The following is a 57135-nucleotide window of genomic DNA, read 5'->3' as shown; positions in this document are numbered from 1 at the left end:
CCATGATCACCGGGTGGGCGCTGGTGGTCGGGGCACGGCGGCAGCTGGTGCGCTCGCTGCGGGAGCGGGCCGTGCGCGCCGAGGCCGAGCAGGAGCTGCGGATGGCCCAGGCCCGCCAGCTGGAGCGCACCCGCATCGCGCGGGAGATGCACGACGTGCTCGCGCACCGGATCTCGCTGCTCAGCCTGCACGCGGGGGCACTGGAGTTCCGGCCGGACACCCCGCCCGAGGAGGTGGCCCGCGCCGCGGGCGTCATCCGCGACAGCGCCCACCAGGCCCTGCAGGATCTGCGCGCCGTCATCGGGGTGCTCCGCACGCCCGACGAGTCCGGCGACGAGCCGCAACGGCCCCAGCCCACCCTGTCCGACCTGCCCGAGTTGGTCGCCGAGTCGCTGTCGGCGGGCATGCGGGTGCAGCTGACCCAGCGGCTGCCGGACCCGGCCGAGCTGCCCGCGCACGCGGGGCGGACCGCCTACCGCGTGGTGCAGGAGGGGCTGACCAACGCCCGTAAGCACGCCCCTGGCGCCCTGGTGCAGGTGGCGGTCACCGGCGAGCCCGCGGACGGCCTCACCGTCGAGGTGCTCAGCCGGGCGCCGTTGAGCGGCGCGTCCGCGGCGGCGATCCCGGGCACCGGCACCGGTCTGGTCGGCCTCGCCGAGCGGGTGTCGCTGGCCGGCGGGCGGATCGAGCACGGCCGCACCCCGGCGGGCGACTTCCGGCTGTGGACGTGGCAGCCGTGGCCGGCGTGATCCGGCTGCTGATCGTCGACGACGACCCGCTGGTGCGGGCAGGCCTGTCGATGATGCTGACGGGCCTGGACGACCTGCGGGTCGTCGGTGAGGCGGCCGACGGTGCCGAGGTGCCCGCGGCGGTGGCCGCGCACGCGCCCGACATCGTGCTGATGGACATCCGCATGCCGCGCGTGGACGGGCTGTCCGCCACCGAGCTGCTGCGCCGCCGGCCGGACGCGCCGGACGTGGTCGTGCTGACCACCTTCGACGCCGACGAGCAGGTGCTGCGGGCGCTGCGGGCCGGGGCCAGCGGCTTCCTGCTCAAGGACACGCCGCCCGCGGAGCTGGTGCGTGCCCTGCGCCGGGTCGCGGCGGGGGAGCCGATGCTGTCGCCGTCGGTCACCCGGCAGCTCATCGACCAGGTCACCGCGGGCACCGCGAGCGCCCGTGCGGCGCACGCCCGGCGGTCGCTGGGCCGGCTGACCGAGCGGGAGCGGGAGGTGGCGGCGGCGATCGGGCAGGGCCTGTCGAACGCCGAGATCGGTGCGCTGCTGCACATGAGCGTCGCCACGGTCAAGGCGTACGTGTCGCGCCTGCTGGCGAAGCTGGAGCTGAACAACCGGGTGCAGATCGCGCTGCTGGCCCATGACACGGGCCTCGCGGAGTGAACCGGATCAGAGCTGGATCTTGACGGTCACGGTGGTGCCGGGGTCCCGGCCGGCGATCGTCATCTCGTCGGTGAACTGGCGGACCACCCAGAGCCCGCGCCCGCCCTCGGTGCTCAGCGGCACCTGACGCATGCCCGCGCCCGCGGTGTCGGCGATACCCGGGCCGTCGTCGCTGACCTCGCAGAGGATCACGCTGTCCCGACGCCACAGGCGCAGCCGGCCACGCCCGCCGCCGTGCCGGATGGCGTTGGTGGCGAGTTCCGTGGCGACCACCAGCAGCCTGCCCAGTCCCGGCTCGGCCAGCCCGAATTCGCCCGCGTGCGCGGCGACCGCCGCGCGCAGCGAGTACAGGTCGTCGGCGACGAAGACGGTGTCCAGCCCCATCGACTCCGCCACCGCGGGCGAAGGATCCTGGAACTGGTCGGCGCCCGTCATGACTGCCTCGGCAGCGCCAGCTGCGGCACGTGTTCAGCGCCGACCGCGTCGATCACCACGGCGACCGCGGCCGGGCACGAGACGGTCATGCGCCGCCCGGCGGGCAGCGTCGCGGCGGCCTTCACGATGGCCGTCGCCGCCGTGACGTCGATGAAACGCAGCTTGCTCAGGTTCAGGTGGATGTTGTCGTCCAGGCGCAGCGCCTCGGTCAGCGCCTGCTGCAGGGGCTGCAGATGGGTGTAGTCCATCTCGCCGGCGATGCGCACCCCCGGCGGGCGGTGCTGGCGGCAGATCCGCAACAGGGGCGTGTCGTGGTAGGCCAGTGCCGCGACCGTCTTGTGATGGGCGTCGGTGGCGAACGCCAATGTCACCGAGTCGAACGTCTCGCGGTCGTACTGGCAGATCGCGGTCAGCCGCCCGTCGGTGAACAGGCTCGCGGCCTGCTGCTCGAAGGCGACGAGCTGGTCGACGGCGATCGGCCGGCCCGCCCAGCACATGTCCGCGCTGACCCGCAGCCCAGGCATGCCGCGCCGGGCAGCCTGGTGCCGCTCCTGCGCGATCAGGGCGACCATGCGCTCGGCGGTCGCCCCGCCGTCCACGGCCGGGGCGTCCTGGCTGGCATACAGCGTGAGTTGGCCGCGGCCGATGGCGGACGCGGTGGCCACCTCGCGCATGGCGAACTCCTCGGCCAGTTCGTCCGGGGTCAGCGCGCCGGTGAAGCAGATGACGCGCTGACCGCGGTGCAGGCCGTCCGCGACGAACTCGGCGACCAGGTCCAGCCGCTCGTCCGGGTCGGTGAACGTCAGGCAGGCGTGGTCACCCGGGTTGATCTCGTCAACGGTCACCGCATCCGCCATGGGGTCCCTTTCCTCGGCGCGCGTGGCAAGCCGTCAGTACCCGGCGGGAACCCCGCCTAACCAGGCCGGCGTGCATTTGTGCAGCAGATGCCACATTCTCCGCCACATGATCGGACATTCTCGCGCCGTTCGCCAGCGCAGGAGGTCACCGACCGTTCGTCCCGACGGCCGCCGGTCCTCGCGACACGCGCCCGCCGCTCGCCGTCGATCGTGGGCAATCGCTCTCCCATGATCCAAGAAACGGGGCCGTGCCAACTCGTCCTCCGGAATGCAGTACCCGGCAACAAAAGCGCTGCCTGGGCACCTTCTCAACGGATCTCCGCGACACACGGCGGAAACACGCCCTTGACAGCTATCGAACAAACGACAACTCTCTGTTTCAGAGAGCGCTCTCTACCGTCCACCGACCGTCCTGATCGCACAGGCCGGTCGGCCCCGTCGTCCAGTCCCCTAGCAGGGAGAAGAGATGCAATCCGTCCCCCGTCTGGCCGTATCCCGCGGCAGACCTCTGTACGCCCTCGTCCTCGCAGTCGTCGGCGTACTGCTCATGGCCTACCTGGTCGTGATCGGCAACAGCACGGCGAACGCCGCGGTGACCCTGCTGTCGCAGGGCAAGCCCGTCACCGCGTCGTCGGTGGAGAACGCGGGCACGCCCGCGACGGCCGCGGTCGACGGCAACAACGGCACCCGCTGGTCCAGTGCCGCCAGCGACCCGCAGTGGATCCAGGTGGACCTCGGTGACACCGCCACCCTCAGCCAGGTCATCCTGCGCTGGGAGGCGGCGTACGCCACCGCGTACCAGATCCAGACCTCGGCCAACGGCACGAGCTGGACCACCGTCTACAGCACGACCACCAGCACCGGCGGCGTGCAGACGATCAACGTGACCGGCTCCGGCCGCTACGTGCGGGTCAACGGCACCGCGCGGGCGACCGGCTACGGCTACTCGCTGTGGGAGTTCCAGGTCTACGGCGAGATCGGCGGCGGCTCCGGCGGCTGCGGCACCGCGAACGTTGCCCAGGGCAAGCCCGCCACCGCCTCCTCGGTCGAGAACGCCGGCACGCCGGCCTCCAACGCCGTCGACGGCAGCGGCACCACCCGCTGGTCCAGCGCCTTCGCCGACCCGCAGTGGGTGCAGATCGACCTCGGCGTGGCCACCCCGATCTGCCAGGTGATCCTGACCTGGGAAGGTGCCTACGCCACGGCGTACCAGATCCAGGTGTCGGCCAACGCGACCAGCTGGACCACGGTCTGGAGCACCACCACCGGCACCGGCGGCACCGCCACGATCAACGCGTCAGCCTCGGCGCGCTACGTGCGGATCTACATGACGGCCCGGGCCACCGGCTGGGGCTACTCGCTGTGGGAGGTCGCCGTGCGCTCCGGCACCCCGACCTCGCCCAGTGCCAGCCCCAGCACGCAGCCCTCGCCCAGCCCCAGCGGCGAGGTCATCCCCGGCGGCGGCTCGCTCGGCCCGAACGTGAAGGTCTTCGACCCGTCCATGTCCGGGGCGACGATCCAGGCGCAGGTCAACACCATCTTCACCGAGATGGAGTCCAACCAGTTCGGCCTGCAGCGCTACGCGCTGGCGTTCAAGCCGGGCACCTACAGCGGGTTCAACGCCCAGATCGGCTTCTACACCTCGATCATGGGTCTCGGCCAGAACCCCGGTGACGTGCGCATCAACGGTGACGTCACCGTGGACGCGGGCTGGTTCCAGGGCAACGCCACGCAGAACTTCTGGCGCTCGGCGGAGAACCTGTCGATCTACCCGTCGGCCGGGTTCACCCGGTGGGCCGTCTCGCAGGCCGCGCCGTTCCGGCGGATGGACATCCACGGCGACCTGAACCTGGCCCCGAACGGCTACGGCTGGGCCAGTGGCGGCTACATCGCCGACAGCCGGGTCTCCGGCGCGGTCGGGCCGTACTCGCAGCAGCAGTGGTACACCCGGGACAGCCAGATCGGCAGCTGGGTCAACGGCGTGTGGAACATGGTGTTCTCGGGCGTCGTCGGCGCACCGGCCAACGGCTTCCCGAACCCGGTCTACACCACGCTGGCCACCACCCCGCAGAGCCGGGAGAAGCCGTACCTGTACCTCGACAGCGGCGGCAACTACCGGGTCTTCGTCCCGTCCCTGCGCAACAACGCCTCCGGCACCACCTGGGCGAGCGGCTCCACGCCCGGCACCTCGCTCCCGCTGACCTCGTTCTACGTGGCCAAGCCGGGCGACAGCGCGGCGCGCATCAACCAGGCGCTGGCGCAGGGCCTGCACCTGCTGTTCACGCCGGGCGTCTACCACATCAGCGGCACGATCAACGTCAACCGGGCCGACACCGTGGTGCTGGGTCTCGGCTACGCGACGATCATCCCGGACACCGGGGCCATCCCGATGTCGGTGGCGGACGTGGACGGCGTGAAGATCGCCGGCCTGCTGTTCGACGCGGGCCCGGTCAACTCGCCGGTGCTGCTGCAGCTCGGCCCGAACGGGTCGTCGGCCAGCCACGCCGGCAACCCGACGTCGATCTCGGACGTGTTCTTCCGGATCGGCGGTGCGCACGCCGGCAAGGCCACCACCAGCCTGCTGGTCAACAGCAACAACGTGATCATCGACCACATCTGGGCGTGGCGCGGCGACCACGGCGCGGGCATCGGCTGGACCGTCAACACGGCCGACTACGGCGTCATCGTCAACGGCAACAACGTGCTGGCGACGGGTCTGTTCGTCGAGCACTACCAGAAGTACAACGTGGTCTGGAACGGCCAGGGCGGCAGGACGATCTTCTTCCAGAACGAGCTGCCCTACGACCCGCCGAACCAGGCGGCCTACATGAACGGGGCCACCAGAGGCTACGCCGCGTACAAGGTGGCCGACACGGTGACCAGCCACGAGGCCTGGGGTCTGGGCGTCTACTGCTACTTCAACGTGGATCCGACGATCCACGCTGCGAGAGGCATCGAGACGCCGAACAACCCCAACGTCAGGTTCCACAGCGTGTCCACGGTGTCGCTGGGCGGCAACGGTGTGATCGACAACGTCATCAACACCACCGGGGGTCCCGCGCAGGGCACGGCCACCGTGCCGAGCACCGTCACCAACTACCCGTGACCTGGATGATCCACAGGTAGGTGACTGATCGTGGGCCGACCCGGCCGGTGTGCCGGGTCGGCCCACTCGCGTCATGGCGCAGCCGCGAGGGCCGGGGTGCCACCCGTCCCGGACGACGGAGCCGGACCGGTGGGGCGCGGCAAGTGACCTGCGCCTCATATCGCCACATACACCGATGGGTGTGGATGTTTTGCCTGGTCGTGACTAGCCTTCTAAGCCGGCTGCCGGATCGGCGGAGGTGACCATGGCGGTTACGGGAGACATCGGCACGCTCGCGCGTGCCGCGGTCGTGGTGGACGCGCACACCCCGTGCGAGTCCCTTGAGGCGGCGTTTCGTGCCCGTCCCGACCTGACGGCGGTGATCGTCACCGACGGCGACCGGCTGGGCCTGATCATGCGGAGCCGGTTCGACCAGAACATGTCGGGTCCTTTCGGCTACGGACGGCTGCTGTGGGCGCAACGTCCGGTCGGCACCATCGCCGACTGGTCGCCGCTGCGGCTGGCGGCCGCGACCACCGCGGCCGCGGCGTCACACCAGCTGCGCACGCGAGCGGCCGACCACCGCTACGACGACCTGGTCATCGACCTCGCCGGCGGCGGCGTGGGCACGCTGTCCGCGGCCCAGCTGTTCGACGAGCTGGCGACCCAGTTCGCCGACCGCGCCGTACGCGACGACCTCACCGGCCTGGCCAACCGCGCGCACTTCCTCGATCTGCTGGCCGCGGCCTGCTCCGACGCCTGCGGCGAGGGGGACCGGGTCGCGGTGGCGTTCGTCGACATCGACGGCATGAAGCGCATCAACGACTCCCACGGCCACCAGGCCGGCGACGCGGTGCTGACGCTGGTGGGCCGGCACATGCACGATGCGCTGCGGCCCGGCGAGGTCGCCGCGCGCCTCGGCGGCGACGAGTTCGCCGTGCTGGCCCGGATGGGCCGCAGCGACCCGGCCGAGGACGAAGCACAGGAGCTGGGGCAGCGCTGCCTGCACGCCATCGCCGCGCACGACGGCGGCGACCCGGCGCTGAGCCCGTACGCCAGCGTCGGCGTGGCGGTGTCCGGTGACCGGCCGGACCCGCAAGCCCTGGTCAGCGAGGCGGACATGGCCATGTACCGGGCCAAGCAGGCCGGCGGCAACCAGGTGGAGTTGGCCGTCGGGGTCGAGGCCAACCTGCCCGGCGACGTCGACTGCGTCGACCGCACGGTGCTCCAGGCCGTCGAACACGGCGAGCTGCGGCTGTACTACCAGCCCATCGTGCGGATCAGCGACCGTACCGTACGGTCGATCGAGGCGCTGGTCCGCTGGCAGCATCCGACCATGGGCCTGCTCGCGCCCGCCCGGTTCCTGCCGGGCGCGCAGCGGGCCGGGCACCTGCCGGCGCTGGACCGCTGGGTGCTGCGCCAGGCCTGCCTGGACCTGGCCTGGCTGGACGCGGCGCTGGGCGACCGGTCGCCGGAATGGGTCAACGTCAACCTGTCCGCGCCCACCCTGGCGGGACCCTTTGACGAGATGGTCGAGGCGATCCTGGCCGAGACCGGCCTGGCGCCGTCACGGCTGCGCCTGGAGCTGGCCGAGGAGGCGGACCTGCAGACCCTCGCCGCGGCCCGACCGCGGCTGGAGCGGCTCATCGCGCAGGGCGTGTGGCTCACCCTCGACGACATGGGCGCCGGGTCGACGAACCTGCGATACCTGTCGACCCTGGCCATCCACGGCATCAAGATCGATCGGGCGTTCGTCTCCGGCATGCTGCACAATCCGCGCGACCACGCCGTCGTCAAGCTGCTCACCGACCTCGCGCACGGCCTCGGCATGCAGGTCACCGGCGAAGGCGTCGAGTCGGCCGCCGAGCTCACCGAACTGGCCCGGCTCGGAGTCGTCAACGCCCAGGGCTACCACCTCGCCCACCCGCAGCCACTGGCCCCACTGACCCAGTGGCTGTCCGTCCGCCGCGCGTCGCACGACCACCCGGTGCGCGAGCCGTTCTGAGGCGGCCGCGCCGCCGGAGGCGCGGGGAGACCGGGAAAGTCGTGGCGCGGCCCGCGCGCCCCGCGGTGCGCGGCCCTGGCCGCGGTGCATCCTGTGATCAGCCCCCCGCTGGACGGCGTCCGTGGGCCGGGCGGTTCGAGAGGGCGTGGGGTGGCCGGTGTTCGGTTGGCGTGAGGTCTACGGGGGCAGGACGCCGCCGCCCGGTCAGGTCGTCGCGCCCGACGAGCGGCTGTCCTGGCCCCGCATGGTCGGCCTCGGCGCGCAGCACGTGGTGGCCATGTTCGGGGCGACGTTCGTCTTCCCGATCGTCATGGGCCTCAACCCGCAGCTGGCGATCATGATGAGCGGCGTCGCCACGATCTGCTTCCTGCTCATCGTCAAGGGCATCGTGCCCAGCTACCTGGGCACCTCTGCCTCGTTCGTCAGCGCGGTGGCGGCGATCCGGGCCCAGGGCGGCGACTCCGCGCAGGTCACCGGTGCGATCCTGGTCGCCGGTCTGGTGCTGGCGCTGGTCGGCCTGCTCATCCACCTGCTCGGCTTCCGGGTGCTGCACGCGGTGCTGCCGCCCGTGGTCACCGGCGCGGTGGTCATGCTGATCGGCTTCAACCTCGCCCCGGTCGTGGCGTCCGTGTACTGGCCGCAGGACCAGTGGGTGGCCCTGGTGACGATGACGTTCGTCATCGTGGTCGCGGTCGCCGCGCGCGGGTTCGTGGGCCGTATCGCCATCTTCCTCGGTCTGATCTTCGGGTACCTCCTGTCCTGGCTGCTCGACCGCGTCGCCGGGCCGATCACCTCGGTGCTGCCCGGCGCGAGCGGGCCGACCACGCACGACCGGGTCGACTGGTCCGGCGTGGCCGCCGCGCCCTGGGTCGGCTTCCCTCCGCACACCAGCACCGGCGCGGACGGCAACGAGGTCGCCGGCTGGCATGCCCCCGCCTTCTCGTTCGCGTTCATCCTGCTGGTGCTGCCCGCGGTGGTCGCGCTGATCGCGGAGAACGCCGGGCACGTCAAGGCGGTCGCCGAGATGACCGGCCGCGACCTCAACCCGGTGATGGGCAAGGCCATCGGCGCGGACGGCGTCGCCACCGTGCTGGCCAGCTCCGTGGGCGGCTCGCCGACCACCACGTACGCGGAGAACATCGGGGTGATGGCGGCGACGCGGATCTACTCCACGGCGGCGTACTTCATCGCGGCGATCGTGGCGATCCTGTTCGGCTTCTCGCCGAAGTTCGGCGCGGTCATCTCGGCCACTCCCGGCGGCGTGCTCGGCGGCATCACCGTCGTGCTGTACGGCATGATCGGCCTGCTCGGCGCGAAGATCTGGAAGGAGAACGGGGTCGACTTCGGCAACCCGATCAACCTCGTCCCGCTGGCCGCGGGCATCATCATCGCGATCGGCGACACCTCGCTCGTGTTCAGCCCGACGTTCCAGCTCAGCGGCATCGCGCTGGGCACCATAGTCACCATCGCCGGATACCACCTGGCCCGCTGGCTGGCCCCGGCGCACCTGCGCGAGCAGCAGAGCCTGGAACGCCCCTGCCCGGGCGTCGGGGTGTCACCGGCCGAGCAGCGCGGCGCCGCCGACGCCTGAGCCCGCGAGGCCACCCCCACCGGGCGCGTCCTTGGCCGGATGTTCCCTGGTGAGGGGCGTGCCGCTGCGATGATGATCCGATGATGATCGACCTGTCCGGGCGCACCGCGCTCGTCTCCGGTTCCACCCAGGGCATCGGGTACGCCATCGCCGAGCGGCTCGCGCGCAGCGGCGCGCACGTGGTGGTCAACGGCCGCGGCGCGTCGACCGAGCAGGCGGCGGCCCAGCTGCGCGCCGGCGTGCCGGACGCGAAGGTCACCGCGGTCGCCGCCGACCTGGCGACCGCGGAGGGTGCGGCAGCCATGCTCGACGCACTGCCGCAGCTCGACATCCTCGTCAACAACCTCGGCATCTTCGAAGCCAAGCCGGTGCTGGAGATCGACGACGCCGAGTGGCGGCGCTTCTTCGAGGTGAACGTGCTGTCGGCGGTGCGGCTCATCCGGCTGTACCTGCCCGGCATGATGGCGCGCGGCTGGGGGCGCGTGCAGTCCATCGCCAGCGACTCCGCGGTCGTCACGCCGATCGAGATGGTGCACTACGGCGTCACCAAGACGGCGCTGCTCGCGGTCACCCGCGGCTACGCCAAGGCGGCCGCCGGCACCGGCGTCACCGTCAACTCGGTGATCGCCGGGCCCACCCACACCGCCGGCGTGGAGACCTTCGTCGCCGAACTGGTCGGCTCCGAACTGCCCTGGGACGAAGCGCAGCGCCAGTTCATGCGCGAGCACCGCCCGTACTCGCTGCTGCAACGCCTGATCGAACCGGAGGAGATCGCGAACATGGTCGCCTACCTGTGCTCAGACCAGGCCTCCGCCACCACCGGCGGCGCCCTGCGCGTCGACGGCGGCTACGTCGACGCCATCCTCCCCTGACCGACTCCTCGTGTTGATCATGAACTTATGGCACGGTTCGACGGCGTGTCCCCGGCACAACTTCATGATCACGGACCTGAAGAGGTGTCGACGGCGAGCGGACGGGTACCTCAGTGACCTCATCTGCGGACAAGGGGAGATATGGGCGAGTTGGAGTGGCTGGGCGCCGTACGCCATGCCGAGAGCGTCGGCAACGTCGCCGCCCTGCTCGCCGAGGGTTCGGGAGCGCAGCGGCTGGACCTCGCCCCGCGGGACCCGGACGTGCCCCTGTCGGACCTGGGCCGGGAACAGGCCGCCGCCACCCACGGCTGGCTGGCCGGCCTGCCGAAGCCCGACCTGGTGCTCGTCTCGCCCTACCTGCGCACCGTGGACACGGCCAAGGCCATGACCGACGGACTCGATCTGCGGATGTCCTGTGACGAGCGGCTGCGTGACCGGGAACTGGGCATCCTCGACCTGCTCACCGCCCGCGGCGTGCAGGAGCTGCATCCGACCGAGGCCGAACGCCGGCAACGGCTCGGCAAGTTCTACTACCGGCCGCCGGGCGGCGAGTCGTGGGCGGACGTGGCGCTGCGGATCCGGATGCTGCTGACCGACCTGCGCCGCGACCACGACGGCCGGCGGGTGCTGCTGGTCACCCACGACGTGGTCGTGCAGATCATCCGCTATCTGGTCGAGGACCTCGACGAGCAGCGGCTGCTCGACCTGAGCCGGGCCGCGGCGATCGTGAACACCTCGGTCAGCGTATGGGCCCGCGACGGCGCCGGCCGCCTCGCGCCGCAGCTGTTCAACGACATCGCCCACCTGCGGGCCCGGGACACCACGCCGACCCGGGAGGAGGGCCTGCGTGCCGAACCGGTCTGAACCCAGCATCGTGACCGTGCAGCTGCTGCGCGACTGGCCGCTGCCCGAGGTCGCCGGAGGCAAGGACAGCCGCGGCACCGCCCTGATCGTCGGCGGCTCCCGGCACACGCCCGGCGCGGTGCTGCTGGCCGGGGTCGCCGCGCTGCGGGCCGGCGCGGGCGTGCTCCAGCTCGCGGTGGCCGAGTCGACCGCCACGGCGCTGAGCATCCAGGTGCCCGAGGCGCTGGTGCTCGACCTGCCCGAGCCCGGCGCCGACCGTGCCCTGCCCGACCGCCTGGCCGAACTGGCCGGGCAGGCGTCGGCCGTGGCGGTCGGTCCGGGGCTGGGCGACATCGACCACGCCGCCGCCGTGCTGCGGCACGTGCTGGCGGCGACCCGGCCGGAGACCACCGTGGTGCTGGACGCCTACGCGCTGGGCGCGCTCAGCAAGGACCCGTCGCTCACCGCGGGCCGGCCCGGCTCGTACGTGCTCACCCCCAACATCGACGAGGCCAGGTACCTGCTCGGCGGCGAACTCGACGAGGACCTGATGGACGTCGCGGTGCGCATCGCGAAGCGCTACCGGGCCGTGGTGTCGCTGTTCGGGCGCATCGCCGACCCGGACGGGCGGACCTGGTGGGAGCAGACCGGCGGTAGCGGCCTGGGCACCTCCGGCAGCGGGGACGTGCGCGCCGGCGTCGTCACGGGCCTGCTGTGCCGGGGCGCGGAGCCGGCGCAGGCGGCATGCTGGGCGGCGTACGCCCACGCGGGCAGCGCCCAGCGCCTGGCGCCGCGCTTCGGCCGGATAGGCTTCCTGGCCCGGGAGCTCGCCGACGAGATCCCCGCGGTGCTGGCCGCGGTGTGAGGGCTCCAGGCCGGGGCAGGACGCGGTGCCTGTCAGGCGCTGCGCCTAACATCCGGCCATGACGTTCACGTCTGTGCCCCGGCGCCTGGACCTCGCGCACCTGTTCCCGGGGCTGGCCGCGCACGCTCGCACCGCGACGCGCCTGCATCCCCGGCCCGGCGTGCCGTCGATCACCGGCAGCCATGTGGGCGGGCCGCTGCTGTGGCCTGCCGACGAGCCGTGGCCACGGTGCGCTCGACCGCACCGGGTGGAGGAGCGGCATCCGATCTCGCCCGAGCAGGCGGCCCGGCTGGGCCGCCGATCCGACCCGATCAGCACGGCCGTGCAGTATCCCGGGTTCATCGGCATCCACCACGACGAAGCCGGCACGCACGTGATCACTCACGTGAACCGGTCCGCGCCTGAGCCCAGCCCGCTGCTGCCGGTGGCGCAGCTGCGCGCCCAGGATGTGCCGGACCTGCCGCTGCCGCCCGGAACGGACATGTTGCAGGTGCTGTGGTGCCCACACGTGCACCCCGAAGACCGCGATCAGTACGGACCGGCCGTGCAGCTGCGCTGGCGGAGCGCGGCCGGGATCACCGCGCCGCAGGCGCCCGCGCCCGCCCCGACGGTCGTCCCGGATGAGATGTTCCACCCCCGCCCCTGCGTGCTGCATCCGGAGCAGGTCGTCGAGTATCCGTGGTGGCAGGAACTGCCCGAGACGCTCGGCAGCCAGGTGCGCGCTTTCGACGACAGCCGCGAGTTCGGGCAGCCGTCGTACTACGCGGTGTCGCAGGCGCGCGGCTGGAAGGCCGGCGGCTACGCGAACTGGGGCAGCACCGACCGGCTGCCGATGACCTGCGAGGGCTGCTCGCGGGAGATGACGTTGCTGCTGTCCATGACCTCGGCCGAGTCGTTCGGCGGCACCTGGCGCACCGAGCAGGAGAGCCACCTCGAGCCGTCATGGACGGATCCCCGGTGGCGCGACGCGGACCGGCCCACCGGGGTGAGCGTCGGCTGGGACGACGCGTTGCGCGTCTTCGCCTGCCTGAGCTGCCCCGGCACGCCGTTCCGGCTGAACTCCCAATAGCGGCGCGTGGGGAGCTGGCGTATCCGGAGGCGGCCGACACGGCACCCCAGGAGTCACGCGTTTTCGGCCGCGTGCCCAGGTCTGGGTCGTAACGTCGAGGCCATGGACGAGCAGAGCATGTCCTCCTGGTGGAACGATGGGTTATCGGGCGAGGACCGCGATGAGTGGTGCGTGGCGCTGGACGAGGGAATCGTCGGTGAGGACTTGTTGATCACGCTTACCGATGGACAGCGGTCCTGGCTGGAAAACGCCGAGGGGGCGACCGCGACCATGGGCCCGGACCTGCAGGCGTTCGTCGCTGAGGAGTGCGCCAAGCGGCTGAGATGAGCGGCACGGGCGGTCGTCGACCCGTTCGGGGGGATCGGGACCGCCCATCCCAGCTGCTGCTACCCGGCGCTACAGAGCTAGGCCCCGGGCAGGCGGGGCACGGTTTCGCCAGCCGGCACCGGGCTGGGCGGCGTGCCGTCGCCGAACGGGCGGCCGCCCAGCTCCTCGCGCCCGTGCGGGCTGAGCCAGGCGGACAGGTCCGGGCCGGCGGGCACGATCCCGGTCGGGTTGATGTCGCGGTGCACCTCGTAGTAGTGCGACTTGATGTGCCCGAAGTCGACGGTGTCGCCGAACCCCGGGGTGCTGAACAGGTCCCGGGCGTACGCCCACAGCACCGGCATCTCGGCCAGCTTCTGCCGGTTGCACTTGAAGTGCCCGTGATACACCGCGTCGAAGCGCACCAAGGTCGTGAACAGCCGCACGTCGGCCTCGGTGATCGTGTCGCCGACCAGGTAGCGCTGCCGGTCCAGCAGCTGTGACAGGGCGTCGAGCCGGGCGAACAGCCGCCGGTACGCGGCCTCGTACGCCCGCTGCGACCCGGCGAAGCCGCACTGGTAGACGCCGTTGTTGACGTCCCGGAACACCAGGGCGTTGACCTCGTCGATCTCGCCGCGCAGCGCGGCCGGGTACAGCTCGGGCGCACCGGGCCGGTGGTGGGCGGTCCACTCCAGCGACAGGTCGATCGTCATCGGGGCGTAGTCGTTGGTCACCACCTTGCCGGTGGCGACGTCGACGATCGCGGGCACGGTGATGCCGCGCTCGTAACCGGGGAACCGCGCGAAGAAGGCGTCCTGCAGCCGCTCGATGCCCAGCACCGGATCACGGCCGCCGGGGTCCAGGTCGAACGTCCAGCTGCGCGCGTCGTGGGTCGGCCCGGCCACCGCCATCGGCAGCGCCTGCTCCAGCCCGAGCAGCCGGCGTACGATCACCGCCCGGCTCGCCCACGGGCAGGCCCGGCTGACGACGAGCCGGTAGCGGCCGGGCTCGACGGGGTAGCCGTCGCGGCCGTCGGCGGTGATCCGGGTGGCGATGTAGCGCTGGTCGCGGGTGAACTCGCCGCCGGGGTTGACGTAGCGGCCCTGCTCATCGGCGCTGGAGGTGTCCGTCGCGGTGTCGGTCATGGCGACAATGATGCCCGGTCGTGGTGCGGAAGATTAGTCCATACTGGACGGACACTGCGTTCTGCCGTGAATTCCCGACAGAAGGATTGTCCGTCGGTCCGGCGCGGCGGAGCCTTCGCACGGGGCCGCGGCACGTCGAGCAGACCGGAGGAGGATTGACGATGGTCAGCGGGCCGAGTCGCCGGATCGTGGTCGCGGCGGCCGGTTACGGCAAGACGACCCTGCTGCGCAGTCTGTGCCCGCCGGCGCGGGCGCGCTGGTGGCAGGGGGGCGCCGATCCGTGCGGATTCGTCCGCCGGGCGGCTGCGGACGAGGTGCGGTGCCTCGTGCTGGACGACCTGCCCGCGCTGTCCGCGCCGGGGGTGCGTGACCTGCTGATCGCGATCGAGGAGCTGCCCGAGGACGCCGAGGTGGCCCTGGCCTCGCGCACGCCGCTGCCGTGGCGGCACGCCGGCCGCCCGGGTCGCTGGACCGAACTCGGCCCCGCCGACCTCGCCTGCACCGTGGACGAGATCGCCGCGCTGCTGGCGGAGGAGGGCGGCACGGCCGATCCCGACCTCGCCGCGGCGCTGCACACGGCGACCCGCGGCTGGCCCGCGCTGGTCCATTTCGCGGTGGAGGCGGTGCGGCTGGGTGGCTCGGCAGTGGGGGAGTCGGCCACCACGCTGGCCGTGGGTGGGCTGGCGGGGTACGTGCGCACGGAGGTGCTGGGCAGGCTGCCTGAGGTGGCCCGGCGGCTGCTGGCCGACGTCGGCGACCGGACGCCGGTGACCGCCGGCCTGTGCGCGGCGCTGGGCCATGCGGACGCCGAAGGGCTGATGGACCTGTTGCGCCGGACCGGCCTGCTGGTCCGGGGTCCGGCGGTGCCCGGCCTGCCGGACGACGACCACGTCGTGCCAGTGGTGGCGCGGGTGGCGGGCGGCGCGGGAGACGTGCCGGCAGAGCGGGTCCGGGACGGGACCGGGGAGCCGCGCGAAGCCGATCCGGCAGGGGCGGCGGTGTCGGATCGGGACGGCACGGTGAACCCGGAAGAGGCCGAGCGGGCCCGGGCCCGCATCGCGGCGGCGTGGTACGACCGGCACGGTCCGCCCGGTGCGGCGGCGCGGGAGCACCTGCGCTCCGGCGACCATGCCGGGGCCGCCCGGGTGCTGCGCGAGCACGGCGACCGGATCATCGCCGCGGGGCGCGCCGACCTCGTGACGGCGCTGGTGGCGGTGCTGCCGGAGGCGGAACGCGACGACCGGCTGGCGCTGCTGCGGGCCGACGCGCTGCGCACCGCGGGCGAGCTCGAGGCAGCGGCGCGAGCCTACGAAGAGCTTGGGGCGAGCGGCCCGGATCTGGCCGCGGGGCTGGCCTGGCGCGCCGGTCGGGTCGCCTACCAGCGTGGCGACGCCCGCGGCGCGCTGGAGGTGTTCGCCCGTGGCGACACCGCCGGCGACACCGCGGACACGGCGCTGCTGGCGGCCTGGCGCGCGCACGCGCACCTGCTCGCCGGGGACACCGACAGCGCGGTGGCGGCGGCTCGCACCGCGGTGGGTCGCGCCCTGCCGTCCGGTGACGACGCCGCGCTGGCCACCGCGTACCTGAGCGTGGCGCTGTCGCTGGCCGTCTCGGGTGACGTCGCGGGCAGCGAGGAGCATTTCGCGCTGGCGCTGCCGATCGCGCACCGTACCGGCGACGTGCTGCTGCTGACGCGTATCCACACCAACCGCACCTTCCAGCACCTGCAGGCGGCGCGCTATCCGGCGGCCCTGGAGTCGGCGCGGCTGTGCGCGGCGTACGCGCGGGCGGCCGGATCGCCGAGCCTGCAGGCGATCGCCACCGGCAACGAGGCCGACGCGCTGGCCATGCTGGGCCGCTACGACGAGGCGGTGCGCCGTTACCGGGCGGCGATCGGCCACTATCAGCGCTTCGGCTCGCGCCGTTTCGCCGGGGCGGTGCTGGGCCTGGCCGAACTGTTCCGGCGGCGCGGCTGGCGTGAGCAGGCGCGTGCCGCGTACGAGCAGGTGGTGGAGGTCGCCTCGGGCACCGGCAACGCGCACGTGCTGGTGCCGGCGCTGGCGGGGCTGGCCCTGGTGCTGCTCGGTGACGACGTGAAGGCGGCGGCCGGGCACGCCGACGCCGCGGTGGACCAGGCCGGGCCGGAGATCTCCGGTTCGGCGCTGCTGGCGCAGGGCTGGATCGTGCTCAGCCAGGGCGAGGCGCGCCGGGCCGCGGACCTGTCCACCGAGGGCGCCCGGGTGGCCCGCACGCAGGGCGACCGAGCCGGGCTGGCCGATGCGCTGGAGCTGCGCGCGGCCGCCGAGGACGACCGGGCGCGCGCCGCCGCGGCCCTGCGTGAGGCCCAGGCGATCTGGGCCGAAGCCGGGGCCGAGGTGGAGGCGGCCCGGATCGCGGTGCTGATGAGCCGGATGCCCGGCGCGGGTCCGGACGAGCGGGCCGGTGGGCTGCTCGGCGAGCGGCGGCTGGCGGCCGCCGACGCGCTGGCCGACCGGATCGGCGGCGGATCGGCCGCGGCCGTGGACGGCTCCCCGGTCGTGGTGCGGGCGCTGGGCCGGTTCGAGGTGGAACTGGCCGGGCAGGTGGTCCCGGCGTCGTCGTGGCAGTCGCGCAAGGCTCGGGACCTGCTGCGCATCCTGGTCGGGCGGCGGGGCCGGCCGGTGCCGCGCAGTGAGCTGAGCGAGCTGCTGTGGCCCGACGGCGATGCGCAGCGCACGGGACACCGGCTGTCCGTGCTGCTCAACATCGTGCGCGGGGTGCTCGACCCGGCCCGGGTGCGTCCCGCCGACCATCACCTGGTCGCCGACCAGGGCAGCATTGCGCTGAACACGGCCACCACGGGAGTGGACGTGGAGGACTTCCTCGACCAGGTGGCGCGGGGCCGTCGCCTCGTGGAGCAGGAGGCCTTGGCGCAGGCGCGGCTGATCCTGCTGGCCGCCGACCAGCTGTACCGGGCCGACGCGTTCGAGGACGAGCCGTATGCGGAGTGGGCGGGTCCGCTGCGCGAGGAGGCGCGGGCGGCGTACCTGGCGATGCTGCGGATGCTGGCACACACCAGCCGGGCAGCGGGCCAGCCGGGCGCGGCCGTCGGTTACCTGTTGCGCCTGCTGGAGCGTGATCCCTACGACGAGCGGGCGTACCGGTCGCTGGTGCGTACGCTCGTCGCGGGCGGGCAGCACGGCGAGGCCCGGCGCGCCTTCGACCGCTACGCCGAGGCGATGCGGTCGATCGGGGTGCGCCCGCCGGACCGGGACCTGCTGGTCCCCGTCCAGCGGGCCGCAGCCCCCCGTTGAGCCCCGGTCAGTGGAACGTGCCGATGCGTGCCCCGTAGGTCGTCAGCGACGGATCGTCGGCGGGACCCAGCAGACTCGCCGGGCGGGCCGCCGGTACCGGCAGGCCCGGCAGGCCCGGCAGCGCGCCGGTGCGGTCGGCCCGCGCCTGCCCTTCGCCGAGCGGCCGCAGCTGGAAGCCGTCGAGGTGGCTGCCGGGGCCGCTGACGGTCGCGCCGATGCCGAACGTCCAGCCCAGCGTCATCGGCATGAGGGTGGCGAGCTTCGGCCAGGTCTGGCCGGTGACGGGAATGCCGATCGCCCGGTACAGGTTGATCAACGCCCCCGGTGGCTCCACCACGGTGTGGCAGATGGCGTACGCGGTCAGTGCACCGCCGCCGCCACTGCCCGAGGTGTGCACGCTGACCTGCGACAGGTAGCCGTCGGGCGCCATCTCGTCGAGCCGCCAGTTGTCGACCCTGCGGTCCATCGCGAATCCGAAGCCCAGCAGGACGGCCGGCTCCGGGCACGCGGCTTCGATCGAGCTGCCCTGCATCGTGGTGTTGGCCACGCGGGTCGGGGCCACCAGGGTCCGGGCGCAGATCACCTGGGCGACGACGGAGAACGCCACCGCGCTGTCGCTGCGCGGCCGGGCGGACACGGTGGCCGAGCGGAGGTCCTCGGCCGGTTCCAGGCGGGTCAGCAGCACCCCGCCGGTGGTGCCGTTGATCCAGCCGCCGACGGCGAACACCCAGCTGTCGTCGGGGCACGACACGACGACGGACTTGGCGGCGGTGTCCGTGGGGCTGATCTGCTGCTCCAGCGTGACCAGCGGGTCGGGGAGGGCCGCCGCCGGCGCCGCCGGGGTGAGCACGGCGCCGAGGACGGCGGCCGCGACGATCACACGCATGGTGGGTGCTGCCTTCACCGCTTGCTCCTCTCTTGTGGCGGTCCACGGCGGACGGCCGCCTCCCATCATCGGGACGCGTATCACGGTGGCGTCATGGTCGCCGGATGGCCGACAGGCGACATGCCGACCCGGCGACGGAGCGGGAGACGGGTCGGCCGGAGCGGGCGGCTCAGGCCCGGACGGTTCCCGGGCGGGCGTTCGGATCCGCCGAGGCGGGGTCGTAGAGGGCGTAACCGCCCGCGTCGGCGCGCTTGGCCTGATACATGGCCAGGTCCGCGTGGCCGACCAGCTCCACCGGATCGGTGTGGCGGGGCGTGCTCAGCGCGATCCCGATGCTCGCTCCGACCCGCAGGCGCTGGTGTGCCACGTACATCGGCTTGCCCAGCGCGGTGCCGATCCGCCCGGCCACCGCGGCGGCGTCGCTCGGCCCGTCGACCTGGTGCAGCATCACCGCGAACTCGTCGCCGCCGAACCGCGAGGCCAGGTCGCCCCCGCGCAGCTGGGCGGCGATCCGGTCGGCGGTCACCGTGAGCAGCTGGTCGCCGGCGGCGTGGCCGAGCGTGTCGTTGATGTCCTTGAACCGGTCGAGATCCAGGAACAGCACGGCGACCGTGGTTCCTTCGGCGTCGGCGATCGCCAACCGCTGGGTGAGCTGTTCCATGAACAGCCGGCGGCTGGCCAGCCCGGTCAGCGCGTCGTGGTGGGCCTGCTGCATCCGCAGCACGGTGTTGGCGTCGGTGAGCGCGAGGCTGACGTTCTGCGCGAACACCCGCAGCGTCTGCACGTCCGACGGCCCGTACACCCGGCCGTCGTCGCACGACGCGACGACGAGCGCGCCGGTCACCACACCGCTGTCGTGCACCGGGGCGCCCATCGACGCGCACACGGAGCCGTTGCCGAACCGGCTGATCACCTCGCTCGCCGCGATGCCGCCCTGGCGCACCACCACATCGCCGACGGTCATGGCCTGGTTCGCGGTCGCGGCGTCGGTCAGGTCCGCGGTGAGCGCGCTGCCGGGCAGGATGCCCGACGCGTCGGCGGCCGACAGCAGCCGTGCCCGCCCGGTGTCGTCCTCGTCCCGCAGCCACAGCAGGCTGATTTCGTCGCCGAGCAGGTCGCGGGCGGCCAGCGTGATGGTGTCGAGGATCTGCTGCAGGTCCTCCCGGCGGGAGATCGCGCGCTGGATGGTGAACAGCTGCTCCAGCAGGCGCTGGCGCTCCTGCAGTGACTCGCGGATGGACTGCTCGGCGGCCAGCGTCCGCAGCATGGTCAGGGTCAGCTCCAGCAGCCGGGCCATACCGCGGATCAGGTTCTGCTCCTCGATGGCGAAGGGCTCACCCCACCGGGCCAGCACCAGGTGCCCCGGTTTGCTGCCCGCCCACGCCGCGGTGGCCACCGGGCAGCGCCCGATCCCCGGCACGTCCAGCGTGTCGCGCTGGTGCAGGCTCACCGCCACGATGTCCTCGTTCGGCACCGCGCCGAGCGGGAAACCGATGGACGCGGCCACCTTGCCGTCGAAGACCACGGCCGCGACCTCGGCCTCCAGCGCCTGGGCCGATCGTTCGACCGCGTGCTGCACGGCGGAGGCCTCGTCGGTCGACGACGACACCACAGCCATCAGCTCGACGAGCTGCTGGATGTGCAGCGACTCGGCCGAGCCGGGCATCTCAGCTCAGCGCCAGCACGGCGAGCGTCTGGTTGTGGAAGCCGTCGATGCCGTGGTTGCGGGCTATCTCCCCGTACGTGTAGAAGCCGGCGTACGGCAGCGGGCCGGCCCAGCGGTCCAGCCGTGCCCCCTCGCGCTGGATGCCGTCGTCGCCGAGGACCGCGCGGATCGCGGCGCAGCTGAAGGTGAGCATGCCCAGGGGCGCGTGTCCCTCCAGGCGGGCCAGTGCATCGCGGCACGCGTCGTCGGTGGCTTCGAGGATGGACTCCTCGTCACCGGTCATCACCCAGGTCAGCCCGCCCGGGTCGATGGCGCCGCCGCCGCCGATCGATCTGCCGACCAGGTCGACCTCGGTGGACAGGTTGCGGGCCTCGACGCCGCTGCGGCGCTGCACGCCCAGCGGCCGGGGCAGCGCGAACTCGGTGAACGCGGCCGGATCGGTGTACGCCTCCGGTGGCGCGTCGAGCCGTTCCAGGTAGACGTCGAGCGCGGGGCGGTCGTCGAGGGTGTACACCCGGCCGTCGAGGCTGCGCGTGACGATCATCGGCTGCCCGACCGTGCGCCAGCCGTGCTTGACCGCCACCGCCAGGGGCGCCTCGGAGGCGAGGGCGACGCCGATCACCGCGTCGGTCAGCACCTGGCCGTCCTTGAACAGGTAGGCGCCGCTCATCCGCCAGCCGTCGGCCGCCGCGCCGCCGAACAGCGGCACGCCCGCGCCCAGTGCCCGGTAGCAGCCGCGCACGATGCTCTCCTGGTCACGGACCAGACCGTCGGTGAGCAGCATCAGCACCTTGTGCGGCAGGTCGACGTCGCGGACGCAGCCCGCCACCTCGAAGCCCGCGTCGCCCTGCCGTCCGGTGACGTCGGTGGCCACGCAGGTCTGCACCTGGAAGCCCGCGCCGCCGATGGCGGCCACCGTGATGGTGCCGTCGGCCGGGCCGCCGGGCCCGATCTCGCCGTGGGTGGTGCAGCCGACCACGGGCACGCCGGGCGCGGCCTCGGCCAGCCCCGCCAGCACGGCCTGCGGGTTATGGGTGATCGCCGCGAAGGCGATCAGCAGCTTGGGGTCCGGACCGCGCAAGGCCCCGCGTGCGGCCTCCATCGCCGCGGGGTGAGAGTCGGCCGCGTGACTGCGTCCGACACCCATCCAGCGCCTGCCCGGCTCCTGCTCACCGGAGACGTCCACCGCACCTCCCGCCGCCGACCGACCACGGTTACGTTCGATTTCTCCAGAATTACGCTACTACGCCCGCCCGTGCGCCGGGACTGCTGATACGGATGATGCCGGTGTGCACAGGCGGGCCCGGTCCCCCTGGCAGCGGGACCGGGCAGCGGCGGGTCAGCCCCGGTGCTTGCGGAAGAACTCCCAGATCAGGTCGGTGGCGTTCACCCCGGCGTCCGGATCGGCGAGGGCGCCCTGCTGCGCCCCCGGCCAGCTGTGCCCCATCTGCGGCAGCCGGTAGACGACCAGCTCGCTGCCGTCGGCACAGGCCGCCACGCTGCGGGTGCCGCCGGCGGGCAGCTTCGGGCCCGCGGCCGGGGCCGCCTTGCACGACAGGCGCTCCTGCCAGGCGGTCAGCCCGGACTCGAAGGCCGTGACGTAGCGGTCCATGCCGCCGACAAAGGTGATCACCGATACCGGCGTGCTGGGACGGAAGTCCGCCTGGGTCGCCTTGCCGCCACTGAACCCGCCGCTGACGGGGGCGATCGCGGCGAAGACGCCGGGCATCTCGACGGCGAGCCGGTAGGACATGTCTCCGCCGTTGGAGATGCCGGTGGCGAAGATCGCCTTCGGGTCCGCGTGCCAGCGCTCCACCATCCGGGCGACCAGGCTCTTGATCAGGCCGACGTCGTCCTCGGAGCCGCAGCACGACAGCGCGTTCAGCCCGCCCGCGAAGCCCTCCGGGTAGAGCACCAGGAATCCCTCGCGGTCGGCCTTGGCGTTCATGCCGCTCGTGGCGGCGATCCCGTCGGCGTCCCCGGGGAAGTAGTGCATGGTGACGACCAGCGGGAGCGGGGTGGTGCCGTCGTAGGAGGGCGGCGCGTGCACGACGAACGAGCGATTGCTGCCGTTCCAGGCAATGGTCAGTCGATGGTCGCCGGGCGCGGGGGTCTCCACGACCTCGGGGGACGCGGCCGCCGAAGGTGTGGACTCGGGTGGGCTCGCGGGGTCCGCATCGCAGCCGGCCGCGGTGGCGGCGAGCAGGGCGACGACGGCGATGGCGCGGCGTAGCTCAGACATGGCGGCGAGCCTAGCTCGCATAGTCCAAGCACGACGGTCCCCGGCCGCGACCTGGGGGGCCGTCGTGATCCGCGGGGCGACCGCGGATCACGACGGATCAGTACAGACGTCCGGGTCGCGGCGCCGGCTCGGGCCGCCACTCCGACGGGCCGGTGCCGGGCGTACGCGCCAGCCGCAGCCACAGGAACGGCTGCAACTCGCCGCCCGGGGTGTAGTGGTGCTCGCGCTCGACCTGCACCACCTGGAAGCCGGGGAACTGCACGGCCAGGCTCTCCTGGTGGAAACGAGCCACCGGCAGGCCCGAGCACGTCTCCGGGCCGGCCTCGGAGAACACGCCGATGACGATCTGGCCGCCGGGCGCGACGGCGGCGTCGAGCACGCGGCGGTAGCGGTCGCGGTCGGCCGGGTCGGTGAGGAAGTGGAACACCGCGCGGTCGTGCCACACGTCGTAGTGCCGCAGCGGCGCCCACGTGAGCAGATCGCGGCTCATCCAGTGCGCGGCGCCGGCGCGTGCGCCGACCCGCCGGCGCGCGACCTCGAGCGCCGCGGGGGCGATGTCCAGCACGGTCACGTCGGTGTAACCGCGGTCGAGCAGCGCGTCGACGAGGGTGGAGGCGCCGGCTCCGACGTCGATGACGGAGCGGCCGGGGCCGGCTGACTCGACGAGCCGCATGGACATGGCGGACTCGGCCTGGTACCAGCTGGCCTGGTGCGGGGCGGTGCGGTCGTAGACGGACTGCCAGTGCTCGGCGGGACCGGAGGGGCGTGACACACGATCAGATTGCCACCGCCGCGGGATGAGACGATCACGGACCACCAGGTGATCATGTGCGCCGATGTGTTAAGTGCCCTCGCATTTGGGGTCGTTACAGAAGTCGGGCCAGTGCCGCCACCGCCGCCGCCAGCTCGTCGGGGGACCGCGCGGCGTAACCCAGCACCAGGCCGGGCGGACCGGTCGCGCCCAGGCGCAGGTCGGACAGCGCCAGCGGGCCCAGCCCGGCGGCGCGGGCCCGGGCGGCCAGCGCCCGGTCGTCGACCCCGGCCGGCAGCTCGGCCACCAGGTGCAAACCCGCGGCGATACCGGAGACGCGGACCTGCGGCAGATACCGTCGCAGCGCCTCGACCAGCGCATCGCGGCGGGTGCGCTGGGCCCGGCGGGCCCGCCGCAGGTGCCGGTCGTAGCCGCCGCTCGCGAGGAGTTCGGCGAAGGCGAGCTGCTCCAGGGCCGAGCCGCCCATGTCGGCGTCGCACTTGGCCTGGCGCACCGCGGCCAGCCAGGCAGGCGGCGGGACCAGCCAGCCGCGCCGCAGGCCCGGCGCGAGCGCCTTGCTGGCCGAGCCGACCAGCGCGACCACGTCCGGGGCGAGCCCCTGCAGGCAGCCGACCGGCTCGCGGTCGTAACGGAACTCGGCGTCATAGTCGTCCTCGATGACCAGACCGCCGGTGCGCCGGGCCCAGGCGATCAGCTCGGCGCGGCGGTCCGGCGCCAGCACCGCGCCGACCGGGAACTGGTGCGCGGGCGTCACGAACACCGCTCGCACGCCGCCCAGCGCCGACACCACCAGCCCGCGGTCGTCCACGGGCACCGGCCGCAGGCGCAGCCCGTGCGCGAGCAGGTGGTCGCGGATGCCCGCGCTGCCCGGATCCTCGACGCCGACCTCGACCATGCCGCGTGCAGCCAGCACCCGGCCCAGCAGGCTCAGCGCCTGGGCCGCGCCCGTGGTGACCACGACCGCGTCCGCGCCCAACCGGGCCGCACGGACCCGGCCCAGGTAGCCCGCCAACTCGGCGCGCAGCCGGGGCACGCCGGCCGGGTCGGTGTAGTCCAGATCGGTGTCCAGCGCCGAGGCCAGGGCACGCTCGTACGCCCGCCGCCACGCCGCCCGCGGGAACATGCCCAGGTCAGGAACGCCGGGGCGCAGGGGAGCGACACCGGCCGGCGCGGGCGCGGGTGACGGGTGCCCATGGTCGGGGGCCGCGTCGGACAAGGGTGCGACGACGGTGCCGGAGCCGCGCCGGCTCACCAGCCGCCCCTCGGCCACCAGCTGCTCGTATGCGCTCACCACCAGGCCGCGGGACACGCCGAGGTCGGCGGCGAGGTCCCGGCTGGACGGCAGCCGGGTGCCCGGCGGGATGCGCCGCCCGGAGATGGCCTCACGCAGCGCCCCCGTCAGCCGCTCGCCGACACCGGGGCGAGCCCGGTCCAGGTCGACCAGCGCTTCGCGTACCGCCAAGTGGTCCTCGATTCCAAGCGTCGAGTGGCCCTGTCTGGGATACCACTGTCGACCATAACGTCAGGGCGTGAACCGTGACAGCCTCGCCGGAGCGGCTCTGTGCACCTTCGGCATGATCATCCTTGGCGGCTCGTTCAGCCTGAGCCGGCTGCTGCTCGACTACCCGATGCTCACCGGGCAGACCATGCGCTACGCGCTGGCCGCCGCCCTGCTGGCCGCGCTGCTGCGGCTGTTCCCGCGACTGCGGGTCGGTGCCGGGCGACCCGGCCGCCGCGACCTGATGGTGCTGGCCGGGGTCGCGCTGTTCGGCCTGGCGCTGTTCAACACGCTGCTGCTGACCGCCCTGGGACACGCCGACCCGGCTGTGGTCGGCACCGTCGTCGGGGCCGCGCCGCTCGGCCTCGCCCTCACCGGTCCGTTGCTGCGCCGCGAGCGCCCCGCCGCCCGCCTGGTCACTGCCGCGCTGATCGTCGTCGGCGGCACCGCCCTGGTCCACGGCACCGGCGCGGCGGACAGCGTCGGTACCCTCGCCGCCCTGGGCACGCTCGTCTGCGAGGTGATGTTCTCGCTGCTCGCCGCGGAGGTGCTGCCCCGGCTCGGCGCGGTGCGGGTGTCGGCGTGGAGCTGTGCCCTGGCGGTGCCGATGCTGGCTGTCGCGGCCCTGGTCACCGGGGAGGCGGGCCGACTGCGGCCGCCGGATGCGACCGAGCTGCTCACGCTGCTCTACCTGGCCGTGATGATGACCGTGGTCGCGTTCCTGGCCTGGTTCACCGGGCTGGGCAAGCTCGGCGTCGAACGGGCGGGCATGTTCACCGGGGTGGTCCCCGCCGCCACGCTCGTCGCCGCGTCCCTACAGGACCGTGCACTGCCGGACCTCAGCCAGGTGCTCGGCGTGCTGATCGTGGCAGGCGGCCTGGTCCTCGGCGCGACGACCTCGGTCAAACAGGATCGGGCCACCCCACGACGGGGACCGGCCGACTCGAACCGCCCAGCCGACCCACCTGAACCAGCCGAGGCCACCCGCGGCCTGCCACGGCCCGACCTGGCCTCCGCAGGCTCATGACGGCCGGCTGATGGCTTCGGGATCTTGGCGACTTGTGGTCGTCCTGGTTACCACAAGTCGTCAAGATTCAAGGGATCAGCGGATCTGGAGGGTGCCGCGCATGCCGGAGGTGCCGTGGTAGAGGCAGGGCATGGGGTAGGTGCCGGGTTGGGTGATCTCGACGGTGAGGGTGTCGGTGGCCGAGCCGTTGATGTTGCCGGTGCCCGTGGCAGCCGGGATGCGCAGCGCGATGTCGTGCGGAGTCAGGCCGACGTTGCGGAACGTCAGCTCGATCCTGCCCGGCCGCGCCGCCACCACCTGCGGGGTCAGCCGCAGCTCGTCGTCCACCGTGATCTCGATGCGCTGCACGCCGTCGGAACCCTGAACAGCCTGCACCGCGGGCGCTGCGGTGGCGGCGGCGGGCGGCGTGGCCGCGCCCTCGGCATCGGGCCCGCCCTCCAGGCCCCACAGCGCACACCCGGACACGGCGAACGTCGACGCGAGCGCACCGGTCAGCGCCAGCAGTTGGGAGAGCGTCCGCAGCAGCGGCGAAGTCGTCGGGCGGGGCGGGGGCGTCATGCCGGGTCCTCTCCGAAAAGGTCCTGGCCGAGGTGGCCGCCGGGGGTGACGCCGTGTGGCATCGCGAACAGGGCACTGGTCTCGTGCCTGGTGAAGCGATTGAGTGCGTCGGCGGCGGCCAGGCGCTGCTGGACGGGGACGAAACCGCGCCGCGGATCGGCCTGCCAGGCCAGGAAGATCAGCCCGGCCGCGTCGCCTTCGCTGTACGAGTAGCCGCGCCGCAGCATCGCCGCGCCGTTGTTGAACGCGGGTGTGGCCAGGCGGATGTGCGCGTCGGCGGGGATGGCCAGCGTGCCGTCGCCGGCCGTCGTGCCGAAGTTCGCCGGGGTGCGCTCCTCACCGCCGCTCAGCGGCGCGCCGGAGTCCTTGCGCCGCCCGATGACCCGCTCCTGCGCCTCGCGCGGGTGGGCGTCCCAGTCGTCGAGCAGCATCCGGATGCGCCGCACGACCAGCACGGACCCGCCGCGCAGCCAGGCCGGGGCGGCCGGGTCGGTGACGTACACCTTCGCGGTGAAGTCCTCGTCGGTGGGCTGCGGGTTGTTGGTGCCGTCGAGCTGCCCCATCAGGTTGCGGCCGGTGGCGGCCGTGGGCGTGACGCCGGGGCTGTTGTTGAACCCGTCGAGCTGCCAGCGCACCCGGGCCTGCGGGGCGGCGAGGCGGGTCAGCGCGCGGGCGGCGCGGAATGCGACGAGCGCGTCGTCGGCGTTCACCAGCAGGCACAGGTCGCCGTCGCTGCGCGCCGGGTCCAGCTGCTCGCCGGGGAATGCGGGCAGCGGGGTGAGTTCGGCGGGCCGGTCGGAGGCGGGCAGGCCCGCCTTGCCGAACAGGCTCGGCCCGAACCCGACGGTGACCGTCAGTGACGACGGACCCGATCCGGTGACCACGTCGTCGCCACTGTCGCCCAATGGCAGGCCCTGGCTGAGCTGCGCGGCGGCCTGGGTCCAGCGGCGCAGCAGACTCTGCAGCCCGGCCCGGTCGACGCCGTCGGCCAGATCGAATGCGACGATCCGCAACCGGGCCTGCGGGCGGGCCGGGGTGGTGATGCCCGCCTGACGCTCGCCGTGGAACGCGATCCGGGTCGCGCCGACACCCGACAGGGGCTCGGCTGGAGGGCCGCCGGTCGGCGCCGCCGGTTCGCCGGGTGTCCCCGCGGCGATGCCGCCCGCCGCGCCGAGGATCGCCCCGACCCCGCCCGCGGCCAGAGTTCCGGCGAAGCCACGGCGGCCCACGGTGCCTGCTCCGGCCTGCTCCGGCTGCGCCGCATCGTCGGGCGTGGGGGACGCCGCTGCCCGGGCGGCGCGGGCACCCAGCACCACCGGGGGCGCACTGTCGTGTTCGCCCGCGCTGCCGTCGCCGCGGGAGGTGCTGTCCACCGGCATGCCGCCGACCGCCGCACCTTCGGCGGTTTCGTCGGCCGCGCGAGTTTCGGGCGAGCCGGGCGTGGCCGCGCCGAGGTGCGCAGCGACCTGGGGGCCGCTGTCGGCGAAGTCGCCCTCTGCGGTCGAGGTCGGGCTGCCGGTCGTCCGATGGGACGCGGGCTTGAAGCGCCGCCACAGCAGCGGGCCGGCCAGCAGCAGGCCCGCGCCGAGGCCGACGACCACGGCCACGCCCGCGCGGTTCAGGTCGGTGGGCAGCGCCGACGGGGCCGAGGAGCGCCACCACACCGGCGCGTCGTCGAGCGCCATCATCGAGGACAGCAGCCCGCCGACGCCCATCGCCACGAACCCGAGGAAGGTCGCCCGCTTGGCGATCAGCACCGCCGCTACCAGGCCGAACGGCCAGATGAGCAGGCCGGTCATGCCGTCGCCGAGGAACGCGCTGAGGCGTTCGGGCACGTTGCCCGCGGTGACCAGCGCGATGCCGGCAGCGTGCAGCACGTCGGCGGCGATCAGCGCCCCCAGCGCGGCGGCGATCAGGGCGTGCGCCCGGCGGGTGAACACCGCGCCTACGACGAGCAGTGCCGCGGCGGCGGCGAGCAGGTACCAGGGGGTGGGGGAGGGGCCGGGGACCCAGTCGAGGGAGCCGGTCGCGGACAGGACCGTGCCGCCGTAGTCGAGGTCGACGTGCCAGTCCGATACCCGGTGCGCGGCCGTCGGGGCGGCGGCGACGGCGGTGGGCAGGGTGCTGAGCATCCAGTGGATGCGGTGGTCGTGCCAGCGGTGCACGGTCTCGTCGGAGATCTTGCGCCAGCGCGGCGGGGCGGCGGGGTCGGCGTCGGCGGGCACGGTCGTGCTGGCGAACCGGTCGGTGTTGAGGTAGGTGGCGGGCGAGCTGTCGTTGAGCCAGACGCCGTCGGGGCCGATGCGGGCGTACGGCTCGTCGCCGTAGCCGCGTACCACGACCTCGCGGGCGGTGGTGTTGCGCAGTTCGAGGCGGGAGCCGTTCTCGACGACGGCCAGGTTGACGCCGGGCACGGCGGGCGACAGCGCGGACAGCGTGGTGGTGAAGTTGGTCGCGCCGACTCCACCGACCTCGTGCGCCCAGGCCGCGCCCGCCGGCAGCACCGCCGCCGCCAGCCCGGCGACCACGGCAAGCAGCCAGTGCAGCGCACGACGCGTCGCCATCACCGAGATATCCACAATCCTCCCCATCACCGCACCGACGCCGAGCCGGGCCGAGGTCGCAGCGGAGCGACGTCGGCCGAGGCGGCTCGGTCAGCGTTGGTCGGCGGTCGGTGGCGTGCGGTTCCCGGGTGTGCCCGACTTCTCGGCATCGGTCGTGGACGATGCCTGCGCCCGGCAGGTTCCGCAACGCGTGGTGGCAGGTGAGAATGCCTGGTCAGGCGACACGGCCGGTCGCGGCGGTCAGCGCCGCCACCAGGCCGCGCAGGGCCGGCCAGGTCCACCGGCCCATCAGGCTGATCTGCAGCCAGTTGCGGTCGCGCAGGTAGCCGCTCTGGTACGCGAGCAGGTAGCCCGCCTGCTCCAGCTCCGCCCCGACCGCCGCGGCCGGGAGCGCGGCGGGCAGCGCGATCGTGACGATGCCGGGGGCGGCCTCCGCGCGCGAGGCGACCACGCCGAGTCCGAGGCGGCGCAGCCGGGCGTCCAGCCACGTCGCGGCCCGGGCCAGCCGGGTGTACCGGTCCGGCCAGTCGGTGATCGAAAGCGCCTTGTCCAGGGCCGCGACCAGGTTCGAGGACTGGGTGTACGCGATCCCGCCGGCCTCGGCGTAGCAGCCCAGGTCCAGGTAGCGGGGGATCAGGCCGGGCGACGACCGGGGCAGCTCCTGCAGGAACACCATCGACAGCCCGGGGTAACCGCCGAGCGCCTTGCCGCTGGTGCCGGTGGCCAGGTACGCCCCCGACAGGTCCACTGGCACCGTGCCGACCGAGCTGATCGCGTCGACGCACAGCCGCACCCCGGCGGCCGCGCACAGCCGGGTCAGCCGGGGCAGGTCGACCAGCTGCCCGGTGGAGGTCTCGCAGTGCACCGTCCACAGCCAGCCGCCCGTGGGCAGCCCGGCGACGGCCCGTTCGATCGCGGGCCAGGGCAGCGGTGCTCCCCACGGCCCGGCCAGCACCGCATGGTCGAGGCCGGTCCGGGCGGCGTGGTCGGCCAGCCGCTCGCCGAACTCGCCGTACGCCAGCACGACCCCGGGACGGTCGAGCAGCCGCAGCTGGGCGGCGACGGCGTCGTTGGCGACGGTGCCCGAGCCGAGCAGCAGTTGCGCGTGGCGGGCCTGCACGAACGCGGCCAGGCGGCGGTGCAGCGCGTCCACGAGCGCCTGGTGCTCGGGCGAGCGGTGGTAGGCGGGTGGGCGGCCGAACGCGGCGGCGACCTCGGGCGCGACCGACACCGGCCCCGGCAGCAGATTCTCCGGCAGCCCGACCGCCGCGGCCCGCTCGGTCACCACCCGCCCGTTGCCGGACAGGCCGGTCCAGGTCTGCCGGCGGCCGTCCTCGATGGTCAGGTACATCGGCTGGAACTGTGCGCCCGGCTCCCCGGTGAGCGGGCCGAACGGGACGCAGCCCATGCGCCGGTACATCTCCAGCGCGCGCGTGGTGCCCGACAGCACGGCCAGGTCGCAGCCGCGGGCCGCGAAGTGCTCGGCGATCATGGCGAGCAGCCGGGGCAGGATCGTGCCCCGGCGGTAGCGCGGGTCGACGGCCAGCAGCCGCACCTCCACCGGCTTGCGCCCGGCGGGCAGGTGCCGGTCCAGTCCGGACAGCTTGCCGTCCAGTGAGAACGGCCGCGCGGTGCGCCCGCAGACCATCCCGACCACCTCGTCGCCGTCCAGGCAGACGGCATACGTGTTCTCCGCGTGGAACCGGTCCACCAGCAGGCCTTGCGGGTTGGCTGCGTGCTGCGGGATCTCCCCGGCAAACGTGCGGTGGTTGAGCCGATGGATGCCCCGCTCCTCGGTCACAGAATCGGCGATCTTGTATGTCAGGGCGTCCGGCATCCGGGCAGGATACAGCCCGCGGTGCTGGTTTCGGGAGGCTCGGGAGTCCCGGAACCAGCGTCCGCCGCCTCCCCGCCGACGGCGTCACCGGATGTCTCCGAGCTGCCCGTATCATCACGACGGTGACCGACATCGCAACCCCGACCCGCCTGCCGGACCGGCTCGCCATGGTCCTGGTCTTCTTCGCCAGCGGAGTCGTGCTGGTGCTGGAGACCGTGTCGCTGCGCCTGGTCGCGCCCTATCTCGGGCTCAGCCTGCAGGTGACCAGCGCCGTCATCGGCGTGTCGCTGGGCGCGATCGCCTACGGCGCGTGGCTGGGCGGCTGGCACGCCGACCGCCGTGACCCGCGGCGCGTGCTGGCCCCGCTGCTCGGCCTGTCGGCGCTGGCCGTGGCGGGCACCCTGCCGGTGGTCCGCTGGCTCGGCGAGGCGCTGCGCGGCACCTCGGTCGGCGTGGTGCTCGCGCTGACCGCGGTGACCGTGTTCGTGCCGATCATGCTGCTGTCCGCGGTGCCGCCCATGGTGGTCAAGCTCCAGCTCGGCAGCCTGGCGCAGACGGGCCAGGTGGTCGGGCGGCTGTCCAGTGTGGGCACCCTCGGTGCGGTGACGGCCACCCTGGTCACGGGGTTCGTCCTGGTGGCGGCGCTGCCCACCAGCGTGATCATGATCGGGGCAGCGGTGCTGCTCGCGCTGGCCGGGCTCGCGCTGGGGGCATACCTGCACCGCACCCGTGATCGCGCGGGCAAGGCGTCCACCACGCACACCCGGGTGGCCGCGGCTGCGCTGCTGGCAGTCGGCACCGGTCTGTCGGTGCTCGCGCCCGACCCGTGTGACGTCGAGACGGCGTATCACTGCGCACAGGTCACCGCGGACCCGGTGCGGCCGGGCGGCCGGGTGCTGTACCTCAACTCCGCCGAGCACTCCTACGTGGACCTGACCGATCCGACCCGGCTGGAGTACGCGTACACCCAATGGATCGGCGTGGTCGCCGACCTCGCCGCGCCGACCGGCGCCGCGATCGACGCGGTGCACCTCGGCGGCGGCGGCTTCACGGTGCCCCGCTACCTCGCCGCGACCCGGCCCGGCAGCCACAGCACGGTGTTCGAGATCGACGGCGGGCTGGTCGACCTGGCCGAGCGCACGCTCGGTCTGCGCCCCGGCCCCGACCTGCTGGCCGTGGTCGGCGACGCCCGGATGCTGCTCGGCGACCTGCCCGACGCATCCGCCGACCTGGTCGTCGGCGACGCGTTCGGCGACCTGTCGGTGCCGTGGCACCTCACCACTCGCGAGATGATGGCGCAGGTCCGCCGGGTGACCGGCGCGGACGGCGTGTTCGTGCAGAACGTCATCGACGGCCCACCGACCCGCTTCGTCCGGGCCGAGATGGCCACGGTCGCGGCGGTCTTCCCGCACGTGGCGCTGATCGCGCCGCGCGGCGCGCTCGACGGCCGCGAGGGGGCCAACTTCCTCGTCGTCGCGTCGGCCCGGCCGCTGCCGCTGCAGGCGATCGCCGCCCGGCTGGCGATGCTGCAGGAGCCCGTTCCGATGATCTCCGGCGCCGAGCTGGCCGCGTTCACCGGCGACGCGGCCGTGCTCACCGACGACTACGCGCCGGTCGACCAGATGATGGTCCGCCTGTCCTGACGCGGCGCGGCACCGCGGCTCAGGCGTGGGTCTCGTGCTCGTGGCCGAGATGGCCGGGTGGTTCGAGCTGGAACGTGGAGTGCTCGACGTCGAAGTGCCCGCTGATGCACAGCTGGAGCGCGTCGAGCAGCTGCGGCGCGTGGCCGTCCTGGAAGCACCCGGCCTCGACCACGACGTGCGCGGTCAGCACCGGCAGGCCCGAGGTGACCGTGTAGACGTGCAGGTCGTGCACGCCGACCACGTGGTCCAGGCCGGTGATGTGGGCGCGGATCTCGTTCACGTCGATGCCCGCGGGCACGGCCTGCAGCAGCACGTCGGCGGCCGCGCGCAGCAGTTTCAGCGCCCGCGGCACGATGACCAGCCCGATGAGGATGGACACGAGCGCGTCGGCCTGGGTGTAGCCGGTCCACGCGATGACCGCGGCGGCGACCAGGACCCCGACCGACGTCGCGGTGTCCGTGGCGACCTCCAGGAACGCGCCGCGCATGTTGAGGCTGGCGTCGCGGACCCGGTACAGGATCGCGATGCCGATGGCGTTGCCGACCAGGCCGAGCGCGGCGAACAGGGCCATCCCGCCGGGGTGCACCTCGGCGGGCACGAACAGCCGGCGTACGCCCTCGATGAGCACGTAGACGCCCATGCCCGCGAGGACCAGGCCGTTGATCGCGGCGGCGAGCACCTCCGCGCGGGCCCAGCCCCAGGTGCGCCGCTCGGTCGGGGGCCGGGCGGCCAGCACGGCCGCGCCCAGCGCCAGCGCGACGCCACCCGCGTCGGCCAGCACGTGACCCGCGTCGGCCAGCAGCGCGAGGCTGCCGGTGACCACCGCGCCGACCACCTCGACCACGAAGATGACCAGGGAGATGGCCAGCACCGCGGCGAGCGCCCGGCGGTGCCGCCCGGTCGCCGTGACGCCGTGGGAGTGGCTGTGGCCGTGTCCCGAGCCCATGGTCACACGCTAGTCGCCGCCGCGGGCGAACCCGCTGAGCCGGCCGACTTCCAGGTGCGAGATGTCGCCGCCGTTGTCCAGCGCAGCCTCCAACAGGATGGCCAGCGAGCTGCCGTACACGGGGACATCGGCGGGGTCGTCGAGCAGGGCGCGGGCCGGGGCCGCCAGGCCGTCGCCGTCCGGCGGCGCGGTTACCCGGCAGCACACCCACGCCACGGCGGCGCTCTGCCCGAGGTCGAGCGCCGCCGCGATGCAACGGCCGTCGGCCAGGTCGATCATTCTCAGCAGATATACGTCGCCGTCTCCCACCCGGGCAATCTCGTTTACGTTCAGCCGCCACCAGGTGTCGACCGCGGGTAGCAGCCGCCACGCGCCGCCGAACAGGGACGCGGAGCCGATGCGGCTGTACAGCGCGAGGATCTCGGGGTCGGTGGTCTCCCTGTTGATCTCTGCTGGCGGGGTCGTTTCGTGATCGCGGACCATGCGGTCGATCACGTCGTCGATCTTGATGGTCGCCGGAGTGAGGTACCAACCGGCGACCGGGCTCAGCGCGCCGTCGGCGTCCTGGGCGACACCGACCAGCCCCGCGTGCAGGGCGACCGCGCGGTTGTCGCCGGTGACCCGGTCGTTGACCCGGATGGTCACGTGCGACATCGCAGCCGGCACGATGCGGCTGGTGATGCCGGGGCCGTCGTAACCGCCTCCGGGGCGGCCGCGCGGCTCGTCGATGGGCAGGTCCAACATCGGGTTCGGCGCGTGGCCCGCCAGGTACGGGTAGAAGCGGGTGGCCCAGCCGGTGATGACGTCGCCGCCGTACGCGTAGACGGGGTTGTAGACGGCCTGCCAGAACGCCGTGTCGACGTCGCCGGACGCGGCGCCCACGAACTGGTCGAGGATCGGTCGCAGCGAGCGGCACCAGTTCTCCAACCCGTATCCGGCGATCACGTCGACCCGATCGCGGATCAACTGCCAGTCCTCGACGGTGCCGGTCAAGGTGATCGACGGGATGCCGCAGACGCAGGTCAGCCAATAGACGAAGCGCGGGGAGTACGCGTCGAGCAGTACGACCCGCCCGGCGGTGCGTTCGACCTCCGTACTGGTGGAGAAGTCGCACGCGAACAGGGCCGCGTCGGCGATCTCGCCGTCGAGCAGCTTGCTCCACTGCTCGACGAGATGCTGCCAGGAGTCCGCGTCGGCCGGTATCGGCCCGTCATGAACTACGTTGGCGATCTTGCGCCCGGGGTGGCGGACCAGTTGCGGGCGCAGTTCGTCGGCGTGTAGCCGCATGTGCTGGGCGATGCCTGCGGCGATGGTCAGCCAGACCGCGTCGGGGGACAGCACCAGCGGACGGTGGTCGATGAATGCATGGGCGATCGCGCTGAGCAGCGGGTGCACTCCGTCGGGCGCCAGCACCGGCCGGGCGGGGTCGCCGCCGAACGCTAGCGCATCCGGGAACAGCCCGCCCACCGGCGCGGTGGGCAGCGGCTCAGCGGCGGGCGTGACGTCGTCGACAGGAAACGTGATCACGCGGGGACTGTAGCTCCACGCTGCAGCGCGTGCGGGCCGCCGTTGTCGTTACGCAGGCTGGATCCCAGCTCCTGTTTGACTGATCCGTCCCGGAAAATGGACAGAGCCGAGGCCTTCGTTTCCGAGAGGTGTTCGTAGACTCGGCCGGTGTCTGACGACAAGGGCGATCGGTTCGGGCGCATCGCCGCCAAGCTCGCGGCGGCGCGCGCCACGCCGGAACTGAGCAGAGCCTTCGGGGTCGCGGCGCACAAACTCGTGCTCAGGCCGCCGTTGCCCGAGGCTGCGGTGGCGGACTTCGAGGACCGCCACGAGGTGACGCTGCCGTCGGCGTACCGGTCGTTCATCACCGAACTGGGCGATGGCGGCGCCGGGCCCGGCACCGGGCTTAACCGCCTCGCAGACATGTGCGGGACCACCTGCACCCGCCCGGGACACCTGGCGCAAGCCAGCCCGTACCTGCCCGGGCCCCGTTACGTCGATGACTGGGAACAGCGCCACGAGGACCCTCCGGGCCCCGACCGCGACTTCCTACGCGGCACCCTGAAAGTCACCGGGCACGGATGCTCCCTCGTCACCCGTCTGGTCGTGACGGGGCCGGCGCGGGGACGCCTGATCAACCTCGACTGCGATGGACCGGTCGGCCCGTACGTCGTCGAGGACGCCGACTTCCTGGCCTGGTACGAGCGGTGGCTCGATGAAGTCGTCGCCGGTTACGACACGGGCTGGTTCGGCGAGCGGCTGCCGCTGGAAGAGCCTGATCTGCTCGCCGTGCTCGCCGATGACCTGTCACCCGAACGGCGTCGTCGCGCCGGTCGGTCCCTGCTGGACCTGCCGGCGGTCAGCGAAGTCGCCTTGACGGCAATCGGGCAGGCCGTGGCCATGGATCCCGACCCGACGACACGGGCCGCCTTGCTGTACGAGCTGACCTGGCAGCGACACGACCTTCGTCACCGGCCGGACTCAGCAGAGGCGGCCGCAGACGAGGTCGCGAAGTATGCCCGCTCGTGCGACCCGCCAGGACTCGCCGCGCTGGCCGAGCTGCGCAAACTCACCTTCGACGACATCCGTCCGGAACTGGCCAGTGACGACCTCGAACGGGCCCGCAACGCGGCGTACGTCCTCGGCAGTGACTTCGCCTGGTCCGGCGATGAGAAGGCGGCGAAGAAGTTGCTGGACCAGGCCGCCAGGCGACTTCTCGGCGACCCTGACCCTCTCCTTCGTTTCCATGGCGTGGTGATAGTCAGCAGATTCGGCCTCGCCCATCTGCACCCCGTACTGCGCGAGATTCGGCAGAGCGAGAGCGATCCCTGGGTCTTGTACTACATCAATGGCTGCGTGGCTGAGAAAACACGCTCAACCGGGTATACCCCGGACCCCTGGGATGCCGAATCCCCACGCTGATCGTCGCATCGATGGCGCCGCTGCCCGACGGTTTCACTCCTTGCTGGCGCCTTCGGCTGCGCCGCGGACGAAGTAACGCTGGAAGATCACGAAGATGATCGCGACGGGGATGGTGGCCAGCAGGGCTGCGCCGAGTTTCAGCGGATACTGTGTGCCCGCGCCGAGCGAGCCGCTGACCAGGTTCGCGATGCCGCGGGGCAGGGTGAACAGCTGCGGGCTCTGCACCGCGACCACGGTGTGCGGGAACTCGTTCCAGGACGCCTGGAACGACAGGATGGTCAGGGTGATCAGCGCAGGCCGGGCCATCGGCAGGATGATCGACCAGTAGGTCCGGAACACGCCCGCGCCGTCCATCCGGGCCGCCTCCTCCAGACTCGTCGGCACGGACAGGAAGAACTGCCGCATGATGAACACCCCGGCGGCGTCGACCAGCAGCGGCAGCACGAGCGCGGTGTACGTGTTGTAGATGCCGAGCTGGTTGAGCACCAGGAACTTCGGGATCAGCAGCACGACGCCCGGCACCGCCATCACCGCCACGATCATGGCGGTGACCGCGCCCCGGCCCCGGAAGCTGAGCCGGGCCAGGGCGTATCCGGCCAGCGAGTCCAGGAACACCCGCCCGACCGTGATGAGCAGGGTCACCAGGGTCGAGTTGCCGATCCACAGCGGGAACGCGGTGCTGTCGAAGATCTTCGTGAACGCCGCCGTGGTGAACGGATCGGGGACCGGCGACAGCGGGTGCGCGGCCGCGTCTGCCTCGGTCTTGAACGAGTTGGCGGTCTGGATCACGAACGGGTACAGGAACACCAGCGCGAAGAAGACGAGCACGGCGTAGCCGAGGAACGTGCCCAGCAGCGTACGGAACCCGCCGCGGCGAGCGGGCCGGCCCGGCGCGGTCACGAGGTGCTCCCGCGGCGCGGCCACCACCGGCGGCGGGGCCGGACCTCATCGCGGTCGCGCATGACCCAGCGCTGGACCAGCGTCATCACCACGATGATCAGGAACAGCACGAAGGAGATCGCAGCGCCGACGCCGTACTCGAAGTCGGTGAACGCGGTGCGGTAGGACAGGTAGGCGGGGGTGAGCGTGGTGTTGGCGGGCTTGCCCTGGCTCATCACGTAGATCTGGTCGAAGACCTGCCAGGTGCCGATCAGGCCCAGGGTGATCACCAGGAACAGGGCGGGCTTGAGCATCGGCAGGGTGACGTGGCGCAGCCGCTGCCAGGCGTTCGCCCCGTCGATCAGGCTCGCCTCCTCGACCTGCACCGGCACGTCCTGCAGCGCCGCGAGGAAGATCAGCATGAAGGTGCCGCTGGTGGTCCAGACGACCAGCATGATGATCGTGGACATGGCGACGCTGGGCCCGGCCAGCCACTCCCACCAGGACAGTCCGAACGGACCGCCACCGGTGAGCGCGGCGGGCGGGTTGTCGACGTCGACCAGGCCGAGCCCGTCGAGCACGAGGTGCAGCAGCCCGCGCGGGTCGGCGAACCAGGCCGGGCCGCTGATGCCGACCATGGCGAGCAGGGCGTTGACCGCGCCGGAGTTGGCGAACAGGAACAGGAACACCACGCTGATCGCGACCGAGCTGGTGACCGACGGGAAGTAGAACGCGGTGCGGAAGAAGGACGTGCCCTTCAGGAAGCGCTGGTTGACGACCAGGGCCAGGGCGAGCGCCAGCAGCGTCTGCGCGGGGACCGCGACGGCCACGTAGTACAGGTTGTTGCGAATGCTGATCATGAAGTTCTCGCGGGTCAGCCCCTCGGCGAGGAACAGGTCGGCGTAGTTCTGGGCGCCGACGAACGGCACGCCCGGCGCGAAGGGGCTGCCCTGCCCGTTCCAGCCGCTCACGCTGACCCACAGCGCCATGCCGATCGGCAGCACCAGGAACAGGCCCAGGATCAGCACCGCGGGCGCGACGAACAGCCATCCGGCGGTGGCCTCGTTGCCCCGGATGCCGCTGCGGCGGCGCACGACGGGTTCAGTCACGCAGCGCCACCGTCATGTTGCGCTGCAGCCGCCGGAGGATCGCCTGCGGATCGGCGACGGCCAGGCGCTGCAGCTGGGTGTCGAAGTCGGACAGGACGTTGCCCATCTTCGGGGCGTTGACCGGGCCCTGGGCGTGGTCCGCGCCGTCCAGGAACGCCCGGTCGGCGGGGAAGGCCTGCAGGTAGCGCTCGCGGGCGGTGGTGACCGAGGGCATCACACCGTACGCGGAGGCGAAGGCGAGCTGCTGGTCGACGGCCGTCATCGCCTCCACGAACGCGACGGCCTGAGCGCGGTACGGAGTCCGGGCGGAGATGCCCCAGCAGGTCGTGAACGACAGTGTGCCCTCCCCGGCGGGCCCGGTCGGCAGCTCGTGCACGGTGTACCGGACGCCGGGGTAGTCCCCGGCCAGCGCACCCCTGATCCAGTTGCCTTCGACCGTCATCGCGGCCAGGCCCCGGCCGAACGCCTCCCCGGCCCAGCCCGTGTCCAGCGCGCTCGGATAGCGGGCGAGCCGCGTCCGCAGCAACTGCTGCACGTACTGCAGCGCGGTGAGGTTTTCGGGGGTGTCGGCCGTGACCCGGGACCCGTCGGGGCTGATCAGCCAGCCGCCCGCCTGCACCAGGAACGCCCCGATCCGCTCCACCGTGTCGCCGAGGACCAGCGGCGTGATGCCTTTGGCCGCGATGCGCTCGGCGACCGCCGTCAGCTGCGCCCAGTCGCGGGGCACGTCGGCGGCCGTGAGCCCGGCCTGCGCCCACAGGTCCTCGTTGACCTGCAGGGCCAGGGTCGCGAAGTCCTTGGGCGCGCAGTAGAACCGGCCCTGGTAGGTGAACGCCTGCCGCAGCGTGGGATAGAAGTCGCCCGCCGAGGGCAGCCCGTCGGCGTATGGTTCGAGCGCGCCGACGCTGGCGAAGTCGGCGAACCGGGCCGCGTCGACGTAGAACACGTCCGGCGGTGACGAGCCCGCGAACGCCTGCCCGAGTTGCTGGTCGAGGTCCTGGGCGGGGATGACGGTCACCGCGTTGCCGCTGGTCGCCGCCCATGCCGCGGCGGCCTCGGTGACGGCCTTCGTCTCGGCCGCGCCGGAGGAGCCGATGAGGACCTGCAGGTCGGCAGGGCCGGTGCGCTGCGGGACCGGGCCGGATGCGTCTCCGCACGCGGCCAGCGCGAGCAGGCATGCCGCGACGAAGGCGCGCAGCCCCGCTCGTACCATGACCGCTCCGACCTTTTGCCCGCTTATGCCGGACTTAAGGGTAGTGTGTGATCATGGTTGCGCGGGTTCACGGGCGACCGGCGTGTGCGGCCCCGCCCGTCCGAAGCGCAGAAGTCCGCTATGACCTGGGGAAAGGTCCGCGGGACCAGCGATCCGGGTCAGGCTCGCACACCCGCGGGTTCCGGAACCGGTTCCGGGCGCGGCACGCTGGCGAACACGTTCGTCCGGAACCACGACGGCACCGCCCGGCGCAGCACCTGCGGGCCCTCGATCGCCAGCTCGCCGCGGCGCAGGCCGTCGGACCAGGACAGCTCGCCGAGCCAGACCCGGATCAGCCCGCGCAGGCTCGCCGTCACCGTCACCGCGACCTCGTGCCCCGGATCGTCGTCGCAGACGTCGACGTCCTCCGGCGTGATCACCAGCCACCAGTCCCGCAGCGGGCGGGCCACGTCATGGAAGGCGAACCGGATCACCGTGCGACCGCCCGGCGCCGCCGCGCGGTCGACGTGTCGGCGCATGTCCCACAGCAGCAGTTTCGGGTCGAGATCCTGGTCGCCGAGTTCGCCGATCCAGCGCACGCCCCATGCGCCCAGCGCCACCACGATCGGCTCCAGCTCCCGCCCGGCCTGGGTCAGCAGATACTGCACCTCGGTGTCCGTCGGCCGCCGCTCGACGACCCCGGCCGCGACCAGCTGCTGCAGGCGCTTGGACAGCAGTGTCGGCGACATGCGCGGCAGCCCGCGGCGCAGCTCGTTGAAGTGTCGGCTACCCGCCACGAGCTCCCGGACGACCAGCAGCGTCCAGCGCTCGTCGAGCAACTCCATGGCCTTGGCGACCGGGCAGAACTGGCGGTAAGAGGCTCCCATGCCGGAACCGTAAGGGCTCGGCCCGGTACAGATCCTGTACTGGTCGGACATCGGTCACCTTTCTAGCGTGGAGTCACCACTACCCGAACAGGAGCAACACCATGACCGCACCGACCGACGCCGATCGCGCGCTGAAGACCAAGCACCGCGCGATGTGGGCGCTGGGTGACTACCCGGCGGTCGCCGCCGAGGTCATCCCCGAACTCGGCACCGTGCTGGCGAAGGCGAGCGGCGCCGCACCCGGCCTGCGTGTGCTCGACGTCGGCGCCGGGTCCGGCAACGCGGCCATTCCCGCCGCGCTGGCCGGGGCCGACGTCGTCGCCAGCGACCTGACCCCGGAGCTGTTCGACGCCGGTCGCCAGGTCGCCGAGCAGCGCGGCGCGAAGCTGAGCTGGGAGCAGGCCGACGCCGAGGCGCTGCCCTATGCCACAGGCGAGTTCGACGTCGTGATGTCCTGCGTGGGCGTCATGTTCGCCCCGCACCACCAGGCCGCCGCCGACGAACTCGTCCGGGTGTGCCGTCCCGGCGGGACCATCGCCCTGGCCAACTGGACGCCGCAGGGCTTCATCGGGCAGATGTTCGCGGTCATGAAGCCGTATGCCGCGCCCCCGCCGCCCGGGGCGCAGCCGCCGCCGCTGTGGGGCAGCGAGGAGCACGTCGCCGCGCTGTTCGGCGACCGGGTCACCGACGTCACTACCGAGCGCCGCGCGGTCCGGGTGGACCGGTTCGCCACCGCCGAGGAGTTCCGCGACTTCTTCAAGGCCTGCTACGGCCCGACCATCGCGGTGTACCGCAACATCGCCGACCAGCCGGACAAGGTCGCCGCCCTCGACGAGGAGTTGGCCGAACTCGGCCGCCGCAACGACCTCGGCTGGGGCGCGATGGACTGGGAGTACCTGCTGTACACCGCGCACCGGGCGGGCTGACGCCGCTCGGCAGGGCGCGCCCGGTCGGGCGCGCCCTGCTCGTGGACTAGCCTGGAACGATCGCCGATACGCCGCGCCCGAGCAGGACGGCGGCGGCCGACGGAGGCGGAGACGGCATGGGTGCACGGCTGCAGGAACTCGGCTGGCGGCAGACGCCGATGGGCGTGATCAGCCTGCGCCGCCGCTGGGATCCCCTGTTCAAGACCGACGTCTACGAGGTCAAGCTCGACGACGACTTCCTCATGTCGAGTCTGTTCACCGTCGCCGAGGAGGCCGTCGCCGACCTGGCCCTGGCCGAGCTGGACGGCACCGGCTTCGACGTGGTCGTCGGCGGGCTCGGTCTCGGTTACACGGCGCTGACCGTGCTGGCCGACGAGCGAGTGAACTCGCTGCTGGTGATCGACGCGTTGTCCGACGTCATCGCCTGGCACGAGCAGGGCCTGATCCCGGCGGGCACGACGCTGACCGCCGACCCGCGCTGCCGTCTGGCCGAAGGCGACTTCTTCGCCCGCTGCGCGTCCCCGGACGGGCTCGACCCGCACCGTCCCGGCCGGCGGTTCCACGCGATCGTCGTCGACATCGACCACTCGCCGAGCCACCTGCTGCACCCGAGCCACGCCGGCTTCTACGAGCCCGCAGGCCTGCGCCGGCTGGCCCAGCACCTGCATCCCGGCGGCGTCTTCGCGCTGTGGTCCAACGACCCGCCGGACGAGCAGTTCACCGCGCGGCTGGCCGGGGTGTTCCGCGATGTACGGGCCGAGATCGTCAGCTTCCCCAACCCGCTGCAGGACAGGGAGTCCACCAACACCGTCTACGTCGCCAGGCGGCGCTGAAGTCCGGCGGCACGCGGCGTGGTTTGACGCCGCCCGGACCGGCGCTTACGGTACGGCGGACAACTGCATACCTCGCCGATCGAACCACGGCGGGAGAGGCCCGGTGCGTCCGGGCCGCCGAAGGAGCAACTCTCCCCGGAATCTCTCAGGCCCACGTACCGCCGTGGCGAGGCGAACTCTGGAAAGTCAGGACGACTCCGTCCTGCGCCCAAGGTGCAAGCCGTGATCCGCGGTGAAGCTCTCAGGCAGCGATGACAGAGGGGGAGGCCAACCGCCACCGGTGCCGCCTGCGCGGCACCCGGACCAGGGAGCCTCCCGTGAGTACCGTGCCCGAGAACCTGCACTACACCCGCGACCACGAATGGCTGTCGGCAGGGGACGTCCCGACCGTCGGCATCACCGCGTTCGCCGCCGACGCGCTGGGCGACATCGTCTACCTGGAGCTGCCCGCGGTCGGCGCGTCCGTCACGGCGGGCGAGCCGTGCGGCGAGGTCGAGTCGACGAAGTCGGTCAGCGAGCTGTACGCCCCGGCCGACGGCGAGATCGTCGCGGTGAACCCGGCCGTCGCCGACGACCCGTCCCTGGTCAACTCCGACCCGTACGGGCAGGGCTGGCTGTTCCGGCTGCGCCTGACGGGCGCCGCGGAGCTGCTCGACGCGGCGGAGTACGCCGCGCTCATCGGGGCGGAGGGCGACCGGTGACGACGCTGGACTCCCCGCTGGCCGAGTTCGACCCCGAGGTGCATGCGGCGCTGCGCGCCGAGCTGGGCCGGCAGCGCGACACCCTGGAGATGATCGCGAGCGAGAACTTCGCGCCGCTGGCCGTGCTGCAGGCGCAGGGCTCGGTGCTGACCAACAAGTACGCCGAGGGTTACCCGGGGCGGCGCTACTACGGCGGCTGCGAGCACGTCGACGTGGTGGAGCAGTTGGCGATCGAGCGGGTCAAGGCGCTGTTCGGCGCGGCGTACGCCAACGTGCAGCCGCACTCGGGCGCGCAGGCCAACGCCGCGGCCATGATGGCGCTGATCGAGCCCGGCGACACCATTCTCGGGCTGGACCTGGCGCACGGCGGCCACCTCACCCACGGCATGCGGATCAACTTCTCCGGGCGGCTGTACCGGGCGGTCGCGTACCACGTGTCGGCTGACGACGGCCGGGTCGACCTCGCCGAGGTGGAGCGGCTGGCGCTCGAACACCGGCCCGCATTGATCATCGCCGGCTGGTCGGCGTACCCCCGGCAGCTGGACTTCGCCGCCTTCCGCAAGATCGCCGATCTGGTCGGCGCGCGGCTCATGGTGGACATGGCGCACTTCGCCGGGCTGGTCGCCGCGGGCCTGCACCCGAACCCGGTGCCGCACGCCGACGTGGTCACCACCACGACGCACAAGACCCTGGGCGGCCCACGCGGGGGAGTGGTGCTCACCAACGACGAGGAAGTCGCCCGGAAGGTGAACAGCGCGGTGTTCCCGGGCCAGCAGGGCGGCCCACTGGAGCACGTCATCGCCGCCAAGGCGGTCGGCTTCAAGATGGCCGCGAGCCCCGAGTTCGCGCAACGGCAACGGCGCACCCTCGACGGCGCGCGACTGCTGGCACAGCGGCTGTCCGCGCCCGACGTCGCCGCGGCCGGGGTGTCCGTGCTGACCGGCGGCACGGACGTGCACCTCGTCCTGGTCGACCTGCGGGCGTCCGAGCTGGACGGGCGGCAGGCCGAGGACCGGCTGCACGGCGTCGGCATCACGGTGAACCGCAACGCCGTGCCGGGCGACCCCCGGCCGCCGATGGTCACCTCCGGACTGCGTATCGGCACCGCCGCGCTGGCCGCCCGCGGTTTCACCGAGGCCGACTTCACGGAGGTCGCCGACATCGTCGCGCAGGCGCTGCTGCCGTCCTTCGACGACGAGGCCGCGGCTGCCCTGCGGGCCAGGGTCGCCGCGCTGACCGCCGCGCACCCGCTGTATCCGGCCCTGTGAGGCATCGCGCCCTGTCCCGACGCCGCCGCCGTCCTCGCGGCGTCGGACAGGGCGCTCCCGCTTTCAAGGTGATCTATGTAGAAGTCTTTCGCTAATGCATTGATGTTGGTTGAATAGTTTCACTCTCATTCCTCGACACCCCCTGACGGAGAGATAGTGAGACTTCCCCTCGCCCTGCGCGCTGCTGTCGCCGGGCTCGCCACCGCCACCCTCGTCGTGCTCGGCCCCGCCGGGCCGGCGTCCGCGGCGACGACCATCGTGGACAACGCCACCGCCGGCGGGTTCACCGCCAGCGCCAACTGGGGCACCTCGGCCTGGTCGGCGCAGCGATACGGCGCCGACTACCGCTTCGCCACCCCGGACACCACGGCCAGCGACGCGGCCTGGTTCACCGCCACGATCGCGGCGGCCGGCCCGCACACGGTCGAGGTCTGGTATCCGGCCGACGCCGGCTACAACAACGCCACCCCGTTCGTCGTCGCCGCCAGCGGCGGCAACCAGACGGTCGTGGTCGACCAGCGGGCCAACGGCGGTCGCTGGGTCAGCCTCGGCACGTTCAGCCTGGCCGCGGGCACCCGCAGCGTGGTCGGCGTGAGCCGGTGGACCAACGGCACCGGTTACGTCGTCGCCGACGCGATCCGGCTGACGTCGACCACCGGCGCACCGGCGTTCTCGCTGCCGCTGGCCAAGAGCGCGCTGCCGCGCAGCGAGTACGACGACCCGCACCACGACTACCCGGCCATCGATCTGCCCGTCGGCACGGGCACCCCGGCCTACGCGGTCCGCGGCGGCACCGTGGTGATCATCGACGACAGCTCGTGCGGCCGCGGCGTCAACCTGACCGGGGCCGACGGCAACATCTACACGTACTGCCACTTCTCGTCATGGTCGGTGGCCAACGGCGCCACCGTCGTGGCGGGACAGCAGGTCGGCCTCACCGGCAACACCGGCAACTCGACCGGGCCGCACCTGCACTTCGGCATCCGCACCGGCAGCACCCGCCGGTGCCCGCAGAATTACCTGCTGGCGCTCTACGACGGGGTGACCCCGCCCGCCGCGACCAGCCTGCCGACCACGGGCTGCTTCTACACCGGCCTGACCTCGGCCACCGTCCCGCCGCCGGGCTGACCGGACCGGCGGCGGAGCACCCAGCAGGGTGCCCCGCCGCTCAGGGAAGCGGATAGGACGGTCGCATGCCGTCGAGCGCCGTGGCGCAGGGGCAGGTGCGCTCGGCGGGCAGGTTGGCGATCGTGGCCAGCAGCAGGCCGCGCATCCGCTCGGTGTTGTCCTTGAACACCCGGAACACCTCCTCCTGGGTCACGCCGTGGTCGCCGTCGACGCCCGCGTCCAGGTCGGTCACCAGGGCGATGCTGGTGTAGCAGAGGGCGAGTTCGCGGGCGAGCGCGGCTTCCGGAGCCCCGGTCATGTTGATCACCGTGCCGCCCGCCGCGGCGTACCAGCGCGACTCGGCACGGGTGGAAAAGCGCGGACCGTCGATGACGACGACCGTGCCCGCGCTGCTGAGCGGCATGCCGATGACGTCCGCCGTCTCGCGCACCGCCCGCCGCCCGGCGGGGCAGTACGGGTCGGCGAAGTTGACGTGCACCGCGCCCGACTCGACGTAGGAGCGCTCGCGGCCGCTGGTGCGGTCGACGAGCTGGTCGGGCAGCACGAACGAGCCCGCCCCGAGTTCCGCGCGCAGGCCGCCGACGGCGCACGGGGCGAGGATCTGCCGTACGCCCAGCGAGCGCAGCGCCCACAGGTTGGCCCGGTAGGGGATCAGGTGCGGCGGGTGGCGGTGGTCGCGGCCGTGCCGGGGCAGGAACGCGACCCGCCGCCCGGCGACCTGCCCGACGGTGACCGCGTCCGACGGCGGCCCGTACGGGGTGTCGACCCGGTGCTCGCGGGCCCCGTCGAGCAGGCTGTAGAGGCCTGATCCGCCGATGACGGCGACGTCGGCTGTGCTGGTCATGGGCGCTCCCGGATGGTCGAATCGGACGGTCTGCGGCGGATGGCGCGCAGCACGAGCAGGATGGCCGTGGCCAGCCAGATCGCGGCGAGGCAGAGCAGGAAACCGCGGGGATAGTCGCGAGGCAGGGCCGAGGGTTCGTCCCCGACGCGGCCGAAACCGAGCACCAGCGGCAGTGCCACGACCGTCAGCGCGGCGGTGACGAACAGCGCCCCCTGCACGACCGGCCGCGCCCAGCCCGGCAGCCACCGGGTCAGCACCGCGCCGAGCACGATGGCCAGCGGCAGCACCAGCAGGTCGTGGCCGAACAGCACGGTGAGCGTGTAGCGGAAGTAGTTCGGCAGCGACACGCTCGGGTCGGTGAGCACGCCGACGACGCCGTACGCGGCGGCCAGCACACCGACGGCGACGAGTGCCCGCCGGAGCCAGACGGTGGAGCGGTCCGCCGGACGGGCGGTCACGGCTGCACCACCTCGATCCGGGCGACCCACTTGGTCTGCAGGACACCCGGGCGGTTGGGCGCGATGAGCCGGACCGGGTAACCGTGGTCGAGATCGAGAGGCTGGTCGCCGATGCGCAGCGCGAGCAGCGTGAGCGGGTCGGCGGCGTGCGGCGGGGCGAGCGTGGAGATGCGGTACAGGCTGTCCTGCTCCAGCGACTCGACCCGCACGCTCGCGCCCTGCGCGCCGCCGACGGCCGCGACCAGGTCGCTGACGCGTACGCCGCCCCAGGTGGCGGTCGCGCTCCAGCCCTCCACGCAGGTGATCGGCAGCTGCGCGGTGTGCTGCGCCAGTGCGCCCAGCTCGGCCAGGCTCAACCGCAGCGTGCGCGCCGGCCCCACCACCTCCAGCCGGTACGCCGGATCGGTCGCGGCCGCGGTCACCCCGGCGGCGACCGCGGACTGGTTCACCGGCAGCCCCTGCGGCCCGATCCGCGGGTCGCGCGGCCCGAGCACGGACAGCCCGGCCAGCGGCCGCAGCGTCTGCCCGATCGTGGCCACGGTGATCACCCCGATGGCCGTGCCCACGGCGGTGAGCAGCCCGCGTCTGCTCAGGCTGCCCGTCTGCGGCGCGGCCCGGTCCGGTGCGCCCAGCGCGCGGCGGATGACCGGCAGCTTGACGCCGATGTGGATCGCGAGCGCGCCGACGAGGATCCACGCCGTCCAGTAGTGGGCGGTGGTGAAGAAGAAGCTCATCGGGGAGTACCACAGCGCGATGTTGAGGATGCCGGTGGTGACCTGGAACAGCGCCGCGGCGACCAGTACGAACAGGCTGAGCCGTTCGATCGCGTGCACGGCGTCGCGGAACGGCGGCCAGCGGAACAGCTTCGGGTAGACCGACCAGAGCTTGGCCGCCAGCAGGGGGACGATCGCCAGGCCCGTCGCGACGTGCAGGCCCTGGGTGACCCGGTACAGGTTCACCGGCCGGGAAGGCCAGTAGAACCATCCGGGCGGGTGCTGGATGGCGTGGCTGAGGTAGCCGGTCACGAAGCACACCGCGACGGCGACGCCGAGCAGCCGACCGATCCGGCTGGTCAACTGGGGTGACCGCAGGCGGGACGTGAACAGGCGGGACAGCCGTGACGGATACAGCCGGGTCAGCGGCTCAGGCACACGAACCATCGCTCGTCCTCCGTCCAGGACTCGGCCGGCAGCAGCCCGGCCTGCTCGGCCAGCGGTCCGAGATCGTCGACGCCGACGACGGCCCAGGGGAACGGTTCGCTGGTGCGGCGAGCGTCGGTGAGCGCGACCCGGCCCCGCCAGCCGGGAGAGCCGGGCGGCTCGACCTCCGCGAGCACCGTGCCGCCCGGGGCCAGCAGTTCGCAGCAGCGGGCCAGCAGCCGGGCGGGGTCGCCGCCGATGCCGATGTTGCCGTCGGCCAGCAACGCGTGCCGCCAGCTGCGGCCGTCACGCAACGGCGCGAACACGTCCTGGACCACGGCGTCCGCGCCGCGGGCCCGGGCCAGCCGGACGGCGGCGGCGCTGACGTCGATGCCGAGCGCGGGCACCCCGCTGCGGGCCAGGGCCGCGGTGAGCCGGCCGGGGCCGCAGCCGACGTCGAGGGTCGGTCCGGTGCAGCGGGCCAGCAGGCCGCTGTCACCGGGGGTCGGCTCGCCGTGCCAGGCGCCGGTGTCGAGGTGGCGCAGCAGGGTGCCCGCCGGGTCGACCAGGCGCAGCGCGCCGTCGCCGCCGCGCGCGGCCCGCTGCAGCGCGCCCGCGTACACGGTCAGCGCGCTGGTCATCGCAGTGCACCGTGCGGAGCGGGCAGGTGTACGCGTACGGCGTCGGCGAAGCGTCCGTGCGGGTGCTCGGCCGCGACGGCCCGCGCGTCCGCCGCGGTGTCGACGTCCCGCAGCGTCGCCAGCCGGGCGGTGCGCAGGCCGAGGCCGTGCAGCGCGGCGAGGGTCAGCGCACCGGTGTCGGCGGTGGACATCGGCACGCCGGCCAGCGCCGCCGCGTGCGCGGGTTCGCGCAGCGCGAGGATCCACCAGCCACCGTCCACCGCCGGGCCGAGCGCGGCGTCCACCGTGTCCAGTGCGTCCACGGCCGAGGCCAGCAGCCCGGGGGACAGCTGCGGGGTGTCCATGCCGACCAGCGCCGTCGGCACGCCGGGCAGCGCGGTGTCGGCGAAGGCGTACGCCAGTCGCTCGCCGAGGCCGTCGCCGCGCTGCGGCACGGCAGCCCAGCCGGGCGGCGCGGGGTGGTCGCCGTCCACGACCAGCGTCCGCCGCCGGGCCGAGGTCGCGTCCACCACGGCGAGGGTGTCGGCCAGCGCGGCCGCGGCGATGGCGGCGGCCTGCCGCGGGCTGCAGGGCGGGCACAGCCGGGTCTTGACCCGGCCCGGCACCGGTGCCTTGGCGATGACCAGGAACTGCGCGTTCACCTGGCCAGCACCTTCGACATGTCGCGCACCGCGCGGGCGGTGCCGAGCACGGTGCCGGTGACCTTGGACCGGGTTCCCTCGGCGCGGGGCGCGTAGTCGACGTCGACCTCGGCGATCCGCCAGCCGGCCCGCGCCGCGGCGACGATCATCTCCAGGGGGTAGCCGAAGCGCCGGTCCCGCAGGTCGAGGGCGAGCAGCCGCTCGCGCCGCGCGGCGCGCATCGGGCCGAGGTCGTGGATGGGCACCCGCAGGCTGCTGCGCATCCGCCAGGCCAGCACGGCGTTGGCCAGCCGGGCGTGCGCGGGCCACGCGTCACGGCTGCCCGGCCGGCGGCGTCCCAGCATCAGGTCGGCGGCGCCGCCCAGCACCGGGTCGGCGACCCGCGGCAGCTGTGCGAGGTCGAACGAGCCGTCGGCGTCGGCGAAGCACACCACGGCGGAGGTGGCGGCCAGCAGACCGGCGTGGGCCGCCGCGCCGAAGCCGCGCTGCGGCACGGTCACGACCAGTGCGCCGTGCGCCCGGGCGACCTGCGCGGAGCCGTCGGTCGACCCGTTGTCGGCGATGATCGCCCGATACCCTCCAGGTAGGCCGGACAGCACGGCGGGCAGGGCGGCCGCCTCGTTCAGGCACGGCAACACCACATCAATCATGATCTCGACCATAGTGGTGACGACCGGTCCTAATTATTACCAATCGCTGATAAGACCTTACAAAGTGGAAACGTCGCACCGTGACGCTCCGCGGCCCGCCTAGGTTGTGAGTTCATGCGAGTTCTCATCACCGGCGGAGCGGGCTTCATCGGCTCCCATGTGACCCGTGCGCTGGCCGCCGCGGGCCACGACGTGTCCGTGCTGGACTGCCTGCACCCGGCCGCGCACCAGCCCGGCAGCGAGGTCGACGAGGTCGAGGGCGTGGGAGTCCGCCGCGGCGACGTACGCGACCGCGACACCGTCGAGTCCGCCCTCGCCGGAGTGGCCGCCGTCGTGCACCAGGCCGCCATGGTCGGCATGGGCGTCGACCTCGCCGACCTGCCCGACTACGTCGCCAACAACGACCTGGGCACGGCCGTGCTGCTGGCCGCGATGGCCCGCCTGCGGGTGCCGCGGCTGGTCCTGGCCAGTTCCATGGTGGTGTACGGGGAGGGCGCCTACTCCTGCGCCGCGCACGGCCCCGTCCGCCCGACCCCGCGCGAGCTCGCCGACCTGGCCGTCGGGCAGTTCGAACCGCGCTGCCCGCACTGCGCGTCGCCACTGGTCCCGGGCACCGTCGACGAGGACGACCGCATCGACCCGCGCAGCGTCTACGCGGCGACCAAGCTCGCCCAGGAGCACCTCACCGCCGCCTGGGCCCGCGAGTCGGGCAGCACCGCCGTGGCACTGCGCTATCACAACGTCTACGGGCCCGGCATGCCCCGCGACACCCCGTACTCCGGCGTCGCCGCGATCTTCCGGTCCGCGCTGGAGCGCGGCGAGAGCCCGCGCGTCTACGAGGACGGCCACCAGCGCCGCGACTTCGTCCACGTCACCGACGTCGCTGCGGCGAACGTCGCCGCGCTGGACTCGCTCGACGCGGCCCGCGCGCCCGGCTTGCGGGCGTACAACGTCGCCTCCGGCGACCCGCGCACCGTCGCCGACATGGCGGTCACGCTCGCCGCCGCGCTGGACGGGCCCGCTCCTGTGGTGACCGGGGCGTTCCGGGCCGGCGACGTCCGCCACGTGGTGGCCTCCCCACGGCGCGCCCGCGACGAACTCGGATTCACCGCGCGGGTGCCGTTCGCGGCCGGGCTGGCCGAGTTCGCCCACGCCCCGCTGCGGGCCTGAGGTGCTCGCCACGCAGGCCGAGACCCGGCCGGACACCGCGGCGTTCCCGCGCGCCGACCGGATCACCACGGCCCTGGCCGCTGCGCTCGTCGTCGGCTCGATCGCCGCCGGCCTGGTGCTGAACCTGACCGGCGTACCCGTGCAGGCCGAGGCCGCGCCCCTGTACGCGCTCTGGAAGCCGCACGGCGGCCCCGGCACGCCGTTCGCGCTCGCGGTCGCGGCCGCCGTCGTCCTGCACGGACCGCGCCTGGCCGTGGCGCTGCCGTGGCGACGGCTGCTGGCCGCGTCCTATGCGGCCACCGTGCTGTGGACGCTGTCACTCGCCATGATCGACGGTTGGCGGCGCGGGCTCGCCGGCCGGCTCACCGCGCAGGCCGAATACCTCACCGAGGTGCCCGGCGTCATCGACATCCCCACGATGCTGAGGGAGTTCACCGGCCGCATCCTCGACTACCAGCCCGACTCCTGGACCACCCACGTCTCCGGCCACCCGCCCGGCGCGCTGCTCGTCTTCGTCTGGCTCGACCGCGCCGGACTGGGCGGTGGCGGGGCGGCCGCGCTGGCCTGCGTGCTCGTCGGCGCGCTGGCCGCGGTCGCGGTGCCGGTGACGCTGCGCGCGCTGGGCCAGGAGGCCGCCGCCCGCACGGCCGTGCCATTCCTCGTGCTGCTGCCCGGCGCGGTGTGGGTCGGCGCCTCCGCCGACGGGCTGTTCACCGGGCTGACCAGCACCGCCGTCGCACTGCTCGCGCTGGCGCTCACCGCAGCCGGGCGCGTGCGGGCCGACGGGGGCACCGCGCTGCGGGCCGCCGTGGGCGCACTGCTGTGCGGCTTCGCCGCGGGCGCGCTGCTGGCCTTCGGCTGCCACCTGTCCTACGGCCTGGTGCTGATGGCTCCGATCGTCCTCGCGATCGTGGCCGTCGCCGTGTCCACCCGGCAGTCCATCGCCGCGCCGCACCTCGCGGCCGCGTCGCGTGCCGGGGTCGTGCCGCAGGCCCCAGGCGGGCGGCTGCGCGCCGCCGCTCCCGCGCTCGTGGCGACGGCGGTCGGCGGGGCACTGGTGGTGGCCTGGTTCACTGCGGCCGGGTTCTGGTGGCTCGACGGCTACCACCTCGTCGTGCAGCGCTACTACCAGGGCATCGCCGCCGAACGCGCGTACGGCTACTGGGTCTTCGCCAACCTCGCGGCACTGCTGCTGTCGGCGGGCCCCGCCGCCGCGGTCATCGTGCGGCGGGTCGCGGTCGCGCTGCCGCGGGACCGGGCGGCGTACGTGCTGCTGCCCGCCGCGGCGGCGCTGTCGATCCTGGCCGCCGACCTGTCTGGGCTGAGCAAGGCCGAGGTGGAACGGATCTGGCTGCCCTTCGCCGTCTGGCTGCCCGCCGGGGCGGCACTGCTGCCCGCGGCGGCCAGGCGGGGCTGGCTGGCCGCCGGCGCGGCGACCGCACTCGTCGTCAACCACCTGGTGCTGACCGTCTGGTGAGCCCGGGCGGTCGGCATCGGGCAGCCGACCGCCCGGCTCCTACCTCCGTGCCGGTCAGAAGAAGCGCAGGTACAGGTACGGGACGCAGATCGCCACGGTGATCACGGTGACGACCAGGCCGTACTTGGTGAACTGCCAGAAGGAGATCGGCTTGCCCGCGCGTTCGGCGATGCCGAGCACGACGACGTTGGCCGACGCCCCGATCGCGGTGGCGTTGCCGCCCAGGTCGGCGCCCAGCGCCAGGGCCCACCACAGCACGTTGCCCTGCGGCGTGCCGTCGGCTTTGACCAGGTCGGCGACGATCGGGCTCATCGTGGCGACGTACGGGATGTTGTCGACGATCGCCGACAGCGCCGCCGACGCCCACAGCAGCAGCATGGTCGCGCCCCACAGCCTGCCCTCGACGGCCTCGACGGCCGCCGCCGAGACGGCGTCGATGACTCCGGTGTTGACCAGCGCGCCGACCATGATGAACAGCCCTGCGAAGAAGATCAGGGTGTGCCACTCGACGTCCCGGGCGATCTCGTCCGGGTCGAGCCGGGACGCGGCCAGCAGCAGCAGTCCGCCCACGATCGCGACCACCGCGGGCTCCAGGTGCAGCACCGAGTGCAGCACGAACGCGGCCAGCACCACGGCGAGGAAGACCAGGCTGATCGCCAGCAGGCGCGGGTTGCGGATCGCGTCGCGCTCGCGCATCGCCATCACGGCCGCGATCTTCGCGTTGTCGCTGCGGAACGCGTCCCGGAACAGCCAGCGGCACAGCCCCAGGAACACGACCAGCAGGATCGCCACGATCGGGGCCAGCACGTTCAGGAAGTCGTTGAAGGTCAGCCCGGACCGGCTCGCGATGATGATGTTGGGCGGGTCGCCGATCAGGGTGGCGGTGCCGCCGATGTTGGACGCCATCACCTCGGCGATCAGGAACGGCGCCGCGGGCAGGCCGAGCCGGTCGCAGACGAACAGCGTCACCGGCGCCACCAGCAGCACGGTGGTCACGTTGTCCAGTCCCGCCGAGGCGACCGCGGTGAGCACCACGAGCAGGACCATCACCGGGTACGGACGGCCGCGGGCGCGTTTGACGGCCCAGATCGCCACGAACTCGAACAGTCCCGTGCGCCGCAGCACCGCCACGATCAGCATCATGCCGATGAGCAGCATGATGACGTTCCAGTCGATGCCCGACTCCTCGGAGAAGAACGCGTGCTCGGCGTCGGTCGCGCCGATCAGCAGCATCACCACCGCGCCGCCCAGCGCCGCCGCGACCCGGTGCACCCATTCGGTCGCGATGAAGACGTAGGCGACCGCGAACACCGCCAGCGCGAGCCAGGCCTGCCCGCTCACGTCGGCACCACCCGGTCCAGCAGGCCGTGCAGCGTCACCGCGCCGAGCAGCGTGCCGCCGTCGACCACGGCGACCAGCGGGCTGCGGGTGCGCGCCATCAACGCGGCGATCTCCAGCGCGGTCGCATCCGGCGGCACCACGGGCAGCTCGTGCGGCTGCGGCGGCAGCAGCTCGCGGACCGTCCGCGCGCCCAGCTCGCGGATGAACACGTCGGCCGCGGCCTCATCGACGAGGTGGGTCAGGTTCGGGTCGTCCTGGAAGTACGACGGCACGGCCAGGCGCAGCACCTGAGTGCCGGGCAGCACCGCGAACGGCGCGCCCGCGCCGTCGACCACGATGAGGCCGGGCAGATCGGCCTCGGCCAGGAGGTGGACGGTGTCCATCGCGGGCGTGGACAGGGCGACGGTGGGGTAGGGCACCACGAGATCGGACGCGCGCACGGGCGGAACTCCTGTTCTGGCGGTCGACGAATGCCGATGCCGACCAGACTTCCCGGCGCTCCGTGAGCCAGCCTATCCGATCTCCATCACCGCGGTCCACGCAAACGCCGCCGACCACCGTGGGCTCGAAGCGACGAAGCGACGAAGCGACGAAGCGACGAAGCGACGAGGCGGCGAGGCGGCGAACAGCGTCGGCGGGCCGGTGACACGTCGGCTGAGCCGGTCTATAGTGGACAGCTGTCCATTCACGACCGTCAGTGGAGGTTCGCCCGTGGTGACCATGGCTCCGCCCGTGACAGGCCCCGACGTGCCCCCGCCCGCGCCCCGGCGCACCGCGGCCCTGCTGTCGCACCTCGGTTGGGAAGCGATCCTGTTCGTGCTGGTCGCCATCGCGGCGCTGGTCGTCGGCGTGCAGAGTGACGGCGAGGCCTTCGGGCACGGCATGTGGATGTCGCTGGCCACGATCGGACTGCTCGCCGGTGGCTTCGCCTTCTCGCTGCGCACCGGCAACCCGAACCTCGCCGTCGGGGCGCTGGCGGCGCTGGCCGGGGTCGTTTACGCCAAGCTCGCCCAGCAAGGCTGGCCGGGCCTGCTCGCCGGGGTCACCGCGGTCGTGATCGTGGTGCTGTTCTCGCTCATCCTCGGTGTGCTCGTCGGGCTCACCTCGGCTCCCGCCTGGGCGGTGTCGCTCGGCGGCCTCGCCGTCGCGCAGAGTGTCGCGCTGGGCCTGGCCGACTCCCGGGGGCTCCCACTGCCCGACGGTCCGCACGCGGAGTGGGCGGTGTGGGCCTGGGCGGCGCTGTTCGTACTGGGCACCCTGGCCGGCGGAGCGGCCTTCCTCAGCGCGGGTGTGCGGCGCGCGTTCACGGTGACCCGGCCCGACGGTGAGGTCCCGCGCTTCCAGGCGAAGCGCCTGCTCGGCGCGGTGCTGGGGTTCGCCGGGTCCGGCCTGCTGGCCGCGGTCAGCGGCATCGCGCTGGCCGGTCAGCTCGGCGGGGCCTTCGCCACCACCGGGGACCGCATGCTGATCGCGGTGGCCGTCGTGGTGCTCGGCGGCGTGAGCGTCTACACCTACCGCGGCGGCGTGGCCGGGACGCTGCTGGCCACCGCGCTGCTCGTGCTCGTCAACTTCGCGCTGAATCTGGCCGACGCGCCGAGCTGGCTGGCCTTCACCCTGCCCGCCGGCGTGGCGATCATGATCGGGGTGGCCGTCGGCTGGGTGCTGGACAAGATCGCGGGCCCCGAGCTGCCCGCTCAGGGCACCGCAGGACCGCAGGTCCCGTAACGGGACGGAACCGTGACCCGAAGTACCGGCGCGGGTACCTCGGGTACGGGCGGCCCGCCAGGGCGGGGGCCGCCCGGGCCGCGCAGAGCTGACGCTCGCGCACCCGGGCCGCAGCCGCCGCCCTTGGTCAGGTCAGGCGCATTCGAGGCACACGTCCTTGCCGGCCGCCGCCCGCTGATTGCGGTGGCGGACCAGGAAGCACTTCGTGCAGCGGAACTCGTCCGCCTGCTGGGCCACGACCGGCACGGTCAGCTCCTCGTCGAGCTGTTCGCCGCCGGGCAGGTCGTAGGACTCGCTCTCCTCGACGTCCACCGCCGAAGCGTTGGGCGCGTCCCGTCGTGCCCGCAGTTCCTCGAGGCTGTCTTCCTCGACGGCGGGCGTGCGGGGCGTGTCGTAGTCGGTGATTGCCATGGTCTTCTCTCCCCCCTCGTGACGCACCGTTGGAACACCGTCACTGTGTCGCCTATTCCAGTCCCGCCGATGTTGTTCCGCATCACATCTCGGCAGCGGCGGGGTGTTGCAGGTTCAACGCCGGGGCCGTCGTTTCGGTTCGCGGCCGCGAGGGTCTTTCTTGCGGCCCTCACGGACCTTTTCGACGGCTGGTTGATCCCCTGGTGGTGGAGGTGCGCGACCACCCGCAGCGCCCCGTCGCGGCGGTGCAGCAGGCAGCGGGGACGAGCTGGATCCCGCTCCCGCCGGTACACGCGGCCCACCACCACGTGCGGCCGAGAGTGTAGCCCCCGCGGGGGCCCTCGATCGTGAAACTGTCGAAGATCGGCGCGCCGACGCCCGCCCGCGGGCCGGTCCGGACGGGCCGTCGCAGGGTCTCACGGGTCACCGGTGCGGTGCCCGGAAGTGTTGCCGACCAGGAAGTCCCGGCGCAGCGGCCGGCCGGTGCCGGGCCGCCCCGGGTGCGCCCGACACACGAGCGGGCGGGGGCCGGTGATCTCGGCCACGATGATCCTGGCGGGGGACATGCGGCGAGGTTAGCCGGTAGAAGCGGACATCATTCTGTGAAACGCTCATTCACTCCAGTACCGGGCGACAAGTTCCGGCCCGGATGCGGCCGCCCGCCGCCACCGTGGCTCGGCGGCGGCGGGCGGCTACGGGTCACGACGCCGGCTCTCCTGAGGGCGCCGCCAGGGTGACGCCGGTCGCGACCGGTACGCCGAGGTTAGGGGTACCGTCGGCGTTCCAGGTGATCTTCTGAACCCGGGTGGAGCGGTTCATGTCGCAGCCGCCGCTGGTCGAGCTGTTCGCGTGGTACACGATCCAGTCCTCGGTGCCGTCGGGCGACTTGAAGAAGCCGTTGTGGCCCGGCCCGTACACGCCGTTGGCGTTCGAGCGCTGGAAGACCGGGTTGGCGGACTTCGTCCAGGACGACGACAGCAGCGGGTCGCCGGTGCCGTTGTACGTCAGCATGCCCAGCTTGTAATCCGGGGTGGAGCAGTGGCTGGCCGAGTAGATGATGAACGTCCTGCCGTTGCGCTGCAGGACCTCACCGCCCTCGGCGACCGCCCCGCCGACCGTCTCCCAGCTCAGCGTCGGGGTGGTCAGGATGCGGCGGGTGCCGCTGGCGGTCCACGGGTTGCTCAGCGGCCGGATGAACAGCGGCTGGGAGCCGTTGTAGAACGTGCCGAGCAGGTAGAGCTGGCCGTTGAGCTGCAGGATGCCCGGGTCGAGCTCCCAGGTGTTGTTGGCCGTCGGGTCGAGCAGGTCGGCCTTGAAGCTGTACGGGCCCATCGGGTCCGTCCCCGCGCTCTCCAGCACGTGGATGCGCTGGGTGCCCAGGTTGTA

At 73.0% G+C, this 57135-nt stretch carries 51 protein-coding genes and 2 riboswitches (2 of these 53 running past the window's edge); of the genes, 22 read left to right on the top strand and 29 right to left on the bottom strand.

Going from position 1 to position 57135, the window contains the following annotated elements; all coding sequences use genetic code 11:
* Window positions 1-749, top strand: partial view of a sensor histidine kinase gene (locus F9C41_RS04100; protein ID WP_155385201.1) — the 3' portion only. 484 nt of this gene lie to the left of the window's left edge; 749 of the gene's 1233 nt are visible here — the last part of the coding sequence; the start codon falls outside the window, past its left edge; its stop codon occupies window positions 747-749.
* Complete coding sequence (locus F9C41_RS04095) at window positions 728-1399, top strand: response regulator (RefSeq protein ID WP_269058893.1); 672 nt, start codon at window positions 728-730, stop codon at window positions 1397-1399. The genes F9C41_RS04100 and F9C41_RS04095 overlap by 22 nt, the downstream gene beginning before the upstream one ends.
* A 6-nt stretch (window positions 1400-1405) precedes the next feature.
* Here F9C41_RS04095 and F9C41_RS04090 read toward each other — a convergent pair whose 3' ends face one another.
* Window positions 1406-1834, bottom strand: a complete 429-nt coding sequence (locus F9C41_RS04090; RefSeq protein ID WP_155385200.1) for an ATP-binding protein — start codon at window positions 1832-1834, stop codon at window positions 1406-1408.
* Window positions 1831-2691 (bottom strand): MEDS domain-containing protein, encoded by an 861-nt coding sequence (locus F9C41_RS04085; protein WP_155385199.1) that lies wholly within the window; start codon window positions 2689-2691, stop codon window positions 1831-1833. Before F9C41_RS04085 ends, F9C41_RS04090 begins: the two co-directional genes overlap by 4 nt.
* Window positions 2692-3157: 466 nt before the next feature.
* Here F9C41_RS04085 and F9C41_RS04080 point away from each other — a divergent pair, with 466 nt between their 5' ends.
* The 8 genes from F9C41_RS04080 to F9C41_RS04045 all read left to right on the top strand — a co-directional run bounded on the left by F9C41_RS04080 (window position 3158) and on the right by F9C41_RS04045 (window position 13348).
* Window positions 3158-5797: a discoidin domain-containing protein gene (locus F9C41_RS04080; protein ID WP_230689277.1), complete on the top strand. Its 2640-nt coding sequence runs from the start codon at window positions 3158-3160 to the stop codon at window positions 5795-5797.
* A 244-nt stretch (window positions 5798-6041) separates the two neighbouring features.
* Window positions 6042-7781, top strand: coding sequence for a putative bifunctional diguanylate cyclase/phosphodiesterase (locus F9C41_RS04075; protein ID WP_155385198.1), 1740 nt, complete (start codon window positions 6042-6044; stop codon window positions 7779-7781).
* A 157-nt stretch (window positions 7782-7938) separates the two neighbouring features.
* Complete coding sequence (locus tag F9C41_RS04070) at window positions 7939-9372, top strand: uracil-xanthine permease family protein (RefSeq protein ID WP_230689276.1); 1434 nt, start codon at window positions 7939-7941, stop codon at window positions 9370-9372.
* Window positions 9373-9452: 80 nt separating this feature from the next.
* Window positions 9453-10244 carry an SDR family NAD(P)-dependent oxidoreductase gene (locus F9C41_RS04065; protein ID WP_155385197.1) on the top strand — a complete coding sequence of 264 codons (792 nt, stop codon included), beginning with the start codon at window positions 9453-9455 and terminating at the stop codon, window positions 10242-10244.
* 141 nt (window positions 10245-10385) lie between these two features.
* Window positions 10386-11108, top strand: a complete 723-nt coding sequence (locus tag F9C41_RS04060) for a histidine phosphatase family protein (RefSeq protein ID WP_155385196.1) — start codon at window positions 10386-10388, stop codon at window positions 11106-11108.
* A complete protein-coding gene (locus tag F9C41_RS04055; RefSeq protein ID WP_155385195.1) occupies window positions 11092-11952 on the top strand; it encodes an NAD(P)H-hydrate dehydratase in 861 nt (286 codons plus the stop codon). The genes F9C41_RS04060 and F9C41_RS04055 overlap by 17 nt, the downstream gene beginning before the upstream one ends.
* A gap of 58 nt (window positions 11953-12010) precedes the next feature.
* A complete protein-coding gene (locus F9C41_RS04050) occupies window positions 12011-13021 on the top strand; it encodes a hypothetical protein (protein ID WP_155385194.1) in 1011 nt (336 codons plus the stop codon).
* Window positions 13022-13123: 102 nt separating this feature from the next.
* Window positions 13124-13348 (top strand): hypothetical protein, encoded by a 225-nt coding sequence (locus F9C41_RS04045; protein WP_155385193.1) that lies wholly within the window; start codon window positions 13124-13126, stop codon window positions 13346-13348.
* Between the two features lie 77 nt (window positions 13349-13425).
* Here the strand turns inward: F9C41_RS04045 and F9C41_RS04040 are convergent, their stop codons facing one another.
* Window positions 13426-14469 (bottom strand): glutathione S-transferase family protein, encoded by a 1044-nt coding sequence (locus F9C41_RS04040; protein WP_155385192.1) that lies wholly within the window; start codon window positions 14467-14469, stop codon window positions 13426-13428.
* A 161-nt stretch (window positions 14470-14630) separates the two neighbouring features.
* Between F9C41_RS04040 and F9C41_RS04035 the strand changes: the two genes are divergently transcribed.
* Entirely contained in the window at window positions 14631-17762 is a 3132-nt protein-coding gene (locus tag F9C41_RS04035) for a BTAD domain-containing putative transcriptional regulator (RefSeq protein ID WP_155385191.1), read from the top strand.
* A 7-nt stretch (window positions 17763-17769) separates the two neighbouring features.
* Here F9C41_RS04035 and F9C41_RS04030 read toward each other — a convergent pair whose 3' ends face one another.
* From F9C41_RS04030 to pdxR, 6 genes are all read right to left on the bottom strand, one after another.
* A complete protein-coding gene (locus tag F9C41_RS04030; RefSeq protein ID WP_155385190.1) occupies window positions 17770-18666 on the bottom strand; it encodes a hypothetical protein in 897 nt (298 codons plus the stop codon).
* A gap of 151 nt (window positions 18667-18817) precedes the next feature.
* Window positions 18818-20314, bottom strand: a complete 1497-nt coding sequence (locus tag F9C41_RS04025; protein ID WP_155385189.1) for a sensor domain-containing diguanylate cyclase — start codon at window positions 20312-20314, stop codon at window positions 18818-18820.
* Window position 20315: 1 nt separating this feature from the next.
* Window positions 20316-21500, bottom strand: coding sequence for an FIST signal transduction protein (locus F9C41_RS04020; protein WP_155385188.1), 1185 nt, complete (start codon window positions 21498-21500; stop codon window positions 20316-20318).
* A gap of 153 nt (window positions 21501-21653) precedes the next feature.
* Window positions 21654-22556 carry an extracellular catalytic domain type 1 short-chain-length polyhydroxyalkanoate depolymerase gene (locus tag F9C41_RS04015; protein WP_155385187.1) on the bottom strand — a complete coding sequence of 301 codons (903 nt, stop codon included), beginning with the start codon at window positions 22554-22556 and terminating at the stop codon, window positions 21654-21656.
* Between the two features lie 97 nt (window positions 22557-22653).
* Window positions 22654-23328: a class I SAM-dependent methyltransferase gene (locus F9C41_RS04010; protein WP_230689275.1), complete on the bottom strand. Its 675-nt coding sequence runs from the start codon at window positions 23326-23328 to the stop codon at window positions 22654-22656.
* A gap of 94 nt (window positions 23329-23422) precedes the next feature.
* Complete coding sequence (gene pdxR / locus F9C41_RS04005; RefSeq protein ID WP_155385186.1) at window positions 23423-24790, bottom strand: MocR-like pyridoxine biosynthesis transcription factor PdxR; 1368 nt, start codon at window positions 24788-24790, stop codon at window positions 23423-23425.
* A 67-nt stretch (window positions 24791-24857) separates the two neighbouring features.
* Here pdxR and F9C41_RS04000 point away from each other — a divergent pair, with 67 nt between their 5' ends.
* The gene (locus F9C41_RS04000; RefSeq protein ID WP_155385185.1) at window positions 24858-25853 is read left to right on the top strand and encodes a DMT family transporter; all 996 of its coding nucleotides are present in this window, start codon (window positions 24858-24860) and stop codon (window positions 25851-25853) included.
* Window positions 25854-25928: 75 nt separating this feature from the next.
* Here the strand turns inward: F9C41_RS04000 and F9C41_RS03995 are convergent, their stop codons facing one another.
* The 3 genes from F9C41_RS03995 to F9C41_RS03985 form a co-directional block, all read right to left on the bottom strand.
* The gene (locus tag F9C41_RS03995) at window positions 25929-26411 is read right to left on the bottom strand and encodes a cupredoxin domain-containing protein (protein ID WP_155385184.1); all 483 of its coding nucleotides are present in this window, start codon (window positions 26409-26411) and stop codon (window positions 25929-25931) included.
* Window positions 26408-28975 (bottom strand): Dyp-type peroxidase, encoded by a 2568-nt coding sequence (locus tag F9C41_RS41070; RefSeq protein WP_230689274.1) that lies wholly within the window; start codon window positions 28973-28975, stop codon window positions 26408-26410. The genes F9C41_RS03995 and F9C41_RS41070 overlap by 4 nt, the downstream gene beginning before the upstream one ends.
* Window positions 28976-29189: 214 nt before the next feature.
* Complete coding sequence (locus F9C41_RS03985; RefSeq protein WP_155385183.1) at window positions 29190-30812, bottom strand: GNAT family N-acetyltransferase; 1623 nt, start codon at window positions 30810-30812, stop codon at window positions 29190-29192.
* Between the two features lie 167 nt (window positions 30813-30979).
* On the opposite strand from F9C41_RS03985, the gene F9C41_RS03980 reads away from it, so the two are divergent.
* Entirely contained in the window at window positions 30980-32455 is a 1476-nt protein-coding gene (locus tag F9C41_RS03980; RefSeq protein ID WP_196279620.1) for a fused MFS/spermidine synthase, read from the top strand.
* A 19-nt stretch (window positions 32456-32474) separates the two neighbouring features.
* Here the strand turns inward: F9C41_RS03980 and F9C41_RS03975 are convergent, their stop codons facing one another.
* Both F9C41_RS03975 and F9C41_RS03970 read right to left on the bottom strand, forming a co-directional pair.
* Window positions 32475-33401 (bottom strand): cation diffusion facilitator family transporter, encoded by a 927-nt coding sequence (locus F9C41_RS03975; RefSeq protein ID WP_155385182.1) that lies wholly within the window; start codon window positions 33399-33401, stop codon window positions 32475-32477.
* A 9-nt stretch (window positions 33402-33410) separates the two neighbouring features.
* Window positions 33411-34928, bottom strand: coding sequence for a DUF4419 domain-containing protein (locus tag F9C41_RS03970; protein ID WP_155385181.1), 1518 nt, complete (start codon window positions 34926-34928; stop codon window positions 33411-33413).
* Window positions 34929-35075: 147 nt separating this feature from the next.
* Between F9C41_RS03970 and F9C41_RS03965 the strand changes: the two genes are divergently transcribed.
* Window positions 35076-36329 carry a hypothetical protein gene (locus F9C41_RS03965; protein WP_155385180.1) on the top strand — a complete coding sequence of 418 codons (1254 nt, stop codon included), beginning with the start codon at window positions 35076-35078 and terminating at the stop codon, window positions 36327-36329.
* A gap of 33 nt (window positions 36330-36362) precedes the next feature.
* Here the strand turns inward: F9C41_RS03965 and F9C41_RS03960 are convergent, their stop codons facing one another.
* From F9C41_RS03960 to F9C41_RS03945, 4 genes are all read right to left on the bottom strand, one after another.
* Complete coding sequence (locus tag F9C41_RS03960; RefSeq protein ID WP_196279608.1) at window positions 36363-37229, bottom strand: carbohydrate ABC transporter permease; 867 nt, start codon at window positions 37227-37229, stop codon at window positions 36363-36365.
* Window positions 37226-38317, bottom strand: coding sequence for a carbohydrate ABC transporter permease (locus F9C41_RS03955; protein ID WP_155385178.1), 1092 nt, complete (start codon window positions 38315-38317; stop codon window positions 37226-37228). Before F9C41_RS03955 ends, F9C41_RS03960 begins: the two co-directional genes overlap by 4 nt.
* Window positions 38310-39530 (bottom strand): sugar ABC transporter substrate-binding protein, encoded by a 1221-nt coding sequence (locus tag F9C41_RS03950; protein WP_155385177.1) that lies wholly within the window; start codon window positions 39528-39530, stop codon window positions 38310-38312. Before F9C41_RS03950 ends, F9C41_RS03955 begins: the two co-directional genes overlap by 8 nt.
* 158 nt (window positions 39531-39688) lie before the next feature.
* Complete coding sequence (locus F9C41_RS03945) at window positions 39689-40396, bottom strand: winged helix-turn-helix transcriptional regulator (protein WP_155385176.1); 708 nt, start codon at window positions 40394-40396, stop codon at window positions 39689-39691.
* A 101-nt stretch (window positions 40397-40497) separates the two neighbouring features.
* Here F9C41_RS03945 and F9C41_RS03940 point away from each other — a divergent pair, with 101 nt between their 5' ends.
* From F9C41_RS03940 to F9C41_RS03920, 5 genes are all read left to right on the top strand, one after another.
* Window positions 40498-41322 carry a class I SAM-dependent methyltransferase gene (locus F9C41_RS03940; protein ID WP_155385175.1) on the top strand — a complete coding sequence of 275 codons (825 nt, stop codon included), beginning with the start codon at window positions 40498-40500 and terminating at the stop codon, window positions 41320-41322.
* A gap of 116 nt (window positions 41323-41438) precedes the next feature.
* Window positions 41439-42155, top strand: coding sequence for a spermidine synthase (locus tag F9C41_RS03935; protein ID WP_155385174.1), 717 nt, complete (start codon window positions 41439-41441; stop codon window positions 42153-42155).
* Window positions 42156-42235: 80 nt separating this feature from the next.
* Window positions 42236-42326: riboswitch (glycine riboswitch) on the top strand.
* Between the two features lie 5 nt (window positions 42327-42331).
* Window positions 42332-42415: riboswitch (glycine riboswitch) on the top strand.
* A 57-nt stretch (window positions 42416-42472) separates the two neighbouring features.
* Entirely contained in the window at window positions 42473-42856 is a 384-nt protein-coding gene (gcvH, locus tag F9C41_RS03930; protein ID WP_155385173.1) for a glycine cleavage system protein GcvH, read from the top strand.
* On the top strand, window positions 42853-44124 hold the full coding sequence (gene glyA / locus F9C41_RS03925) for a serine hydroxymethyltransferase (protein WP_155385172.1): 1272 nt from the start codon (window positions 42853-42855) through the stop codon (window positions 44122-44124). The genes gcvH and glyA overlap by 4 nt, the downstream gene beginning before the upstream one ends.
* A gap of 156 nt (window positions 44125-44280) precedes the next feature.
* Window positions 44281-45252, top strand: a complete 972-nt coding sequence (locus tag F9C41_RS03920; protein ID WP_155385171.1) for a golvesin C-terminal-like domain-containing protein — start codon at window positions 44281-44283, stop codon at window positions 45250-45252.
* 40 nt (window positions 45253-45292) lie between these two features.
* On the opposite strand, the gene F9C41_RS03915 is transcribed toward F9C41_RS03920, so the two are convergent.
* The 6 genes from F9C41_RS03915 to F9C41_RS03890 are packed head-to-tail and all read right to left on the bottom strand — an operon-like array spanning window position 45293 to window position 49625.
* Complete coding sequence (locus tag F9C41_RS03915; RefSeq protein ID WP_155385170.1) at window positions 45293-46096, bottom strand: S-methyl-5'-thioadenosine phosphorylase; 804 nt, start codon at window positions 46094-46096, stop codon at window positions 45293-45295.
* Entirely contained in the window at window positions 46093-46554 is a 462-nt protein-coding gene (locus F9C41_RS03910) for a hypothetical protein (RefSeq protein ID WP_155385169.1), read from the bottom strand. Before F9C41_RS03910 ends, F9C41_RS03915 begins: the two co-directional genes overlap by 4 nt.
* Window positions 46551-47714 (bottom strand): molybdopterin-dependent oxidoreductase, encoded by a 1164-nt coding sequence (locus F9C41_RS03905; protein ID WP_155385168.1) that lies wholly within the window; start codon window positions 47712-47714, stop codon window positions 46551-46553. The genes F9C41_RS03910 and F9C41_RS03905 overlap by 4 nt, the downstream gene beginning before the upstream one ends.
* Window positions 47690-48334 carry a class I SAM-dependent methyltransferase gene (locus F9C41_RS03900; RefSeq protein ID WP_155385167.1) on the bottom strand — a complete coding sequence of 215 codons (645 nt, stop codon included), beginning with the start codon at window positions 48332-48334 and terminating at the stop codon, window positions 47690-47692. Before F9C41_RS03900 ends, F9C41_RS03905 begins: the two co-directional genes overlap by 25 nt.
* Window positions 48331-48975, bottom strand: coding sequence for a TIGR04282 family arsenosugar biosynthesis glycosyltransferase (locus F9C41_RS03895; protein ID WP_155385166.1), 645 nt, complete (start codon window positions 48973-48975; stop codon window positions 48331-48333). The genes F9C41_RS03900 and F9C41_RS03895 overlap by 4 nt, the downstream gene beginning before the upstream one ends.
* The gene (locus F9C41_RS03890; RefSeq protein WP_155385165.1) at window positions 48972-49625 is read right to left on the bottom strand and encodes a glycosyltransferase family 2 protein; all 654 of its coding nucleotides are present in this window, start codon (window positions 49623-49625) and stop codon (window positions 48972-48974) included. Before F9C41_RS03890 ends, F9C41_RS03895 begins: the two co-directional genes overlap by 4 nt.
* A gap of 114 nt (window positions 49626-49739) precedes the next feature.
* Between F9C41_RS03890 and F9C41_RS03885 the strand changes: the two genes are divergently transcribed.
* Window positions 49740-50795, top strand: coding sequence for an NAD-dependent epimerase/dehydratase family protein (locus tag F9C41_RS03885; protein ID WP_155385164.1), 1056 nt, complete (start codon window positions 49740-49742; stop codon window positions 50793-50795).
* A gap of 1 nt (window position 50796) precedes the next feature.
* Complete coding sequence (locus F9C41_RS03880) at window positions 50797-52272, top strand: hypothetical protein (protein ID WP_155385163.1); 1476 nt, start codon at window positions 50797-50799, stop codon at window positions 52270-52272.
* A 54-nt stretch (window positions 52273-52326) separates the two neighbouring features.
* On the opposite strand, the gene F9C41_RS03875 is transcribed toward F9C41_RS03880, so the two are convergent.
* Both F9C41_RS03875 and F9C41_RS03870 read right to left on the bottom strand, forming a co-directional pair.
* Window positions 52327-53613, bottom strand: a complete 1287-nt coding sequence (locus F9C41_RS03875) for an ArsB/NhaD family transporter (RefSeq protein ID WP_155385162.1) — start codon at window positions 53611-53613, stop codon at window positions 52327-52329.
* A complete protein-coding gene (locus tag F9C41_RS03870; protein WP_155385161.1) occupies window positions 53610-54053 on the bottom strand; it encodes a CBS domain-containing protein in 444 nt (147 codons plus the stop codon). Before F9C41_RS03870 ends, F9C41_RS03875 begins: the two co-directional genes overlap by 4 nt.
* A 271-nt stretch (window positions 54054-54324) precedes the next feature.
* On the opposite strand from F9C41_RS03870, the gene F9C41_RS03865 reads away from it, so the two are divergent.
* Window positions 54325-55338: an ABC transporter permease gene (locus tag F9C41_RS03865; protein ID WP_155385160.1), complete on the top strand. Its 1014-nt coding sequence runs from the start codon at window positions 54325-54327 to the stop codon at window positions 55336-55338.
* A 132-nt stretch (window positions 55339-55470) separates the two neighbouring features.
* Here F9C41_RS03865 and F9C41_RS03860 read toward each other — a convergent pair whose 3' ends face one another.
* The 3 genes from F9C41_RS03860 to F9C41_RS03850 form a co-directional block, all read right to left on the bottom strand.
* A complete protein-coding gene (locus tag F9C41_RS03860) occupies window positions 55471-55749 on the bottom strand; it encodes a DUF4193 family protein (RefSeq protein ID WP_120321023.1) in 279 nt (92 codons plus the stop codon).
* Between the two features lie 416 nt (window positions 55750-56165).
* Window positions 56166-56315, bottom strand: a complete 150-nt coding sequence (locus tag F9C41_RS03855) for a hypothetical protein (RefSeq protein ID WP_155385159.1) — start codon at window positions 56313-56315, stop codon at window positions 56166-56168.
* A gap of 133 nt (window positions 56316-56448) precedes the next feature.
* On the bottom strand, window positions 56449-57135 hold the 3' end of the coding sequence (locus F9C41_RS03850) for a family 43 glycosylhydrolase (protein WP_155385158.1). 1080 nt of this gene lie beyond the right edge of the window; only the last 687 of its 1767 coding nucleotides appear in the window; its start codon lies off the right edge, out of view — the gene reads right to left on this strand; it ends in the stop codon at window positions 56449-56451.

Source organism: Catellatospora paridis (assembly GCF_009720365.1).
GTDB classification, from domain to species: Bacteria; Actinomycetota; Actinomycetes; order Mycobacteriales; family Micromonosporaceae; genus Catellatospora; species Catellatospora paridis.
Note: the sequence above shows the minus strand (reverse complement) of the source record. Positions and strands in the feature narration are given on the sequence as shown.

Excerpts from the sequence above, each read along its gene's own strand:
- F9C41_RS04090 (WP_155385200.1), bottom strand. The coding sequence starts at position 1,834 with ATGACGGGCGCCGACCAGTTCCAGGATCCTTCGCCCGCGGTGGCGGAG.
- F9C41_RS04085 (WP_155385199.1), bottom strand. The coding sequence starts at position 2,691 with ATGGCGGATGCGGTGACCGTTGACGAGATCAACCCGGGTGACCACGCC.
- F9C41_RS04080 (WP_230689277.1), top strand. The coding sequence starts at position 3,158 with ATGCAATCCGTCCCCCGTCTGGCCGTATCCCGCGGCAGACCTCTGTAC.
- F9C41_RS04075 (WP_155385198.1), top strand. The coding sequence starts at position 6,042 with ATGGCGGTTACGGGAGACATCGGCACGCTCGCGCGTGCCGCGGTCGTG.
- F9C41_RS04065 (WP_155385197.1), top strand. The coding sequence starts at position 9,453 with ATGATGATCGACCTGTCCGGGCGCACCGCGCTCGTCTCCGGTTCCACC.
- F9C41_RS04060 (WP_155385196.1), top strand. The coding sequence starts at position 10,386 with ATGGGCGAGTTGGAGTGGCTGGGCGCCGTACGCCATGCCGAGAGCGTC.
- F9C41_RS04050 (WP_155385194.1), top strand. The coding sequence starts at position 12,011 with ATGACGTTCACGTCTGTGCCCCGGCGCCTGGACCTCGCGCACCTGTTC.
- F9C41_RS04045 (WP_155385193.1), top strand. The coding sequence starts at position 13,124 with ATGGACGAGCAGAGCATGTCCTCCTGGTGGAACGATGGGTTATCGGGC.
- F9C41_RS04040 (WP_155385192.1), bottom strand. The coding sequence starts at position 14,469 with ATGACCGACACCGCGACGGACACCTCCAGCGCCGATGAGCAGGGCCGC.
- F9C41_RS04035 (WP_155385191.1), top strand. The coding sequence starts at position 14,631 with ATGGTCAGCGGGCCGAGTCGCCGGATCGTGGTCGCGGCGGCCGGTTAC.
- F9C41_RS04025 (WP_155385189.1), bottom strand. The coding sequence starts at position 20,314 with ATGCCCGGCTCGGCCGAGTCGCTGCACATCCAGCAGCTCGTCGAGCTG.
- F9C41_RS04015 (WP_155385187.1), bottom strand. The coding sequence starts at position 22,556 with ATGTCTGAGCTACGCCGCGCCATCGCCGTCGTCGCCCTGCTCGCCGCC.
- F9C41_RS03995 (WP_155385184.1), bottom strand. The coding sequence starts at position 26,411 with ATGACGCCCCCGCCCCGCCCGACGACTTCGCCGCTGCTGCGGACGCTC.
- F9C41_RS41070 (WP_230689274.1), bottom strand. The coding sequence starts at position 28,975 with ATGGCGACGCGTCGTGCGCTGCACTGGCTGCTTGCCGTGGTCGCCGGG.
- F9C41_RS03985 (WP_155385183.1), bottom strand. The coding sequence starts at position 30,812 with ATGCCGGACGCCCTGACATACAAGATCGCCGATTCTGTGACCGAGGAG.
- F9C41_RS03980 (WP_196279620.1), top strand. The coding sequence starts at position 30,980 with ATGGTCCTGGTCTTCTTCGCCAGCGGAGTCGTGCTGGTGCTGGAGACC.
- F9C41_RS03975 (WP_155385182.1), bottom strand. The coding sequence starts at position 33,401 with ATGGGCTCGGGACACGGCCACAGCCACTCCCACGGCGTCACGGCGACC.
- F9C41_RS03950 (WP_155385177.1), bottom strand. The coding sequence starts at position 39,530 with ATGGTACGAGCGGGGCTGCGCGCCTTCGTCGCGGCATGCCTGCTCGCG.
- F9C41_RS03945 (WP_155385176.1), bottom strand. The coding sequence starts at position 40,396 with ATGGGAGCCTCTTACCGCCAGTTCTGCCCGGTCGCCAAGGCCATGGAG.
- F9C41_RS03940 (WP_155385175.1), top strand. The coding sequence starts at position 40,498 with ATGACCGCACCGACCGACGCCGATCGCGCGCTGAAGACCAAGCACCGC.
- F9C41_RS03935 (WP_155385174.1), top strand. The coding sequence starts at position 41,439 with ATGGGTGCACGGCTGCAGGAACTCGGCTGGCGGCAGACGCCGATGGGC.
- F9C41_RS03915 (WP_155385170.1), bottom strand. The coding sequence starts at position 46,096 with ATGACCAGCACAGCCGACGTCGCCGTCATCGGCGGATCAGGCCTCTAC.
- F9C41_RS03905 (WP_155385168.1), bottom strand. The coding sequence starts at position 47,714 with ATGGTTCGTGTGCCTGAGCCGCTGACCCGGCTGTATCCGTCACGGCTG.
- F9C41_RS03900 (WP_155385167.1), bottom strand. The coding sequence starts at position 48,334 with ATGACCAGCGCGCTGACCGTGTACGCGGGCGCGCTGCAGCGGGCCGCG.
- F9C41_RS03890 (WP_155385165.1), bottom strand. The coding sequence starts at position 49,625 with ATGATTGATGTGGTGTTGCCGTGCCTGAACGAGGCGGCCGCCCTGCCC.
- F9C41_RS03885 (WP_155385164.1), top strand. The coding sequence starts at position 49,740 with ATGCGAGTTCTCATCACCGGCGGAGCGGGCTTCATCGGCTCCCATGTG.
- F9C41_RS03860 (WP_120321023.1), bottom strand. The coding sequence starts at position 55,749 with ATGGCAATCACCGACTACGACACGCCCCGCACGCCCGCCGTCGAGGAA.
- F9C41_RS03855 (WP_155385159.1), bottom strand. The coding sequence starts at position 56,315 with ATGTCCCCCGCCAGGATCATCGTGGCCGAGATCACCGGCCCCCGCCCG.